The sequence below is a fragment of the Eximiradius proteiniborus genome (assembly GCF_058546985.1).
On sequence record NZ_CM178592.1, the window covers coordinates 749,728 to 807,398 of the forward strand.

The window sequence follows — 57,671 nt, forward strand, 5'->3', positions numbered from 1 at the left end:
TCCAAAATATTCACAAAAAAGAGGTGTCGGCCGGATTCGAACCGGCGTTCGCGGTTTTGCAGACCGCTGCCTAACCACTTGGCTACGACACCTTAATAGACTACAAAATTATATATTTTTTTTCACATAACAAAATAAAATCAATTATTTTTTGCACCTTCTATTATCCAGGTTCTCATCCCTTTTTTATGATTCTCTGTAATGTTTCCACGGTAAAACAAAGTAAAATGTGGCAATTTATTTTCAATAATTTGAATTAACCTGCTCTTATCAGGTTCTCCAATAATTATCATTCCAGGCGATGAAAACAAAGTGCCATATGAAGTTAAAATAATTCCACCTGCAGCACTTTCATCACTATGACAACCTGCATACGAACAATTTAATTTCAAAAATGGATACACGTGAAACTGAAAACTAACGTTTTCCTCGGGAAAAATAATATCCTTGGAATTTGTACCTATTGTTTCAGTACAAGCATATATTATTAATAAAGAAAAAACAAATATTATGATTTTCAAGAATTTCACTAATAGCTTTCCTCCAAATTTGGGAAACTGGAATTTTTCACATCATTGCAATAATTAGCAACAGCATCTTTAATAATATTAAGTAAGTTAGCATATCTACGAACAAAACGAGGTGAGAAATCAACAGTTAATCCCAACATATCTGTATATACAAGTATTTGTCCATCGCAATATGGTCCCGCTCCTATTCCAATAGTTGGAATATGCACAGCATCAGTAATATTTTTTGCAAGTTCAGCAGGGATTTTCTCTAATACTATTGCAAAGCATCCAGCTTTTTCTAAAAGTAATGCATCGTTGAAAATCTTTTCAGCTTCGTCAGGATCTGTTCCTCGGGCACGATAAGAACCAAATTTATGTATACTTTGAGGCATAAGCCCAAGGTGCCCCATAACTGGAATACCAGCATCAGTCATACGGGATACTGCTTCGGTAACGTTCTTTCCACCTTCAAGCTTTACAGCAGCACAACCAGTTTCTTTGAGAATTCTACCTGCATTACGAAATGCTTCGTCGGCAGTTACTTGATAGCTCATAAACGGCATATCTGCAACAACTAATGCCCTCGATGCTCCTTTGACGACGGCTTTTGTATGATAAATTGTATCTTCTAAAGTAACAGGTATCGTAGTATCGTGTCCTTGAACAATATTGCCTAACGAATCGCCGACAAGAATCACATCGATGCCGCATTCATCGAAAATTTCAGCAATTAAAGCATCATATGCAGTAAGACAAGCAATTTTTCTACCAGTGCGTTTCATCTCTTGTAAACGCAAAGTAGTAACTTTTTTTGCTTCTAAATCTTTTGTTGTATATCCCATTTTATCGCCACATTTTGAAAATAAGCAATTTATGCTTTTTTCGTGAAAAATCAATCGAGAAATTATTTTACATTCCCACCAATGTATTCCATCAAATATTTATTTTCTGTTTTAGTTTCGTTCAAAGCAGCTTTGACAACATCACCAATGGAGATAAGTCCGACTAATCTTTTCTGTTGCAAAACAGGCAAATGCCTGATTTTATTTTGTGTAAACACCTTCTCTGCGTATTCAATTTCGTCATCTGGTTCGACAAATATCACCTGACGAGTCATCACTTCACCTACTAACTTATCGAGAGTTTCTGCTTGGCTTTTTGCAAATTCCCGGATAATATCTCTTTCAGAAATAATCCCACAAATCTTACCATCTTCGGAAAGCACCAATAAGACACCAATTTTGTTATTTGCAAGATACTCTATTGCTATTCTTATTGGCATATTATCTCCGATTGTGAATACTTGCGGTCCTTTGTTTGCAAGAATATCTTTGACTTTCATTTAATGCTCCCAAATATTAGAAGACAATATTTAAGTATTTATCGTCTATATAATTAATTTATTTTAGGTAAATCAAAATTTGTATTTGAAAGCTACAATACGATTAATTTCTTATAAATATAATATAAAAATTTGATTAATAATGTTTAATTTAGTTTTTTAAAGAAATCTGATAGGTGAAAAAATGAGTGAAAAAATAGATAAGTTATTGAGACTAAAAAAAGAACGAAATGCTATTATTTTAGCTCATTATTATCAAGATGATATCATTCAAGAAATTGCCGATTTTAAAGGTGATTCGCTTGCCTTGGCTCAAGCAGCAAAAGAAGTAACAAACGATGTTATTGTATTTTGTGGCGTTCATTTTATGGCAGAAACTGCCAAAATTCTCAATCCTGATAAAATAGTTCTCTTGCCTGATATAAATGCAGGTTGCTCACTTGCTGATTCCGCACCAGCTGAAAGCTTCAGAAAATGGGTTGAGCAATATCCAGATTATGTTGTGGTCTCTTATATTAACTGCTCAACTGAAGTAAAAGCAATGTCGGATATTATTTGCACCTCATCAAATGCTCTCAAAATTATCAACTCAATACCAGAAGAAAAGAAAATACTTTTTGCTCCCGATAAATATTTAGGACGTTATTTGATAAAGCAAACCGGACGCCAAATGGTTCTGTGGGATGGCTCTTGTCAAGTTCACGAACAATTTTCCGAAACAAAACTAATCGAAATTATCAATCTTCATCCTAACGCAGAAGTAATAGCTCATCCCGAATGCCCAGAAAATATACTTGATTACGCTGACTTTATTGGTTCAACAACTGCTTTAATTAATCATACCCAAAAATCTGATAATAATGAATTCATTATTTTAACTGAACCAGGTGTAATTTTTGAAATGCGAAAGCATTCCCCGAACAAAACATTTATTACTGTTCCAAATATTGAAGGTTGCAACTGCAACAATTGTCCGTATATGAAACTAAATACAATTGATAAAATAATTGACTGCCTCGAAAAATTAGAACCACAGATAATTTTAGAGGAACAGTTGCGTCTAAAAGCACTTCGTCCGTTAGAAAAAATGTTGGAGATAAGCAAAAAATGATTGAGTATAAACAAATAACCGAACTTCCTGAAAATTATATTAATGAAAAAATCGAGGAATTTTTGAGGGAAGATTTTGCTTATGAAGATATTACTACATTAGCTTGTGTTCCCGATAATAAAACAATTCGTGGTTATATTGAATCACAATCTGAACTCGTATTTTGTGGCAACCAAATTATTAGAAAAATACTAAGTAATTGCAATGTGCTTCAAATTAATTATCAAGATGGAGAATTACTTCCACGTAACACAATTATCGCAACTTTTAAAGGCAATGCCCGATATATCTTATCACGTGAACGTGTATTGCTCAATATCGTGCAAAGATTGTCAGGAGTCGCAACAATAACCCGTCAGTTCGCAGATAAAGCAAAAAAATATAACATCAAAATTCTAGATACACGAAAAACAACTCCCGGATTACGCCTCTTTGAAAAATATGCTGTTTATTGCGGTGGAGGAACTAATCATCGACTAAACCTAAAAGAAGGTATGCTGATAAAAGATAATCATATAACTGCGTCTGGCTCGATTACTCAGGCTTTGTTGAATGCCCAAAGTATGGCTTTAGGCTTGCCAATTGAACTCGAAGTAGACAATATTGAGCAAATTAAAGAAGCAATGCAAGTCGGTGTCGATGGATTCCTGCTCGATAATATGAATAGAGAACGAACCATTGAAGCAGTTAAGCTAATTCGTTCGTATCCAAATGGCGAGCAAATTTTCATTGAAAGTTCAGGTGGGATTAATCTTTCTAATATTGATAATTATTTCGAAACAGGTATTAATGCAATTTCGATTGGGGCACTAACTCATAGTGCCAAATCTGTTGATATTCATATGGAGTTTGAATTTGAGTAGTGAAATTCAAAAATTTGATGTCCTAGTTATTGGCTCGGGACTTGCAGGCTGTATTGCTGCAATTACAGCTGCAGACAAAGGAAGAAATGTATTAATTATCACAAAAACCGAAGAACTGATGAGTGGAAATACCCCCTACGCACAAGGGGGAATTATCTATACTGGCGAAGAAGACTCGCCGCAAAAGCTCAAAAAAGATATTATGGATGCAGGTGATGGGCATTGTTGGGAAATCGCAGTTGATCAATTGGCAAATTTTGGTCCTAAATTAGTTAAAGAACTACTAATAGAAAAATTTAATGTTGAATTTGACAGAACTTCAGATGATAACTTAGATTTAACTGCTGAAGGAGCTCATTCGCAGCCAAGAATTATTCATTCCAAAGACCACACAGGCAAAGCTATTCATAAAGCAGTTATCGAATCAGTTTCCAAACACCCCAATATCACCGTTTGGAGCAATCATACGGCAGTTGATTTGCTGACTTTATCTCACCATTCGAGAAATTCTCTTGACATCTATAAAAAACCTGCGTGCTTTGGTGCTTTGGTATTGAATAATACAACAGGTCGAACATTCCCGATATATGCTAAATACACAGTGCTTGCCACAGGTGGGCTTGGGCAAATATATCTGCATACAACAAACCCAACCGAATCTACAGGTGATGGGATAGCTCTTGCTTGGCGTGCTGGCGCAAGATGCTTTAACCTTGAATATATTCAGTTTCATCCTACTTCATTTTATTCAGAAAAAGAGACATTCTTAATTTCAGAGTCATTACGCGGTGAAGGTGCAATACTAATTGACAACAAAGGCAATTCATTTATGGAACGCTTTCACGAACTCAAATCTCTTGCTCCAAGAGACATTGTAGCTCGTGCCATTCATCAAGTAATGCTTGAAACAGGTCATCCTTGTGTTTATTTAGATATTTCATTTAAAAATTCTGACTGGCTAAAAAATCGTTTTCCAACAATTTACCAAAATTGCTTAAAAGCAGGTGTTGATATTACAAACGAACCTATTCCTGTTGTTCCGGCTGCTCACTATTCTTGTGGCGGAGTGGGTGTGAATTTAAATGGTCGCACTTCTCTTCGGCGACTATATGCAGTTGGAGAAGTTTCTTGCACTGGAGTTCACGGAGCAAATCGACTTGCTTCTACTTCACTTCTTGAATGTGTTGTTTGGGGTTGGACTGCTGGGTTAGATATTTCTAAAGATACAGACGATTCAAATTACTTCCCGGATATTTTCGAATGGGTCGATGAAGATCAATATATAGATCCTGCTTTAATTGTTCAAGACTGGCTTACAATAAAAAACACGATGTGGAACTATGTCGGCTTAATCCGAACAAGGCAAAGACTACAAAGAGCTCAACAAATTCTTAGACATCTACAAACAGAAATCGAACAATTTTACAGAAAAGCAAAAATGACGCGTTCAATTATCGAACTTCGGAATGGTGTTCAAACTGCAATTGCTGTAACAAATGCTACTCTTGAACAAAGAGTAAACCGGGGTGCTCATTTTTTGAAAGAGTAATTCAAACATTTTTTATAATTTATCGTTTAAACATTAAAAGGTTTAAGCGATGCAACTCGGACTTTTTCCATTAAATACTATTGTGTTCCCTTTAAGTGCGATTCCTCTTCACATTTTTGAAGAAAGGTATAAATTGCTTGTAAACGAATGTTGGAAAACTAAATCCCCATTTGTAATAAATCTATCATATAATGAAAAATTATATGATATTGGATGTATGGTGCTTATTGCAGATATTATGCAGAAGTATGAAGATGGGAGAATGGATATTCTGGTGGTTGGAACCCATCGTGTCAAAATTCAAAACTTCATTTCAGGCGAGAAGCCTTACTATCTTGCAAATGTTGAAATTCTCAGTGATATTGATAATTCAATTGACACTGAAAAGTTAAAAAATGTTGTCGAAATGTTTAATAATATTACAAATAAGCTGAAAAATCCTGAAATCAAACCGATAATTTTTGAAGAATTAAATCAAGAAAACCCTTCGTTCCAGATTGCTCCCAAAGCAGGACTTACCATTGAACAGAAGCAAAAACTAATGGAAATTCGTTCTGAAAACGAACGGTTGAATTTTTTGCAAAAGCATTTGGAAGTTATTGATAAAATTATTGATGAAGCGGAAATAGTCAATACAATCATAAAAAATGATGGATACTTCAACGTCCCTCCTCAAAATTTATAATGAAATGAACTATTTATTTCGATGAATAATTCTTTTTTTGTAATTTGTAAAAATGTTCTTGAATATTTTTCGACGGGTTATATTTAGATTAAATGAACAAAGTTTACAAAGAAATAATAAAATGGACGCTTGTAGTTGCAATTGTTGTCGGGAGCATTTATTCAGTCGTTAAAGATATTGATTTTTACAAATTATGGATGATTCTGCGAACCGCTGATTATTTGTGGGTAATAGTTTCAATCCCCATCATTCTTTTGTCGCACTGGGTAAGAGCTGTTCGGTGGAAAATACTGCTTAAACCAATATTAGATGCAAAATCTACTTGGAATTTATTTTCAGCAGTTATGGTCGGCTATGCTGTTAACAACATTTTACCTCGTGGTGGCGAACTTGTTCGCCCTTTTGTATATGCTCGTCGTGAAGGTGTGTCGCGTTCGGCTGTATTTGCAACAATAATAATCGAACGCTTTCTTGATGTTTTGTTTTTACTGATACTATTTGCTGTTGTTTTCTTTTTTAGCAGAGATATTATTTCACAAGCATTCCCTTGGATGACAAACCAAAATATTACAATTTTCATTGTTCTTCCAGTGGTTGTATTGCTAATTATTATCCTACTTAGTGTTTACACCAAATTGGGCTATTACCTGCTTAAAATATTTGTGAAACCATTCTTCCCCAAAAAACATGCAAGAATTGAACAAATAATGTCTTCTTTTCTAAAAGGATTTGAATTTATTAAATCACCTTCTGATTATTTTATGACATTTGTTCATTCTTTGCTTTTATGGTTTTTATATGCGTTGCCAATGTATATAATGTTCTATACATTTCATTTCCAGAAGCAATTAAATCTTGGTGTTATGGATGCAGGACTTTTGTTAATAGTTGTCGGTATCGGAACAACTATTGCACCAACTCCCGGAGCAATCGGTATTTATCACTATCTTGTAACTATTGCAATGATGAATTTATATAAAATATCTAACGAAGACGCTCTTGCTTATGCTATTTTAGTTCACGCAGTAAATATGATTATCCAAGTAATTGTTGGAGCTTTGTTCTTCATACGCGAAAATATTAAGGTCTTGCCTAAAGAAGAAGATTTCGTTAATAATGATATTGAACCAAGCATAAATTCGGAAAAAATTTAGTATAATAAAGGTGGAATTATGGAACTCAAAGATACTGTAAAACATATTGCTGAACTTGCAAAACTTGAATTTAAAGAAGGTGAAATTGATTTATTCTCTGAACAATTTAAAGAAATCGTTGAATATATTGACACTCTCAATGAAGTTGAATTAAGCGATGTTGAACCTCTCGCCCAAATTACAGATTTCGAAAATGTTTTGCGACAAGATGTTGTTCAACCTTCCATATCCTTGGAAGATGCTCTGAAGAATGCACCTAAAAAGAACGAGAATTTTTTCAAAGTGCCAAAAGTAATTGAACAAGAATGAAAAGTATAGCTATTATTCCTGCAAGATATTCTTCGAGCAGATTTCCCGGTAAACCACTTGTCGAAATCAATGGGCTACCGATGATTGTTCTGGTATGGCAAAATATTCAGAAATCTCGTCTGATTAATACTGTAATTGTTGCAACTGATGATGAACGTATCGCCAATATTCTTGACAAATACCAAATCCCATTTGTTCTAACAAACCCGCAAATACCAACGGGAACAGATAGAATTTATAGTGCATACCGTCAAATTAATACAGATTTCGATATTATTATTAATGTTCAAGGGGACGAACCATTACTTTCTGGAAGTGATTTAGATAAACTAATTGAAAATTTTGACACCATAGAGTATGATGTCGCTACTTTTATCTCACCAATTGATGATTTCGAAGAATTAGTTAATCCTAATAATGTTAAAGTTGCAGTTGGGGAAAATTATCGAGCTTTATATTTTTCGCGATCAGTAATTCCTCATTTGCGAGATTTTGGAATAAATGAATGGCTAAAAAAACAAACTTATTGGAAACACATAGGAATTTATGCTTATAAAGCAAATGTACTTGAATTTTTTGTAAACACTCCGCAAACAAAAATTGAATTATCTGAAAAACTCGAACAATTGAGATTACTGGAACACGGTTACCGGTTTCAGTGCATTCCACTTAATAAAAAACTAATTGGTGTGGATACACCTGAAGATCTCGAAAAAATCAAAGTTTTGTTTAACAAGAATAATTAAGTATGAATATTATAGATGATGAATTTGTCGATATTCCGCTTTGCGTAGATTTAGATGGCACTTTGATTGCAGGAGATACTCTTTTAGACTCAACTTTGATTGCAATAAAAAGAAAGCCGTTTATTCTGTTATTTCTTCCATTCTGGATATTAAAAGGAAAGTTGTTTTTCAAAGAGAAGATACATCAAATTGCTGAACCTGATTATTCAACATTAGTTTTCAGAGATGAACTTCTTGAATTTATAGAATCAGAAAAGCATAAGGGACGTAAGATTGTTCTTGCCACTGCATCCTCGCAAAGAATCGCTGATAAAATCGCTGATGAACTTGGGATTTTCGACCTTGTTTTAGGCTCTGGAAATGGTATAAATTTACGTAGTAGCAACAAAAAAGATAAGTTGGTAGAATTATTTGGAGAAAAAGGATTTGATTACATTGGCGATAGTTCAGCGGATATTGAGGTATTTCGTTCTTCGAGAAAAGCCTATCTTGTAGAACCAAGTAATAATGTTTTAAATAAAACAAAATCTATTGGAAATCTCGAGAATTGTTTTGGTCGGAAACCTGAATTAATAAAACTAATCCTCAAAGAAATACGAGTTTATCAATGGGTTAAAAACACACTTATTTTTTTGCCAATTTTGCTTGCACACATTATTCCAATCGGAGAATATGCAATAAAGTTAGTTCTTGCATTCCTTTCATTCAGCTTTGTTGCGTCATCTGTCTATGTTTTAAATGATTTATTAGATATTTCTTCCGATAGACAACATCCAACAAAGAAAAACAGACCATTCGCTTCGGGAAAGTTATCCGTAAAAGTTGGTTTTTTGCTCTTTCCGCTTTTGCTTATCTTAGGATTTGTTCCCTCTTTTGTATTATTACCAAATGAATTTAATATAATATTGTTTGTATATTTTGTTTTAACAACTTTATATTCTTTCTATTTAAAACGGGTTTATGTTGCTGATATTCTTATTTTGTCGTTACTATATACATTGAGGTTAGTTGCCGGTGCCGAAGTAGTTGACGTTTTGATTTCACCTTGGCTTATTGCTTTCTCTGTATTTATTTTTATTAGTTTAGCTTGTATCAAAAGATATACTGAATTATTTTCAATAACGAATAGAAATACAGAACAAATTTCAGGAAGAGGATATTTAGTTGATGATATTAACTTGATAAAAACTATTGGTGTTAATAGCGGGTTAATATCAATATTAGTATTTATGCTTTATGTAAATAGTAAAGAAGTGTTGGCATTGTATAAGCACCCTATATATCTATACATTGTTGCATTTCTCTTTTTGTATTGGATAATCCGAATGTGGTTTATTGCCGTCCGCGGGAAAATGACTGACGACCCAATTGTATTTACTTTGCGGGACAAAGTAGGATTATTTATTTTCGCTTCAATAATATTGATTGTTTTAGGAGCAAGCTTATGATAGATAATATTGAATCTTGGGGACGCTATCCAAGAGGTATTCATAAAGAGGTCATCAACATTTTTTGGAAGGACGAACTTCCCGATTTCAGCAAAATAAATGGTTTTGTTCTTCCTGTTGGGTTGCTTAAAAGTTATGGCGATAGTTGTTTGAATTTTGATAATACCCTATTGGATATGTCCGGTTGTCATAGATTAATAGATTTTAATCAGGAAGAAGGTATAATTGCTTGCGAAGCAGGCACAACCCTCGCCGAAATACTCGATTTTACTGTCCCACGTGGTTGGTTCCTTGCTTCTACACCGGGAACAAAACACATAACAGTTGGTGGAGCAATTGCAAATGACGTTCACGGAAAAAATCACCATAAAGGTGGCACTTTTGGTTGCCATGTTATTGAATTTGAATTAGTCCGTTCCGATGGTAATCGTATCATTTGCTCACAAACACAAAATTCTGATCTGTTTGCTGCAACTATCGGTGGACTTGGGCTTACAGGAATTATTACCTGGGCACGCTTCAAATTGCAAAGGTGCCCGAGCCCGTTCATCGCTATGGAATCAATTAAATTTGATTGTATTGAAGAATTTTTCGAAATCAATGCTGAATCTGAAAGCCAATATGATTATACTGTATCGTGGATAGATACAACAGCTACAGGTGCCAATTTAGGAAGAGGAATATATAATCGAGGCAACCACGCAACTCCAGAAGAATTTGATTTACCTAAAGAGATAAAAGATAAGCCACCTCTCCCCTTCCCATTTGATTATCCTTTTATTAATAATTTCTCTGTAAATGCTTTTAATATTTTGTATTACAATAAACAACCACATAAAAAGCTTAAGCAGGTTGTGCATTATAATCCGTTTTTCTATCCACTCGATGCTGTTAATAACTGGAACCGTGCATATGGAAAAAACGGCTTCTTGCAATATCAATTTGTAGTTCCTTTTGGAAAAGATTTATCCACTATAAAGCAGATAATGACAATTATTTCAAATTCAGGACTTTCATCGTTTCTTACAGTACTTAAAACCTTTGGCGATGTTAAATCACCTGGGCTGATGTCATTTCCACGAGAGGGTATCACTATGGCTGTAGATTTCCGTATGAGCAGACGCACACTTGAAGTATTAAAAGAATGCAATAAATTAGTTCGTAATGCTGGGGGAGTGCTTTATCCAGCAAAAGATGCACAAATGAGTAGCGAAGACTTTCAAACATTTTATCCTCAATGGATAGAATTAGCAAAATACAAAGACCCTAAAATATCTTCAAGTTTCTGGCGAAGAGTTGTAGGCGTATAATATGCCACTAATTTTCATTTCAGCAGGAGATCCATCGGGTGATATTCACGCTGCTCGTCTAATGAGCAAGATGAAAGAAATTATCCCTAATGTTGAATTTATTGGAATTGGCGGAGATAGAATGCAAGCAGAAGGATTGCAGTCTATTGTTCCAATTCAAGAAATTTCTGTAGTCGGATTTTGGGAAGTGCTCAAAAAAATCAATGTTTTCCGAAATTTAATGTCGAATTGTAAAGATATTTTTTCAAATCAGAAAATTGATTTATTTCTTCCTGTTGATTATCCCGGCTTTAATATTAAGCTAGCTAAGTATGCTAAAAGTCGGAATATACCGGTTGCATATTATATTGCCCCTCAGCTATGGGCTTGGGGACAAAAACGAGCTCAACAATTATCAGATATTGATAAACTCTTCGTTGTTTTTCCATTCGAAGTAGATTTTTTTAAACAACACGGAATAAATGCTGAATTTGTTGGTCATCCCCTTCTTGATAACCCTGTGCTAAAACAAGAGCCTCTTGATTTTTCTGAAAGAGAAAATATCATTGCTCTTTTGCCCGGTAGCCGACAACAAGAAATAGAAAAACATTTAAAATTATTTATTCAGTCCGCGGTGCTGTTCAAAGAGGAATACCCTGATTTTCAAATTGTTTTAGCCAAAAATGCAAGCACTAATATCGATCGTTATTTATATTTTTTGCAAGATAATAATGTTTTGCTTGAAGAAAACTCACTTGAATTAATGAAAAAAGCAAAAATCGGAATAGTCAAAACCGGAACATCCAATTTAGAAGCAGCACTTGCTGGGATGCCGTTCGTAATGGTGTACAAAACTTCATTTTTTTCCTATTTATTAAGCAAACAATTAATTAATTTGAAATATATTTCTATTATTAATATATTGAAAAATGAATTAATAGTTCCTGAAATTATACAAAATCAAGCAACCCCTCAACGTATTTCAAGTTCATTAATAGAAATATTAAAAAGTCAAGATAAAAAACAGCTAATAAAAGATGTATATAGTGAAATTCGCATAATATTGGGGTCGAATAGTGCCGCTCAAACAACTGCCGAAAAGATAAAAAACTATTTTTTCAAATAAAATATTAGAAAAGTCGTCTTTGAACTAGTATAAGTTCAAACTATGTTCTTTGATAATTGGGGATGACCTGGATTCGACGGGGTGATGGAGCTAAAAGTTGCATACCGTGCTTGTTCGGTGCCGCACGTAAATACAACCGATCAAGAAACAAATGCCAATTATGATTACGCAATGGCTGCTTAATAAATAACAGCCACGTTTTCGGCAAGTTTTTCCTGCCGAGCTTTCCGAAAACGTCGCCTGAGGCAGGATAGCAAAGCATTGTTCGAAAGGGTGCTTTGTGAAAATTCAACTTTCGATAAGGAAGTGGCGCCTGTGCATCGGCAATCCACTTCACGAAAACTAATAGATGCACTAAGTATGTAGACGCTTTTGGTGAAGCTCTCCGGACGCGGGTTCGACTCCCGCCATCTCCACAAAAAAAAACACGTAACTGTCATACTGGTCAGCAAGTTACAGAGATGTCAAAATTTAATTACGCACAGATTACGCACAAAGCCCCCGTTTTGGGTATAATTTAGGGGCTTTATAGATACACTGGTTAATTATCTTCATTAGCTAGAATCATCAAACTGATAAGAGAAGGAAGCAATATTGTTGTAGTATAAAAATTTACTTAATTCATATGGAAAAATCAATGAAACTATTAACAGTAATCTTAGTTATAGTATTATCTTACATAAATTTAATGTCGCAAGATAATACTATTCTTTTAAAAAGGGGAACAAGTTTCAAAGTAGTTGCACCAGAAGGTATAACTGATAAGATTCTTGGAATGGGCTATGATGCAAATTTTAATGAATTAAATTATCAAGTATTTAAAGGTAAAAAAAATATTACTAATGAAGCTACTTACGAAAGTAATTATACCGAAATCACAAATTTATTAGAGTACGGAGCTTATGCTAAAGTATTTAGTTTAATGAAAGGTGGGATCAATAAACAAACTCAAAAAAGATTTGCTATACTAACTATTTATGCAATAGATAAAACAGTAACCTATGAAGTTGAAGGGGCTCCTATTGGTAATGCAGAATTTTATGCTGCAAAAATTCATTATGGTTGGTCATTAAATTATATTATTAGTGGTGAATCTTCAGACTTTAATTCAGAAGTTTCAGCCAATTTAAAAAAATTTATTGGTGTAGGTGGTGATTTTAAATATACAGTATCTTTATTTAATCTACAACAAGAACTAAAACTTAAGGGATTATCTACAAAAAATGAAGGTGTTACTATTGCCAGATCAGCAGAAGAAACATTAAATAAGTTTCAAAGATCGAAAAATTCTGTTCCAATTTTAATAGAATATAAAGCTGTCAAAGATGTTAACACTCAAGGTATAGAGTGGGTATCACCTCCATACAAAGAAGGCACATATATTTTACAAAGCGTCAATTATAAAGTATCTGAAAGAAAATCTGATGGGAAACGTTGGGATGCTGGGTTTGGTCAAATAGCCAATCCTGATGTTATGGTGAAATTGTATTTAAATAATCAAGAAATTAATTCTGGAACTGGAGAGGAAAACTCATTTACTGGCACTGTTAATTTTAGCAAGCAAATAAATTTGAATAAAAATTCAGTTATTAAATTGATTTTCTGGGATAAAGATATGAGTGAAAATGATTTAATTGGTGTAGCTGAAATTTCATTTGAACAATTATCAAAATTTAAACTAAATGATGTTATTAATTTAAATACATCTGAACAATTACAAAATTGTACAATCAAACTTATTTCTAAATAACTTAAAAGAATTAACAAAAGATTATCTACTAAAAAAACAGGTTACCTTGCCCTTCCCCCGAAGGGCTTTTCTACTTATAATCCAATTTATTTCATAAAAAATCGTTTATTTTATTCACATTGTAAGTATTATTTTTATAGCAACGAAAAACATCAATGATTGATAAAATAAAATTAGGATCCCGAACTGCAAAAGGTGGGTTTGACAATGAACATAATATTGTCAGAAAGTTCAACAATTGAAAATAGGATAGAAAAGCTCAAAAATGACTGGAAATTATGGGCTATAAATTAAACAACCTCGATTCGATAACTGCAATACAAGTCCCAACTAAAATTAATCAAAAGGATGTAGAAAAATATAATGTTACAATTGAAGAATATAACGAGTTCGTTAGATTTAAGAAAGCAGATGCTCAACTCAAATTGATAATAATAATTGGAAATATTGTAAAGATTGAAAATTTATCATTAATAAAAAACTAATTCTAACGTAGATTACAATCAAATTGACAAAAAAACGGTAGATTCATATCAGGAAATGTGGAAATTTGATGATGAGATCGCATTTTGGCTGAAATTATTTACTGGTGAAATATTACCAAAAGAAGCAAAAAACTTGATTGGGGAAATTAAACCAAGAGAAAATCGTAGATTGTTTTTAGATGAATTTCCAGAAGAGATTCAAAATAAAATTGTGAATTTCTTTGAGAGAAATAAAATTCTTGTTATTAGTGATTTAATAAAAGGAAGAGGTGGTCTATCTGCTAATTGGATGTTAGTTACTATGAAAAATGTTGATATGAAATCTACAAGTTGGATTTTGAAAGATATTAATACTACTATGAATTTTTATGGTGATGGAAACGTTTATATTTCACCAAAAGGTAGTCTTCATATTGGCAGAATTACGATGCAGAGAAAAGGAGGCACTCCTAATCCTACCAAGATACAATTTAAGTTTAAGCCTTGTGAATTATTTGAGATTGATTAGCCAATGGAACTGAATAAAATATATTTAGGTGATTGTATAAAAATAATGCGGGACATACCAAGTAGTTCAATTGATCTAGTTTTTGCTGATCCTCCATTCAATATTGGTTTGAAATATGATATTTATAATGATAAAAAATCTTACAACGAATATTTTGGATGGTCCGAAAAATGGATTAATGAAACATATAGAATATTAAAGAATTCAGGATCAATATACATTGCTATAGGAGATGAATTCGCTGCTGAACTTAATATTATTTTAAAGAAAACCGGTTTTAATTTTAGAAATTGGATTATTTGGTATTATACTTTGGGACAGAATCAAAGAAAAAAATTTAATAGAGCACATACGCATATTTTATATTTCACAAAAGATAAGGAAATATTTACATTTAATACTGATGATGTTAGAGTTCCATCAGCAAGACAATTAGTATATAAAGATAAGAGAGCACATCCAAAGGGAAAAGTACCCGATGATGTATGGGAGTATTCAAGAGTCTGTGGCACCTTCAAAGAAAGAATTGGCGATCACCCTTGCCAAATGCCGGAAGCCCTTTTGGAAAGAATAATATTAGCTAGTACCAGTGAAAATGATGTTGTACTTGACCCATTTGGAGGTACCGGAACTACTGCGGCAGTTGCAAAAAAATTAAAGAGAAACTATATTACAATGGACATTTCAGAGAATTATTATGAAGTTATGATTCAAAGATTAAACGGAAATATCCAAGAAATAAAAAAGAACGGTGTTGATAAAATTTCAATAAATGAATCTCTATTTTGATAAATCTTTTTGTCGTGCAATTAATTTGCTCAATTTCTTGTTGTTTTGGCATTTTCTTTTGCCACAAGCAAAAATTTTCTTGTAACCATTTTCTTCTCAGCTAATAAGAACCTCAATAAATCTACATTATTCCAATGTATTTTAAAATCATTGAATAAATGAAAGTCGTTTAATAATCGGAAAACTATAAATTCATAAGTTTGCTTTCAAGCTCTTCCCATTCAGCGTACTTTTGATTGAGTTGTTCGCGGAAGTTATTGTATTGGTTGCGCTTTTCGATAGAAAGTTCTTTGTTGGAGAAGAAATCAGGATCCGAAAAGAGCTGTTCTATTTCTGAAATTTGTTCTTCCAACAAACTAATTTGGTGTTCACAATCGGCAATTAGTTTTTTGAGCTTATTTTCTTGTCGTTGAAGTTCCTTTTTGCGAATTCTGTCTAATTGAGTTTGGGTTTGAATGTTTGTAGAGTTCTGAGTGAGAATAGTTTTTCTCTCAATCTCTTTTAAATTATCTACTTTAATTTTCAGTAAGTAATCGTCAATGCTACCAAGATATTCTTGGATTGATTTATTTGCGAAATGATATGTCTTTTGAGTTAAATCTTTTAAGAAATCCCTATCGTGAGAAACGATAATAAGGCTACCAGAGTAATTCACCAATGCACTTTTAAGAATGTCTTTGGCGAGCATATCGAGATGATTTGTAGGTTCGTCCAAAATTAGAAAATTTATTGGTTCCAAAAGAAGTTTAGCCAAAGCCAAACGCGATTTTTCACCACCTGAAAGCACTTTGACCTTTTTATATACAGAATCACCACTGAAAAGAAACGCACCAAGCAAACTTCTAACCTTCGTTCGCATATCACCAGTAGCTGCACTATCTACTATTTCAAACACCGTTGCATTTTCATCAAGCATCATTGAGCGATGTTGTGCATAATAGCCGACACAAAGATTATTCCCAAAAATCAATTCGCCTTCGTAACTTTCAGTATTAGCCAGTATTTTAGAAAAAGTTGTTTTGCCCTCACCATTTCTACCTACGAATGCAACTTTTTCGCCACGTTCGAGCACAAAATTCACATTTTCGAGAACAATTTTTTCACCATATTTTTTAGTGAGATTTTTTGCTTCAACTATCAAGCGAGATGACCTCGGTGGCTCAGGAAATCTAATGTCCAAAGTCGCATTATCTTCTTCTTCAATTTCTATCACTTCCATTTTTTCAAGCGATTTAATTTTAGATTGCACACGAGAAGCCAAAGTAGCTTTGGAACGAAAACGTTCAATAAAACGTTCAGTTTCTGCAATTTGCTTCTGTTGAGCTTTTGCAGCAGCAATTTGCTCTTCCCTTTGTTTTTTCCTCGCTTCGAGAAAATCAGAAAACTTTAAATCAAGATCAATTAATTTTCCCCGGGATAGTTCGAAAGTTCTGTTGGTAATATTATCTAAAAATGATTTATCGTGAGAAATGATAACTATTGCACCGTAGTAACCGGATAAAAACTCTTCGAGCCACTGAACAGAATCAATATCCAGATGGTTAGTAGGTTCGTCAAGAAGAATGCAGTTTGGTTTTGTGAGCAGAATTTTTGCAAGTTCTACCCGCATTTGCCATCCACCACTAAACGAGGATAATGGTCTTTGCAGATCGTTTTGAGAAAAGCCCAATCCGAGCAAAACTTTCTCGATTTCAGCATCTATCGAAAAAGCACCGAGAATTTTTAGCCGTTCATTTGCCGCAGATAATTTTTCAATTTTTTTTAAATATTCAACTGATTGGTGATTTGAGTATTCAGCAATTTCAATTGTAAGAGCATCCACTAATTTTTCTAATTCCTGAATTTCAGTTAATGCGGATTTTGTTTCATCAAAGACTGACATTGAAGAGTGAATATCCATTTCTTGCGGCAAATAGCCAATTCTATAATCATTAGGTTTAGAAACAGTTCCTTTTTCCGGTTCCTGTAATCCAGCTATAATTTTGAAAAGAGTGGATTTACCGGTTCCATTACGACCAATCAAGCCAATTTTATCAGTAGGACGAATAATAAAAGATACATTATCAAATAAATAATTTCCATTAAACTGTATAGAAAGATTATTAACCTGCAACATTTTTAATGCAATTCCTCATAAGGCACATTTTTTCTACGAAAAACAAATGAAATTGGCGTTCCATCGAAATTGAAATTTTCGCGAAGTATGCGTTCCATAAAACGCTTATAACTATCTGGCAATAAATGCGGATGATTTAAGAAAAATGCAAACACAGGCGGTTCTGTGCCAACTTGTGTAACATAGTTGATTCTCAAATCAAACCCTTTTACAGCAGGTGGAGGCGTTTTTTCAAAGAATGGAAGCAAAGTAGCGTTAAGCTCAGATGTCTTAATTCGAGTTTTACGGCGAGCGTCAATTTCCTTTGCTATTTCAATTATTTTAGTAATTCTTTGCTTGGTGAGAGCAGAAATATAAACAATTGGCACATAGTCGAAAGTTCGTAATTCATTTCTTATAATATTTGTGAATTCATCAGCTGTTTTATGATCTTTTTCTATAAGATCCCATTTATTTACAGCAATGATAATACCTTTTCGAGCATCACTAACAAGGTTAATTATTTTCTTGTCTTGATCTTCCAGTCCACGAGTAGCATCAATAAGAACAACTCCAACATCACAACGTTCAATTGCACGCATAGTACGCATAGTGCTATACATCTCAACATTTTCATTAATATGGCTTCGTTTGCGAAGCCCTGCTGTATCGACCAAAACAATTTCTTCGCCGTAATATTTCACAACGGAATCAATAGAATCTCTCGTTGTTCCGGGAATATCAGTTACAATACTTCTGTCTTTCCCGAGTAAAGCATTTGAAAGGCTTGATTTGCCAACATTCGGACGTCCTATCAATGCAATTTTAAGGCGGGTATCAGCTTCTTCGATATTTTCATCTTGCAAATTCTCAGCAACTAAGTCAAGAAAATCACCTGTATTAAAGCCACTCAATGCAGAAATAGCAAATGGTTCGCCCAGACCAAGAGAGTAAAATTCATAACTATTCGCCATCTGAATAGAATTATCGCATTTATTGACAATAAGCACAACAGGCTTATCAGAGCTTCTCAAAATATTTGCAATATCCATATCAAAAGAGGTAACCCCATCACGTCCATCGCAAACAAATAAAATCACATCAGCTTCCTCAATAGCAATCATTGCTTGCTCGCGAACTGATCGCTCCATCACATCTTCACTTCCGGGAATAAATCCACCTGTATCGACAAGCATAAATCTTTTACCATTCCATTCGGAATAGCCATATATTCTATCGCGAGTAACCCCAGGCGTATCTTCCACAATTGCTTGCCTTTGCCCAACAAGGCGGTTAAAAAGTGTAGATTTCCCTACATTTGGACGTCCAACAATTGCTACAAGGTTCATTTTTCCCTCTCATATTTAAATTAAATCGGGTTCAGTGTGTATAAGGCAACCGAACCCGATTAATATATTAAAAATCAAAAGAATTATTTATTCTCTTTCATAAATTCTTCCATAAAACGCACTAATGCTTCGACCCACTCTATTGGACAAGCATTATATATTGAAGCGCGTACACCACCAACACTTCTATGACCTTTCAGGTTTGTCATATTGTGGCGTTTTTTAGCCTCTTCGATAAATTTGGATTCTAACTCTGGTGTATTTAAATTAAATGTAACGTTCATCAGAGAGCGATCTTCTTTGTCAGTAACAGTCGGCTTGTAAAAGTCGCTATTTGCATCCATAAAATCATATAAAAGATTTGCTTTTTTGTAGTTATTTGCTTCGATTGCTTCAAGTCCTTGCTTCAAAATCCACTTGAATGTACGACCAACAACATAAACCGGGAAACAAGGAGGAGTATTGAACATCGAAGCTTCTTTAACGTGAGTTTCATAATTAATCATTGTTGGAAGTTCTTTTCTGCCTTTTTCGAGCCAGGATTTTTTAATAACTACTAAGGTAACACCAGCCGGACCGATATTCTTTTGAGCACCAGCATATATCAGGTTATATTTTGAAAAATCACGTTGAATAGCAAATAAATCTGACGACATATCAGCAACAAGTGGCACATTGCCAGCATTTGGAATGTGATTTTCTTTATATTCAGTTCCGTAAATAGTGTTATTTGTAGTGATATGGACGTAATCAGCATCTTGCTCAACTTGAATATTTTTCGGGATATAATTGAAATTTTTATCTTCTGAGCTTGCGATAATATTAGTGTTCCCAACAAACTTAGCTTCTTTAGAAGCTTTTTTTGCCCAAACACCAGTAAGCACATAATTAGCTTTATTGATTAAAAAATTAGCAGGAACCATATAGAACTGTAAACTTGCACCACCACCAAGGAAAAGAACGCTATATTCTTCCTCTGACAAGTTCATAATCTTCAAACAATCTGCTTGAGCTTCTTTAATTACAGCATCATATTCCTTAGAGCGATGGCTCATTTCCATAATAGACATACCTAAACCATTAAAGTCCAAAGCGGCTTGACTAGCTTCTTGCAAAACTTCATAAGGTAGAACAGCTGGACCAGCACTAAAATTAAAAGCTCTATTCATAATTTTCTCCAATAAATGGTCAAAATGTTTTCAAAATTAACATAAATAATTGGAATTTCATAACAATTTAAGATTGAATATTGTGAAATAATAAAAGAAGAGAATAAATAATATTTTCAAAAACTACAATACAAAAATACTTATTATTGTATAACAATATTCCAGTAATTTTTTTAGTATTTTTCGATTTAGTATTTTTCGATAAGATTAGAGTAAAATACAGCAGGAAACAAATCAGTGCTCGGAGAGGGACTCGAACCCTCACGGGCTATTCGCCCACAGGATTTTAAGTCCTGTGCGTCTACCTGTTCCGCCATCCGAGCACGTTTTTAGACTTCAAAAATAATAAGATTTTTTATTTTAACCAAATTATTTTATCAAATATTTGAAATTAAACGATGCCTTGTGCTTTAAATTCATCAATTTCTTCTTTTGAATATCCAATGCCTTGTAATATATCGTAAGTATGCTGTGATAATGTTGGGGGTGGTGTTTTCACTAAGCCAGGAGTTTTCTCAAACTTAGCAGTTAAATTAAAAAGTTTCACCTTACCAATTCCTTGTAGTTCAACTTCTGCAAAAGTATTTCTATGCTCAACTTGCGGCTGACTTACTGCTTCGTCCAACTTTAAGATTTCACCTGATGGCACACCTGCCTGGTTTAACTTTTCTACCCAAAATGCTGTAGTATTTAGCACCAATTTTTCTTCGAGAAGAGGAGTAAGAGCAAAACGATTTGCCTTACGAGCATCGCGTTCCTTAAATCTTGGGTCTTCTTTTAGTTCAGGAACACCAAGAATATCAGCTACAGCGTGCCACTGCTCTTGTTTATTTGCAGCGATATTGATATAACCGTCTTTAGTTTTGAAAGTGCCAGATGGTGCTGCTGTAAAATTGTCATTGCCAAGAAGCTGCGGATGCTGTCCCCCAAGCATAAGATTAGCAACAACCCATCCCATAAATGGCATAACCGAATCAAGCAGTGCAACATCGATAAACTGCCCCTCCCCTGTTCGTTCACGATGGAAAAGAGCTGCCATAACTGCAAATGCTCCGTTTATACCTCCGATTGTATCACAAACCGGAAAACCACAACGCAATGGATTGAGTTCCGGAGTTCCATTAATCGCCATCACACCGCTTAATCCCTGAATAATTTGGTCGTATGCAGGCTTGAATGCATCAGGACCAGTTTGCCCGAATCCAGAAATTGCAAGGTAAATTATCTTAGGATTAATTTCAGTAAGTTTTTTGTATCCAATACCAAGTCTGTCCATAACTCCAGGACGAAAGTTTTCGACTACAACATCTGCTGTTTCAGCTAACTTCAAAAAAATTTCTTTTGCCTTTGGTTCTTTTAAATTCAGTGTAACGGACTTCTTATTTGCATTCTGAGCAATAAAGCTTGTGCCAAGAAGCTTGTTGTTGTAATCCGATACACATCCCAATTTACGAGCAAGATCCCCAGCATCGGGGTTTTCGATCTTAATAACTTCTGCACCTAATAAAGCAAGATGTAGAGTTGCAAAAGGACCAGATAAAACATTTGTTAAATCAAGGACGCGAATACCATTTAAAATATCCATAACTATTTTAATTAAGAATGAAACATAAAAGATATATTATACAATTTAAAAAATATAGAATTAACTAAAAAGTAATTTTCATCACAATTATAATATACAAAATAACGTCTAATACACTCGTGTTAATTTTTCAGAAGAATAAAATGGGCGTATTAATTGGCATATTGCTTGGAATTTTTGATTTTGTTCTCGCACTGTTTTTTATCAAAAGAGCAATATTAAAAGAATGGGATATTTTTTATAAAATTATCATTTTCTCAATTATTATTAGATTGGCTATTATATTAATTAGCGTTTTTCTCATTATCAAATACACAAATTTTGAAATTGTTTCGTTTTTGGTATCGTTATTTTCTTCAATTTTTATTTTAAAAATTATTGAAATTTATTATATTCATAAAAAAATAAATGCTTGAATTGAAATAAAAATAAAGGTATCTTATGAATAATTCAGATATTGGAGCCAAAGATATATTAGAAAACACAGGTCATAATACAGAAAATCATTCAGATCATAATCAAGAAAATCAAGATGTTTTTACAAGTTTATTAAATGAATTAGGGGATCACGCTGGTTTTTATATTGGTCCTCACAAAATTTCAGAACTCCCTGTCATATTAATTGATGATGGGCTTCATATTTATGCATCGCCCTCCTCGATGTTGAAAGAAGGTGTTTATACAATTAAAGGGCACGGAGAAATTGTCCGCACAAGCGATGGTGGAAAACCAACTTTGGACTTATCAATTACAAATTTAGTTGTATTCCAGTGGATTGCTATTATTTTTCTTACCTTTGTTTTTACTAAGGTAGGAAAACTCTTTAAAAAAGAGCCCACAAAAGCACCCAAAGGCTTGCAAAATGTTGTAGAGACATTTGTATCATATATCAGAGATGAAGTAGTTCGCCCGAACATACCATCTCGAAAGACAGCAGATACATTGTTACCATATTTTTTAGGTTTGTTTTTCTTTATTTTGGTTTTAAATCTTATTGGTTTAATTCCTGGCGGGCATACTGCAACAGGAGCGATACCTGTAACGCTTGCCCTTGCAATAACTGCATTTTTCGTAATTAATATAACTGCAATGAGAGTTTCTGGAGTTGGGAACTGGTTCAAACATCTTACAGGCGGTGCTCCTTGGTACTTATGGCCAATAATGATACCGATAGAATTTGTAGGATTATTTATTAAGCCTTTTGCACTCACCATCCGTCTTTTTGCTAATATGAGTGCGGGACACATTGTATTATTTTCATTGCTTGGTTTGTTGTTCTTTTTTGGCAATATCTTACTTGCTCCGGCAATAGTTGGATTTTCAATATTTATATATTTTCTTGAATTACTGGTTGCTTTTTTGCAAGCATATATTTTCACAATGCTAACAGCAATATTTGTTGGATTGGCAATAGGTGAACACGGACACGAAGAAGCTCACGAAACGCATTAATTTACTATATAAAGCTATTTTAATAAAGTTTTTTATCAACTTTTATGGAGATTATAATGGAATTAGCACAAGCATTTGCATACTTAGCAGCAGGAATTGGAGCTGGATTCACTGTATTTGGTGCCGCAAGCGGTATTGGTAAATTAGCAGCAGCAGCAATGGAAGCAAGTGGTCGCCAACCAGAAGCAGCAGGCGACATTAGAACAAGTATGATTATTGCAGCTGCACTTATCGAAGGTATTGCATTCTTTGCTGCAATTATCTGTTTGTTGCTTGTTGTGCTTAAATAATTTGAAAATAATTTTAGGGTAATAATTTGTTTTTTTACAAATTAATTTTTTCGTAGGGACATTTTTATGTCTCTACGAAAATCCCTAATATCGATGAAAATCATTGTTGTAGAAAATAAAATAATATCATTATAAAGGTTCGCTTATGGATGCTCTATTAAGTATAAAGCCGGGACTAATTTTTTGGTCGCTTGTTAATTTTGGAATTTTCTTGTTTATATTAATCAAGTTTGGTGCTAAACCAATCAGTAATGCTCTAAAAGCTCGGGAAGAAAGAATAAAGAAAGCTCTTGATGATGCCGCCGAAAAAGAAAAAAAAGCTGAAGAACTCGTTCGTTTACGTGAAGAGAAACTGAATGCAACTCAAAATGAAATTGCTCAAATGCTTGCAGACGCACGCCAACAGTCTGAATTACATATAAAGCGAGCATTAGAAGAGGCTGATAAAATCAAAAATCAAAAAATTGAAGAAGCACAACGAGAGATTAATCGTAGCAAGAATGAAGCAATTTCTGAACTAAGAAAAGAAGTTGCTAATTTAGTGGTATTAGCAACAGAAAAAATATTAGAAGAAAAAATTGATGCTGAAAAAGACTATAAAATTATTGAGAATTATATTCAAAAAATGAATAAAAACTGAGATTAATTATGAATACTGAACGTATTTCAATAAGGTATGCACGTGCTTTAATCGATGCAGCCAAGCCTTTAAATCTTGTGGATACTGCTTTCAATGATTTAATAAAAGTCGAAGCAATACTTTCGGCTTCCCAAGATCTGCGTAATTTAATTAAAAGTCCAATTATTAAAGCACATCATAAAATTAAAATTTTTAAAGAGATATTTTCTAATCAAGTAAGCGAAATTGTACTGAATTTCTTAGTTTTGCTTGCTGATAAAAGAAGAGAAATATTAATTCCTGATATAATCAAACAATTCAAAAGGATATACTACACAGAACAAGGCTTAGTTGAAATCGATATTTATACTGCAAATGAATTGGCTCAGGAAATTAAAAAGAAAATCGAAGACAATATCTCAAAAAAATTAAATTTGAAAATAATCAGCAACTATATAATAGATAAATCACTTAAAGGTGGTATTAAAGTAAAAGTAGAAGATACAATCTATGATGCATCTGTTTCCACAATGTTAAATAAATTGCATCAGAAATTAATTTCAGAGAATTAACAACAAATATATAGGTAAGTTTTTATGGTAGTAGAAGTTAGACCAGAAGAAATATCAGCAATACTGAGACGGCAACTTGCTGGCTTTGAAAATGAAATCGATCTTTATGAAGTAGGAACAGTTCTGCAAGTAGGTGATGGTGTTGCTCGCATCTATGGTTTGAACAAAGTAATGTCTTCTGAGTTGGTTGAATTCCCTAACGGTGTTATGGGAATGGTTCTCAACCTTGAAGAAGATAATGTTGGTGTGATGCTTTTCGGCGATGATAGCAAGGTAAAAGAGGGCGATATAGTAAAAAGAACAGGAAGAATTGCATCTGTTCCTGTAGGAAAAGAGCTTTTGGGTCGAGTGGTAAATCCTCTGGGTATGCCAATAGACGGCAAAGGAGAAATTCAAGCAAAACAATATCTTCCAATTGAAAGAAAAGCTCCCGGAGTAATTCCACGTCAACCAGTAAAAGAACCACTTCAAACTGGTATAAAAGCAATCGATGCTCTCATTCCAATTGGACGCGGGCAACGTGAGTTAATCATAGGCGACCGTCAAACAGGTAAAACAACAATTGCATTGGACACAATCATCAATCAAAAATATACACACACCGAAGAAGCAGCTTCGTTAGGAATTCAACCTGTTTATTGCATTTATGTTGCTATTGGACAAAAAGCTTCGACTGTTGCTAACGTTGTTGCAACTTTGCAAGAATATGGAGCAATGGATTATACAATTGTCGTTGCTGCCAATGCTTCCGATCCGGCACCAATGCAATTTATCGCACCATATTGCGGTTGTTCTATGGGCGAATATTTCCGCGACAACGGTATGCATGCATTAATTATATATGATGATTTAAGTAAACAAGCAGCTGCTTATAGACAAGTTTCTTTGTTATTGAGACGTCCCCCCGGTCGCGAGGCTTATCCCGGCGATATTTTCTATCTTCATAGCCGCTTATTGGAACGTGCAGCTAAATATAATCAAGATTATGGTGGTGGCTCGCTCACAGCACTGCCTGTAATTGAAACACAAGCAAACGACGTTTCTGCTTATATCCCAACAAACGTAATTTCGATCACTGACGGTCAGATATATCTTGAGCCGGGCTTGTTCAATGCAGGTATTCGCCCAGCATTGAATATTGGTATTTCAGTATCGCGCGTTGGTGGTAATGCACAAAACAAAGCTATGAAGAAAATAGCTGGTCCATTGAAAGTGGAACTTGCTATGTTTCGTGAGCTTGAAGCTTTTGCGAGATTTGGTTCAGATTTGGACAAAGAAACTCAGGCAAAATTGACACGTGGTGCCAGACTTACTGAGATATTAAAACAACCACAATTTAATCCTTTGCCAGTAGAAAAGCAAATTGCATTAATATTTGTCGCAACCGCTGGTTTTCTTGATGACTTGCCGGTTTCATCACTTAAACGACTTGAAAAAGAATTTTATGAGTTTATGGACACAAAATACTCAAACATATTAAACGAAATTAAAACTAAAAAAGAATTAACAGAAGACATCTCAAGTAATTTGAAGTCTGCTGTAACTGAATTTATTGATAAATTTAAGCAAACTTTAAAATGATATTATTAACTGGTGGAGCAGGATTTATTGGCTCTTGCCTTCTACGAAAACTAAATGATGAAGGCATAAAAGATATAATTGTTTCTGACAATTTATCAAAAGAAGATAAATGGAAAAATCTTCGGGGTAAGATTTTTCATACATATGTTGATAAAAATGAATTATTTGACTTCCTCGAAAACAATGGCGTTGATGATATTGAGGCTATCATTCATTTAGGTGCGTGTTCAGACACTACCGAGAAAGATGCAAACTACTTGCTTAAAAATAATTATCAGTTTTCACAGCATCTTGCAAGTATTGCATTTGAAAACGATATTCGCTTCATTTATGCTTCGTCGGCTGCAACTTATGGCGATGGTTCAAATGGATATTCTGATAGAATTTTTCATAATCTCAAACCATTAAACTGTTATGGCTTTTCGAAACATATCTTTGATTTATGGATAATAGAAAATAAACTCGATACTAATTGCGTTGGTTTTAAATTTTTCAATGTATTCGGACCAAACGAATACCATAAAGGCAATATGGCGAGTATGGTTTTCAAATCCTTTAATCAAATTTCAGATACTGGAAGAGTGAAGCTTTTTAAGTCATATAAACAAGAATTTGCCAATGGAGAACAAAAACGAGATTTTGTTTATGTTAAAGATTGTGTGGATATTATTTACAAAACCATTGAAAATAAAGAAATAAACGGCATTTTTAATTTGGGAACCGGAACAGCAAATTCGTGGAATACATTAATTAAAGCAGTTTTTTCAGCAATGGGACGTCATCCAATAATTGAATATATTGATATGCCTGATAATCTTAAAAATCAGTATCAATATTTTACAGTAGCTGACATCAATAAATTGTTGGAATACTTCCCAAACTATGAGTTTACTCAATTGGAAGATGCTGTTGCTGACTATGTTCAAAACTATTTGTTAGCTGATGATATTTACTTGTAATCAAAAGGATTATTTATGGCTACTTTAAGAGATATTCGTCGAAGAATTGGGGCAGTTCGCAATACTGCAAAGATCACTTCCGCAATGAAGATGGTTTCAGCTGCAAAAATGCGACGTGCACAAAATGCTATAGAAAATGCTCGCCCCTATTTTTCTAAACTTGAAGATACTGTATCAAATCTGATCTCTATTGCGAATGATTATTCAAATCCATTTATTGAAACAAGAAGCGAAATAAAAAATATTGCAATAGTATTGATTGGTTCAGATAGAGGACTGTGTGGTAGCTTTAACACTAATTTATTCAAATCATTAAACATCCACATTGAAGATTTCAAAAAGCAATATCCAAATGCAAATTTTCACATTGTCCCTGTCGGGAAAAAGGCCGTATCTTTTGTTAAGCGCTTTAAAATAGATACTATCAGAGAATTTTCTGATATATTTAGTAAATTACGTTTTGAGGATGCTCAGCAAATTGTTGCTTCATTAACTAATTTATACTTGAACAACGAGGTTGATCAAATCTTTTTATTTTATAATGAATTCATTAATATTTTAAAGCAAGTTCCACAACTCAAGCAACTCTTTCCAATAGAACCTGCTATTGAACAAACCAACATAAAGTCGCTTGACTATATTTTCGAACCATCTAAAGAACAAATTTTAGATGTTTTGATTCCAAAATTAATTGATGCTCGGGTGTGGAAAGCATTGCTTGAATCTAACGCTGCGGAGCAAGCTGCTCGAATGATGGCTATGGATAATGCCACAAGCAATGCCAACGATTTAATTCGTATGTTAGAACTTCAATATAATAAAGAACGTCAAGCTTCTATTACTAAGGAAATGCTTGAAATTGTTGGTGGAGCAGAAGCTTTGAAATCAAAATAATTTTCCTCTTTTTCAATTCTCAAAAGGGCTTTCATCTGATGAAAGCCCTTTTAAAATTAAGGATTGATAAATACTGTAAAGTAATAATTTCCCTTATTTCAGTAAGGATTTGCAGAAATATAAGCTTACTTTTTTATTTCGCTTAAATTTGCTATTTTTGGTTATTATTTTTATGACTTATGAAAAACAAAAATTACATAAATAAATTGAGTAGCAACGAAAGTCAGATTAGATTATCTCCCCGAATAACTGTATTGGACAATGGAATTACTGTTATAACAGACGAGATACCTTATCTCGAGTCATTTTCACTTGGGATTGGGATTTCTGTTGGTTCGAGAGACGACTGGAACGGGAAAAATGGTCTTGCTCATTTTTTGGAACACTCTGTTTATAGACGAACTGAGAATAGAACTTCTCGACAAATTGCAATTCAATTAGATTCAGTTGGAGCTTATTCTAATGCCTACACAACAAAAGAACTTACATTATTCTATGTAAGAGCAACCAAATTTCATTTTAATAAATGTTTTGATATTTTAGCTGATATCATTCTTCACCCTATTTTCTTAAAAAATGAGATAGAAAAAGAGCGACAAATAATAATCGAAGAAATAAAATCATACGATGATGATCCAGAAGAATACATTTTTGATGTTGCAGATGAAGTCATCTTCCCTAATAATCCTCTTGGATTAAGTATCGATGGAACTATAAATTCATTGAACAGCATTACAACTGATGATTTGGATGCATTCCATAAACAATTCTATCAGCCACAAAACATTGTAATTGCTGTTTCAGGCAACATTCCGAACGAAAAAGTAGTTGATACAGTAATGATGTATTTTGCAGATAAATGCAATTACGGCGAAAAAATTAAAAGAGATACACCAAATCCAATTATTCAGAATAAAATAATTAATAAGCCAATACAGCAAGCACATTTAATTTTTGGAAAACAGATTTTTGGAGCTAATCACCCAGATAAATATACATTATCACTTTTGAATATTATTTTTGGAGACGGACTTTCATCACGGCTTTATCAAAATCTCCGTGAAAAACAAGGACTTGCCTATTCTGTTTTTTCCCAGCTAAATTTATTTTCCGACTGTGGCTCTGTATATCATTATATCGCAACTGACAAATCAAAAATTGAAAAAGCAGAAGAATCTATTTATAAAGAACTCATTGAACTTAAGAATAATAAAGTAAAAAAAGCCGAATTTTCAAGAGCAAAAGAACAATATAAAACAGCAAAAATTCTGGAATTCGAGAGTGTTTCCGCAAGAATGCAAAACCTGATTAAAAATCAAATCGTCTCACAAAAAATTGAAACCTTACACGACATTATATGCAGTATTGATAAAATTACAATTGACGATATGGTTCGTGTAATTGAAAATTATTACAATGAAAATAATTTGTCTAAAATATTACTTTTACCAAAAAATAACGGGAAATAAAAATGAACGTTGAACAAATCAAACAAATCATCGGAAAAGTTGAAGACCCTCACTTATCTGTATCTTTGAGTGCTTTAGACGCCATAAAAAAAATTGAAGTGTTAGACGACAAAATTGTCATTTCTATCGATTTAGTTGGTCCTATTGTAACTGTATTAGATATAATTAATCATCAAATAAAAGAAGCATTGAAAAACGCTGGAATTTCAAAAAATGTCGAATTATTATTCAACGAAGTATGTTTAGATAGAACAAACAGACAATTTTTAAAAGACGTTAAACATATTATTGCAGTGGCATCAGGAAAAGGTGGTGTTGGGAAATCAGCTATAGCAGGAAATATTGCGGCTACTTTATCCAAAATTGGATTACGCGTTGGGTTGCTCGATGCTGACGTTTATGGACCAAGTCAACCTACAATGTTTGGTCTGAAAGAAGCAAAATTAGAAGCAATTACAGATAGCCACGGCAATACAGTTGCAGTGCCAATAAAACGTGATGATAATTTGTTTATCGCTTCTATGGGATTTGTTCTAAATAGAAACGAAGCCGCAATAGTGCGTGGTCCTATGCTTGCAAGCTACTTTTCATTGTTATTCGAACAAATCGAATGGGGCGAACTTGATGTTCTTGTATTTGACTTGCCACCCGGAACCGGTGATATTCAGCTAACATTAGTGCAAAAAGTGCCACTCAATGGTGCGGTTATTGTTACAACCCCGCAGGAAATTGCACTTGCAGATGTTCGCAGAAGCATAGCTATGTTCAAAAAAGTAAATGTAGATATTTTGGGAATTGTAGAAAATATGAGCTTTTTTGCTCCTCCTGATATGCCAGATAAAAAGTATTATATTTTCGGCAAAGATGGTGGTAAAATCATCGCTTACGAAGAAAATGTTCCGTTATTAGGTCAAATTCCGCTTGACATTGAAATGAGAGAGGCAAATGACGGCGGAGAACCTGTGGCTTTAACCGAAAAATATCCGAACCAAGCAAGAACAATAAAAGAAGCTACTTTAGAACTGATTAAAGAATTGAGAAAACATAATTACGAAAATTTAAATAAATCTATTGAAATTGAAATGTAATGTCGAGAACAGAACTAATACATAGAGTAGAGGAATTATTGAATAAAGCACGCCCTTATTTAGCAATTGATGGTGGTGGAGTAGAATTTGTAGATTTTGAGGAAGAGCAGGGCGTGCTTGTATTAAAACTGGTTGGTAATTGTGCAGATTGTCCTCTTTCTATGATGACTTTGCGTGCTGGAATAGAGCGTTTGATACTCAATAATATTTCAGAAGTTAAAAGAGTAGAAAAAATATAGATTAGTTATTATTTTCAGGAAAAGATGAGATGCGTTTATCTCTCTTTTGTTTAGCAAGCAGTCGCATATCAACAACTTTATCCGCTTCATCAACAATTTCAGTTCCAAGAATTGTCTCCAAAACATCTTCCATCGTAATTAAACCTTCGATACCGCCATACTCATCAACAACTATAAATAAATGCTGTTTACGCTCAAGGAATAAATCCAAAGCTGAATCGAGAGGAGCATTTTCTTGAATATAATATACTTCTCTTATAAAATCTTTAAGCGTCAAATTCATTTTACCTTTAAGTGCTGCATAAAGAATATCACGACTCATAACATAACCTATCACTCCATCGTCTATAGTTTCTCCTTCCCACACAGGGAAACGAGAGTACATACGAATTTCCGGCAAGAAAACAGTTTGCTCGACAGTATTATTGGCATTGCAACTGAAAATAACAGTGCGAGGCGTCATAACATCAGAAACGAGAATTTCATTAAATTTGATAATATTTTTAAGTATCCTGTATTCCCCATCGTCAAGTGAACCTTCGTCTCTTGCAGATTCTACAGCATCTTCAATTTCGAGCCAACTCTCTTCCTCAATAGTTGCTTGTCCCTTAATAGATAGAGATAGTTTTTTCTTTATCATATATAACGGAACAACAAGAAAAGCGAAAAATTTAATAAATGACAAATATGAAACAAATGTTTTGATTTTTGTCTTTTTGCCCAAATAATAAAACAGGTAATCAAAAAATATTACAGAAAAGAGTAAGACAACAGTAAAAATAATTTTTTCAAAAATATCAAATAAAACGACGGAAAAAAATTGACCGGTTATTATTGAGAAAACTATATACAAAGCGAATTTGAAAATAATGAGAGAATCGTCAAACTTGTCATAATTATTCCAAAAAACAATTATTTTTTGACTCTTTTCTGGAGATTCATTAATTATTTCATCAATAACATCTTGATTTATTAATCGGATTAATCCTCTAAGATAAGCAACAAAGAAAGCAAGAAAAAGTATAATAATAGCAAAAGGTAACTCCATTAACTATTTAAATTAACTCCTAAAATATTGGACAAAATAATTAGTCTCGAAATTCATAATCAACAATTGTAATGCGTCCTGGATAAGTAATTGGGAAACTGCCTATGCGAACAGTTGGTTTTGCATCAAGTTTAATACGAGACGACCCACCTTCTCCAGCAATAGCTAAAGCCAAATTAATTACTCTATCGTAACCAGCATTTCCAAAAAATTCATATAAATCTAAATTCACTGAAAGCGGAATAACAACTGTTTGACCTTTACCGGGCACGCTGACAGGTGAAGCAATATTTCCATTTACAGTTGGAGTATCATCAATAAGCAATCTCCAATCAAAATTTGTAATTAATGCAGTTGAATTTGAGCTCTTTTGAGTGGTTCCATTATTGGGATTTTTTGCATCAACATTTAATATAAAATCAGAGACTAATTTTCTTGACGCAAAAGCATTAGTTAGTTTTAAAGCTTCTGACACAGAAAAATCAGATATTTTTTTCTTATTTGAAACATCTATTCCAGCAACCCGTAAATTGGAAACACCCGCAATCTTAAATTGAATGCGTCGAAGATTTTCCAAAGCATCGGATAACTGTTTGACTGCACTACATCCGGCTATTAATACCAAACTTGCAATAAAAAAAATAATAGAGTTTATATTTTTTTTCATTAGTAATCTATCCCGTGTTGATTGAGCAAATCCTCTAAATTAACACCATTTAAGCTTTGTTTTGCAATTTCTTCAAGTGCTTTCGCTTTTGCATTAGCCATATAATATGACGACAAAAGCTTTACTTTTGCTATTAGCAATTTCTCTTCAATAGGTTTACTGAGAAAATCATCAGCCCCTGATTCTATTGCTTTTAATTGATTCTGGACATCATTTAAAGCAGTTACTATAACAACTGGAATATCTTTTGTATGCTCTTGTTCTTTAAGACGACGAGCAGTTTCATAACCATCCATCCGGGGCATCATTACATCAAGAACAATTGCATCAGGTTTGCGTTCCTCAACTTTTTCCAAACAATCAACGCCATCGTATGCTTCTTTTGCTTCATAGCCATTTGCTTCGAGATAGCGTCTAAGTAATTTAGTTGTAATTTTGTTATCATCTACTACTAAAATGAAAGGTTTTCGCATTTGAACTCCGTAAATCATTTCTCAAAATATCATTATGCAAATATATATTAAAAAAATTATTTATCAAATAATTGTATGAAAAATTGTACTATTGTAATATCGAATTAACAAATTCTTTATTTTGGTGTTATTTATTAACGTTTCGACAAAATTCAGTTAAATAATTAAAATGAAAAGAATTATTATCATCATATTGCTATCTACGATTAATTTAAGTGCCCAGTTGTGCTTCGATTACCAAATTTGGGATGGTTCAGAACCAGTCAAGCAATATGGCATTGACAGTACTGGAAATTGGTGGATTATTACTGAGCCTTTTTCTAATTATTATCGACTTATTGTTAATGGAGAACAACTCGAAGAGTTCAATCAAATTTCTACTCCTATTTTTTCCCGCGATGGCAAAAGATGGGCTACTTTTGGTGAATATCAGGGTGGTTGGTATCTTATTACAGAACAAGATATTATTGAATTAAAAGCAACTGGTCCGGGAAATATTGTATTTACCAATAATTCAAATCATATTGCTTATTCGTATTTTAGTACAAACATAGAATATATTATCCTGCCAAATAAAAAAATTGAAGTTTATGGGAAACAAGGCACTTTTTATGTTAATCAAGATGCAACAAAGTTTGCTTTCAAAGGAATTAGAAGTTCAAAGTATGTCCTGAACATTAATGGAAAAGAAAGTGTTGCATTTGATGATATTATTCCAATTGGTTTTTGGTACGATGACGAATTTGTATATGCTGCCCAAAATGGATTTAATTGGCAAATATATAAAAACTATTCTCCAATCACCCGAACATATTCAAATATCAAAGAACCTTTAATTAATCCGAATGGCACTGTGCTGGCTTTTATTGCAACTACATTTTCAAATCGTCAAATTGCAGTAACAATTACTAATGATTTAGTTGAACCACTTGAAAGCCGACAATATGATCTTGTGTCTTATCTATCGCTTCACCCGGAATTGCCAATTGTTACTTTTTTTGCCCGAAAAGACAATTTCCCACTCATATGTATTAATACTGCTGAGTATGCAACAAGCAATGAATCAAGTCCTCCCTATTTTTCCAACGATGGCAACGATATTTTTTATATCGGATGCGACTTCGCCTGTTTTATTTCAATTAACGGAATAAGATACAATCTTAAACACAGTATTGCTCCACAAACTAAATTAGCTATAAAGTCAAATTCCAAAACAGTTGCATTTTCTTCTTCAAGTTCAATGAATCTACTTTTTTTGGAAACAGGCAAAATGCACTCCGGAATGATGGTTGATAGAATACTTCCACCAATTTACAATACAAAGAATAGAAGGTATGAAACAATTGGTCAAATTGGTAATAGACTGTATCTATTAACTTGCAAAACCGATTGACAAAAAATAAGAATTAACACTTATTTTCGTCTATTTTATTATTCTTTTTTTTAATAATTTTGTTGTTTATGAAATAAAAATTTAGGGAATACAATGAAAATCATTTTACCAGACAACACAGTAAGAGAATATCCTGATGGCACAACAGGTATGGAAATTGCAAAATCCATTTCCGAAGGACTTGCACGTAATGCGTTAGGCATTAAAGTAAATGGGAAAGTCTATGACCTATCTAGAAAAATCAATGAAGATGCAAGTATTCGTATTTTAACTTTTGATGATGAGGAAGGAAAAGAAATTTTCTGGCACAGTTCTGCTCATCTAATGGCAGAAGCAGTATCGGAATTATTTCCCGGTGCCAAATTCGGAGTCGGTCCTTCGATTGAAAATGGCTTTTATTATGATATAGATCTTGGAGAAAGACGAATAACAAACGAAGATTTGCCAAAAATTGAGCAAAAGATGGCAGAACTTGCAAAAAGATCTGCTGATTACGAGCGCATAGAAATTTCTTGGGATGAAGCTATTGATTTTTGGAAAAAAGCAGGTGATGAGTATAAATTAGAACTGCTTGAAGGCTTAAAGGAAGACGAGATTACTTTTTACAAGCAAGGGAATTTTATTGATTTATGCCGCGGAACCCATATCCCAAACACTTCATTGATTAAAGCAATAAAATTATATAGTATTGCCGGTGCATATTGGAAAGGCGATTCGAGCCGAAAAATGATGACCCGTATCTACGGTATCACTTTTCCTAAAAAAGCTATGCTGGATGAATGGTTACATCAAAGAGAAGAAGCAGAAAAGCGTGATCATAGAAAACTTGGAAAAGAACTTGAATTGTTTATGATTACTCCAATGATTGGCGGCGGATTGCCAGTCTGGTTACCCAAAGGTGCTTTTATTCGTAGAAAATTAGAAGCATTTATTAAGGAAGAACTTGTAAAACGTGGATATGTTGAAGTAATAACACCTCACATCGGAAATCTTGAATTATACAAGACCTCTGGTCATTATCCTTATTATGCTGACTCCCAATTTGCTCCAATTAAAGTCGAGGAAGAAGAATATATGCTCAAACCAATGAATTGTCCTCATCACCATCAAATATATTTATTAAAACCACGTTCTTACAGGGAACTTCCTTTACGACTTGCAGAATTTGGAACTGTCTATAGATACGAGCAATCAGGCGAACTAAACGGATTGTCTCGAGTACGTGGTTTTACTCAAGACGATGCTCATATATATTGCACAGAGGAACAATTAAAACAAGAAATAAGAAGCTGTATAGAACTTACTCAGCTTGTATTCAAAACTTTTGATATGAATGTAACAACCCGTCTTTCTTTTAGAGACGAAACTTCATCAAAGTATGCTGGTGATACCTCACTTTGGGACAAAGCTGAACGCGAACTCAAAGAAGTTGCAGATGAAATGGGATTGGATTATTTTATTGGAGTTGGTGAAGCATCTTTCTACGGTCCCAAAGTTGATTTTATTGTTAAAGATGCCATAGGAAGAAAATGGCAGCTTGGTACTGTTCAAGTCGATTATGTGATGCCGGAAAGATTTAACTTAGAATATACTGGCGCTGATAATTCTAAGCACCGTCCAGTAATTATTCACCGCGCACCATTTGGTTCTATGGAACGCTTTTTCTCAATTCTCATAGAACATTATGCTGGTAATTTTCCATTCTGGTTGTGTCCGACACAGGTAAGTGTTTTGCCAATTGGTCAGAACCAATATGAATATGCTGATGAATTAACTTCTAAACTTAAAGAATTAGGTTTTCGTGCGGTTTCTGATGTTCGTTCAGAAAAAATAAGCAGAAAAATTGCAGAATCAGAACAACAAAAGATTCCATTCTCTTTGATTATTGGACAAAAGGAAATTGAAAATAATACCGTTTCCGTAAGAGTTCATGGTATTGGAGATATTGGAACAAAAACAGTAGAAGAAATTGTAGAAATTTTCAGAAAATTAGATGTTCCAGGTGCTAAATTAGACGATATTATTAATAAATAGCTTATACAATGGAATTATACCAGACACAAAGAGATGTATATAAGTTAGTGGAAAAGCTTGTTTCAGGTAATTTTCGGAACGAGCTTTCCTTTTTAAAAACATTAGTCAAAGAAATTGTTTGCCACGAAGAGTTTGAAATTATTGGCGGACGAGTGTGGGAATTAAACGTTCAGGAAAAGTGTTACGAATTACGATACCAGTACGGAAAATTAAGCAAAATCCCAGCAAATTATAAGCTGGCGATTGAAGACTATCCAGTGCTTTCAGAATTATACCACAAAAGAACATCGTTGCACCAAGAAACTGATAAACTTCTTAAACAAAAAGGAATTGACATATATTCAGTTGCTGCAGTTGGAGATTTAATAAGAATTGGACAACATTACTATTTCAAATATGTTCTTGGATTCAATGCTGAACACATTCTTCAATCATTTTACGAAACTTTAAATGTTATAAGTTCGGTGGCTACTGTTAAATTGCGTGATTTAGCATACAATGAAATACAGCAAAAAATACAACGCGATATTAATAAAGCTTCTGAAATTCAGCGCAGTTTGCTACCACCACATAATGTTGAATTTCATGATTTTGATATTTTCGGCGTTTGCATACCTGATAGTGAAGTAGGCGGAGATTTTTTCGACTATCTTAGAAATAAAAGCGATGAAGAAGACCGTATAGGTATTGTAATTAGTGATGCGGCGAGCAAAGGATTGCCTGCAGCTATTCAAGCTCTGTTCGTTTCTGGTGCAATTAGAATGGCTCAATCTTTTTCTCCCAAAATATCTTCATTATTGAGCAGATTAAATACTTTAATTTTTGATACTTTCCCTTATGAAAGATTTGTTACTTTGTTCTATTGTGAACTAACTTTATCATCAAACAGATTGGTATTATATGCAAATGCTGGTCATTGTGCTCCAATTCATTTTAGATATGAAGATGAAAGCTTTCGATTTTTAAAACCAACAGGTGGATTGCTCGGACTAATTCGTGAACAATCCTTTAGCGTTGAAAATATCAGAATGAAACCAAATGATATTCTTATTCTATATACCGATGGCATTTCGGAAGCTATGGACCAAAATGGCAATATTTTTGGCGAGGAAAGAATTTGTGAGCTTGTCAAAAAATACAAAGATGAATCCGCCAAACACATTGCATATATGATAATAGAACATGTTCAAAAATTCAATGCTAATTCCAAATATAATGATGATAAAACTATTGTTGTTGTAAAAAGACGCTCGGTCGAAAATCCCTTGAATTAGGAGGAAATATGTCGCAAAAAGATTATCCTGTAACACCTGCTATTCGATTTTTACGTGAAAACAAAGTTGAATTTGAACCATTCGAATATGAATATCAGGAAAAAGGTGGCACACACCAAACAGCTGAAGAACTTAAAGTCGATGAGCATAACGTAATCAAGACATTAATAATGGAAGCTGATGGAGAACCAATTGTTGTTTTGATGCATGGAGATAGAGAAGTTTCAACAAAAAATTTAGCACGGTTATTAGGAGTAAAAAAAGTTGAACCTGCAAAAGCAGAAAACGCTGCAAAATATACAGGATATTTGTTTGGTGGAACAAGCCCATTTGGAACAAAACGAAAAATGAAAACATATATCGAAGAAAGCATAATGGCACTGGACTATATATATATTAATGGCGGCAAACGCGGATTTATTGTAAAAATTTCTCCTGATGCATTAAAGTTGCTTGATTACGAATTAGTTAGTGTTGCCATTTAACCTTTACTTTTTGTTATTGAAAAAGAGGCTGAAGGATATTCTCATCAGCCTCTTTTAGTTTATTATTATTTCTAAATTAATTAATATCTGTTACGTTTTGTATAGTGAGTATGCAATAGTTTATGTGATTTTTTGCTTAAAGGACCATCTGGAATAAATTCTTCATAGAGAAGTTTTATTTCGGGGTTTTCGTGAGATTTACGAATTGGCATACCTTCATCTTCAGCATAAATAGCAGCAATTCGTCTTTTCCGAATTTCATCGTTTGTAGGTATTGGTTGTCCACCGCCACCGATACAACCACCAGGACAAGCCATAATTTCAATAAAATGATATGGGGAAGTACCAGATTTGACTTGATCCATAATTATCCGAGCATTTGTCAAACCGTGAGCAATTGCAACTTTAAGTTCAACTCCATTGAGAAACGCCCAATCTTCTTTACATTCTTCAAGAAGAATAGTTGCTTCTTTGATTTTACCCAAACCACGAGCAGGTGTGAAGTTAAGATTTTCAAAAGGTAGTTCACGCCCTGTAACAACTTCATAAACAGTTCTGAGGGCAGCTTCCATTACTCCACCAGTAGCACCAAAAAGAACAGCAGCACCTGTCGATTTACCCATAAGAGTATCGAAGTATCCATCTTCGAGTTCTGCAAAGTTCAGCCCTGATTGCTTAATCATTAATCCAAGCTCGCGAGTAGTAAGCCCGGCATCAACATCTTGATAGCCACTATCTTTCATTTCCGGTCGGTTTGCTTCATATTTTTTCGCGGCACAAGGCATTGCAGCAACACAAACTATGTCCTTAGGGTCAATACCCATTTTTTCAGCATAGTAAGTTTTGGCAAGTGCACCAAACATTTGCTGAGGAGACTTGCAAGTGGAGAGATGTTCCAAATGTTCTGGATACATATGTTCAATGAACTTCACCCAACCTGGCGAACAAGAAGTAATCATAGGTAATGCAACTTTTTCTTTTTCAAGTAATGCTTTGCGAAGTCGATGCAGAAGTTCTGTTCCTTCCTCAATTATAGTTAAGTCCGCTGTAAAATTGGTATCAAGAACAGAATCAAAGCCCATTTTTTTCAGTGCAGTAACCATTTTGCCGGTAACACGCGTGCCAGGAGGATACCCCAAAGTTTCTCCGATAGCAACACGAACAGATGGAGCTGTGTTGATAATAACGTGTTTTTTCTCATCCCCGATAGCTTCCCAGATATAATCAAAATAACGTCTTTCGGTGAGAGCCGCTGTTGGACAATGTATGACGCATTGCCCACAATTTACGCAAACAACTTCTGCCAGTGGTAATTCCATAAAAGTAGAAATTTTCATATGTTCGCCGCGATGAGCAACTGTAATCGCATTAACGTGCTGCAATTCAGCACAAGTGCGAACACAACGCTGGCAACGAACGCATTTACTATCATCTTTTTCAATTGACCAGGAAGATCTATCAATTTGTGTATCTGCGTGAGGCAAAGTAATATAACGGTTATTATCAATGTTAAATTCATTTGCTAATGCCTGCAACTCACAGTTAGTGCTGCGATAACAAGTAGTGCATTGCGTATTATGCTCAGAAACAAGCAAAGCAACTAAATCTTTCCTTGCATTACGCACTTTCGGAGAATTTGTCTTTATAACCATTCCATTTGAAACAGGAGTAGCGCAGGCAGCAGCAAGAGTGCGTTGCCCAACTACTTCTACAACACAAATACGACAATTTCCGGCAATACAAAGGTCTTCGTGATAGCACAAAGTCGGTATATATATATTCACTTTTTTAGCTGCATCAAGAATTGATGTCCCTTCTTCTACAATGACATCAATACCGTCAATATTTACATTAAGAAATTTTTCCATATTTATTCCCTGATTTTAATAAATCATTTCTTCAATAAAATTCGTTACTATTGATGAGAATGAATTCGCAACTGATTGCCCAAGTCCACATTTAGCAGTGATTTTCATTGTATCAGTAAGTTTGAGTAATTGATCGAGATATTCTGGAGGCTTAATGCCACGCTTGACAGCATCAATTCCAATTTTGAGTTGCTGACAACCAATCCGGCAAGGTGTGCATTGCCCGCACGATTCTTCCGCAAAGAAATCTAAATAGTTTTTCAATACATTATACATCGAACGAGAGCTATTAAATAGCATCATCGAACCACCAGTCGGAAGTGAATCCCCAACAAGCCCACCTTGATAACCGATTGTTGTTTCCGCAAACTTCTTTCGTGGCACACAGAAGCCAGAAGCACCACCAACCTGCACAGCTTTAGTATCACCATCTCCAAATTCTTCTACGAACTCCGCGAGAGACAGCCCAAATTCAAGGTCGTAGATACCGGGCTTTGGTGTATCACCCGAAACTGAAAACAATTTAGAGCCGTGAGAATCTTGAATGCCAAGTTTTCTGAATTCTTCAGGTCCGATTTTGAAAACCATTAGAGCTGAGGCAAGAGTTTCAACATTATTTACCACAGTTGGCATATTTTTGAAGCCCGCTTGCGTTGGGAAAGGAGGCTTATTACGAGGTTCGCCGCGTTTTCCTTCCATAGACTGAATTAATGCTGTTTCTTCCCCACACACATATGCACCGCTACCAAGAAAGATTTCAATTTTAAAATCAAGATTAAATTGTTTAGCAACCTGATGAAATAAATCAATCTCTGCTTGAAGTTTTGGCACTAAAAATTTATACTCACCACGCAAATAAATATATCCTTTCTTTGCACCTATCACTTTTCCACAAATTGCCATTGCGGAAAGCACCTTACGAGGAACACAATCTAATATTTCACGGTCTTTAAACGTCCCGGGCTCTCCTTCGTCGGCGTTGCAAATCACATATTTTTCGTCACCTGGTGCAGCAGCAGCTAATCTCCACTTAAGCCCGGTTGGAAATCCAGCACCACCACGCCCTTTAAGTCCAGAATCAATTAAATCTTTAATAATTTCTTCATTGCTCCTTTTGAGTGTTTTTTCGAGCACCTTATATTTTTCATTTGTATAGGAGCCAAGAATCATATCAAGTTTTCTTAGTCTGTCTGGCATATCAACCTCTATTTATTTTTATACATTGTTACAATATCGCGAACTTTATCTGGTGTAAGTTCGGTATAAACCTCGTCATTAACGAGCATAGCAGGTGCTTTATGGCACCAACCAAGGCAATTAGTATATAGCAATGAGAATTTGCGGTTGTTGGTGGTCTCCCCCATTTTAATTTTCAATAAATTTTCGAGTGTCGCAACAATTTCCTTCTTGTTTTTCATATCACAAACAATTGTTTTGCACACTCTAATAACATATTTACCAAGTGGTTTGGTCGAAAGAAAATGATAGAAGGTCGCCTTGCCATATACTTCAGCACTCGAAATATCAAGATGACGTGCAATTTCGACCATTGCTTCGTCCGAGACGTATCGTTGCTCATCAAATACACCTTGCAAAATTGGCAATAAGCTCTCTCGTTTATTGCCATATCGAGCAACAAGTTCGCTTACTAACAAAGAAGTATCTTTCATATAACTCCTATAAAAAAGTGATACAATTAGTCAATAATTCACCAATTATTCATATATAGTTAATTGAACAGTTTTTTTCCTATTATTGGAACTTCATCGAAATCGATAATTAATTCACAATTATTTTACGACTTTTTATGGTATTTTCCAAATATTATTTTTGTTTTAGATTAAAAATTCTCAATAATTTGTTAGTTTTATCTAATATTTAAATTATTATATTTGAATAACTTAATTTATTTATGATAAAACAATTTAATATTGTTAATTAATGAATTATATTTAACCAATTGTATTCATTACAGTTCATTCATATAAATCATTTTCGATATTTTTTGATATATAATTAGATATTTTTAATTATTTAGGATAACGAAGCTTTAAGATTGCAATGCCTAAGAATTAAAAAAAACACTCTGACAATTAATGATTATTATATTTTTAAAATTCACTCAATTTTTTTTAGTTTGTTACGATATTATAACTTAGTTTATAGTTAAAATTTTCGCAGATTATTGAGGTTTATATGGAATTGAAACAAGCTTCTACTTCCGACACATCCCAATCACAACTTCTTCAATTAGTTTCGTTTCATATTGAGGAAGAAGAATTTGCTGTTGATATTCTGAATATTCAGGGCATCAACCGTATGATGAATATTACTCGTGTTCCAAATACTCCTGCATTTGTCGAAGGAATCATAAACCTTCGCGGGCAGGTAATCCCTGTCGTAAATTTACGCAAAAGGTTAGGTTTTCCACCGAAAGAACCAGACAAAGCAACACGTATTATTGTTGTAGAAATCGGGAATCGTGTTATTGGTTTTATAGTCGATAGCGTTAATGAAGTTCTTCGTATCAGTAGTTCCATTACTGAACCTCCACCACCTATGGTTGCTGGCATTGATTCAGAGTATATTACTGCAGTCGGAAAGCTCGAAGACAGGTTGCTTATTTTGCTTGATTTAGAAAAAATACTTTCTGGCGAAGATTTAAATGTTATTGAAAATATTTCAAATAATGAATAATAAAGGAGATTCAAAATGAAAATCGGTATGAAATTAGGTACTGCTTTTGCTTTTCTTGGATTTGTTATCTTGGTCATTATATACTTGGGTTTAAATACAGCATCAAATATGAATAAAGAGATAAAAGACTTAGCTTATGATAAATTTAAAAAAACTGTTTGGGCTAATGATATAATAAACCAATTGAATATCGTTTCACGCGCTGTGAGAAATGCAATAATAACAGAAAATATTCAGACTCGTAATGATGAAATTAAGCGACTTGAACCAGCAGCAAAGATTGTTTCACAAAGAATGGATTCATTGAATGCTAATATACAGGATGAAAAAGGTAAACTTCTCCTTAATGAATTGGCAATCATTAGAAAAGATTATTTGGGAGCTCGTGAAAAACTACTTAAATTAATAGATAGTAAAAACAAAAAGGAAATTGAAGACTATCTCTTTGGTGATTTCAGAAAAGCTCAAAACGCATATATCGATAAAATTACCGAAATTATTAATTATCAAGGTGATTTATTTAATGAAACAGCACAAAATGCTGAAAAATCCTACAATGCACAGTTTACTTTAATGTCTATCATCGGTGCATTGTCAATTTTAATCGCAATTTTAATGGCAATTTTTGTAACACGAGGAATTACAAAACCTATTGGCAAAGCTGTAGAAGCAGCTGAAAATATTGCTCGTGGTAACATGAATGTAGATTTGGAAACAAACACCAAAGATGAAACGGGTATATTAATCAATGCTATGAAGACAATGTCCCAAAATATTGGTAAATTACTCAAGGAAATGAACCGTGTTGCAAATGCTGCTGTTGAAGGCAAACTTGATACACGAGGAAATTCTGGTGAATTTGCAGGTGAATATCAGAACATAGTTCTTGGTTTTAATGCAACTCTTGATGCCGTAATAGGTCCGCTCAATGTAACTGCTGAATATGTCGACCGTATATCCAAAGGTGATATTCCTCCTAAAATCACTGATGAATACAAAGGTGATTTCAATGAAATTAAAAATAATTTGAATACTTGTATTGATGCTATCAATTTGCTCGTTCAAGATTCATTAATGTTAGTCAAAGCCGCTGAAGAAGGAGAATTAAAAACAAGAGCCGAGGCAATTCGTCATCAAGGTGATTTCAGAAAAATTATTGAAGGCGTCAATAAAACTTTGGATAATGTAATAAATCCAATGAATGTTGCTGCTGATTTTCTTCACAGAGTATCAAACGGTATGGAATTAATAAAAATAACTGATAATTATAAAGGTGACTTTAATGTTATCAAAAATAATATAAACACTTGTATTGATATTTTATATTCAATACTTGGTGATACATCAATGCTTGCTAAAGGTGCTGTTGAAGGCAGATTGGATATCAGAGCAGATTTATCGAAATACAAAAATGCTTGGTATGAATTAGTAAAAGGAATCAACGATACTCTGGATGCTGTAACTGGACCTCTCAACGTTGCTGCTGAATATGTCGACCGTATCTCTAAAGGTGATATTCCTCCTAAAATCACTGATGAATACAAAGGTGATTTCAATGAAATTAAAAATAATTTGAATACTTGTATTGATGCCGTTAATCTTCTTGTTTCTGATGCTCATTTGCTGGCTCGTGCTGCTGTCGAAGGACGTCTCGATACTCGGGCTGATGCCTCCAAGCATCAAGGCGATTTCCGTAAAATTGTTCAAGGCGTCAATGATACCCTTGATGCCGTTATTGAGCCTATAAAAGAAGCAAGTCAGGTGCTTGGAATAATGGCAACAGGCGATTTGACTGCAAGAATGCTTGGTGATTACAGTGGAGACCTTGCTAAATTGAAGCAAGATATTAATATGCTTGCTGATTCATTAAGCGGACTTATCCGACAAGTAAACGAATTGGTTGATAATACAGCAAGCTCAGCAACTGAAATATCAGCAACTGCTGAAGGACTGGCAGCTGCTTCACAAGAACAAAGTGCACAAGCAGACGAGGTAGCATCGGCAGTAGAGCAAATGTCTCGAACTATTACAGAAAATGCAATGGCTGCCAACAAAACAGCAGAAGTTGCTCAAGAAAATGGACGTATTGCTTCAGAAGGTGGTCAGGTGGTAAGCCAGACAGTAAACAAAATGCGTGATATTGCAAAGGTAGTCAAGAACTCAGCTGAAAATATTGAAAAATTAGGTGAATCAAGTAAGCAAATTGGTGAAATCATATCCGTCATTGATGACATTGCGGATCAGACGAACCTACTTGCACTCAACGCAGCTATCGAGGCAGCTCGCGCCGGCGAACAAGGACGGGGATTTGCTGTAGTTGCCGACGAAGTTCGCAAACTTGCTGAACGCACAACAGAAGCTACAAAACAAATTGCAGTAATGATAAAAGGCATTCAAAGCGAAACCGAAGCTGCAGTGCTTGCAATGAACAAAGGAACATCAGAGGTTACAAGCGGAATAGAGCTTGCTGATAAGGCTGGGCAATCGCTACAACAAATACTAAATTCTACAAAAGAAGTTATAGATATGATAAACCAAATTGCAGCAGCAAGTGAAGAACAATCAGCTACAAGCGAACAAATATCGAAAAATGTAACGTCTATCTCTCAGGTAACATCAGAATCTGCTAAGCGTGTAGAAGATGTTGCTCATACTGCAGAAGACCTCGCCAAAATGACAAATCAATTGGCTGATTTGATGAGACAATTTAAAATCGATGAATACAGTGCTAGTATGCCTATGAGACAACTATCAAGGAATCGTGCAAAGCAGCTAGAAAGCAAGTTAGGATAATACATCACTGACTTTAGGGAAGGGACGCAAATTAATCAAAGCGTCCCTTTTTATTTTTTACATGAAATCTATTTATTCTTAAGATTCCTGATTTCAGAAAATAGAAATGTTAGAGCAAGAATAGCCGCAAGGTAATCTGAAATTGGTGCGAATGCCCATAGTCCATCTAATCCATAAAACTTAGGAAGAATAATTACAAGTGGAATTATCAAAATAATTTGTCTGGTTAATGTAAGAATAATAGATTTTGATGGCTTACCAATAGCCTGAAAATACGCTCCTAAAATTACTTGAAAACCAATAATTGGTAAAGACAGAACATAAATTGTAAGTCCGTGCCTTCCAACTTCAAGTAATTCAGTATCATTAGATGAAAAAAGTCTAATAACATCCTTAGGAAACAAAATAAACAATATAAAACCTACGAAGCATACAATAGAAGCATACACAATTCCACGAGTAAGTAGTTTCTTGACTCTTGCTAATTGCTTAGCCCCATAATTATAGCCAATTATTGGCTGAATACCTTGATTTAATCCAAATACAGGCATTAAAATAAACATTACTGTGCTGTTAATAATTCCCATTGCTGCAACAGCTGTCGGACCACCATAATAGAGAAAACTACTATTGAGAATAATAAATATTCCACTTGAAGCAACGTGCATAATAAACGGAGAAAAACCTATTCCAATAATTTGTTTGGAAATAGTTTTATCAAGTCGAATATTATTAAAATTAAGTTTCAAGAAACTTTTGTCTGTCAGGAAATATACTAATACCCAAATAGCAGAAATAACCTGAGCAAAAACTGTTGCAAAAGCAGCACCTTTTATTCCCCATCCAAATCCAAAAATAAAAATAGGATCCAAAATCGTATTACTCACTGCTCCAATTATCATTGTAAACATTGCAATTCGCGGGTTTCCCTCACCACGAATAATTGCATTCAATACAAATGATGTTATCTGAAATATTATTCCAGCAAGTATAATATTAAGATAATCTCTGGAAAGTTCGAATATTTCACCATTAGCACCAAAAAATACTAAAATTTTATTAAGAAATAGATAATATAAAAGCGTCAAGAATAATGATACAGAGGCACTTAAAAATATTGCACTTCCCAACGCTTTTTCTGCCATATTTTTCTGTTTTTCACCCAGCTTAAGAGAAACGACAGCACCTGATCCAATTCCAAATAACATTGCAAAAGAAAAGGTAAACATCAACAAAGGAAATGTCATTGTAATTGCAGAAATTGCATTGGAACCAACACCTTGACCAACAAAAATCCTATCAACTACATTATATGATGCATTCGCAACCATTCCGACTATAGCAGGAACTGAAAACTTCCAAATCAACGAATCAATATTTTCAGTTTCCAACCTATTAATATTTTTCATAAATATTACCACAACAAAATATTTCTACGCAAAATTAATCAATAACAGTTAAGTGAAAAAAAAATTCTTATTTTAGTCTCACTAAAAACTTTGTTAGGTTCGGTTAAAATTATAGCATTTTTCTTTCGTCTTTGTTACAGTGATAATAATTGAAAGATGTCAAACAATACAATAATTTATTATGAAAAAAATAATATATCTATATGCTTTACTAATATTTATTGTAACAATTGAAATTTATGCCTCAGAACAGCCAGCAGGAACAATATCGGGACGTGTCTTATCAAGAACGAACGAAAAACCACTTGTTGGAGTAACAGTTAGAGTTCTTGGAACAAATTTAGGAGCAATAACACGTGGAAATGGAACATTTACTATTAGCAACATACCTCCAGGTGTTTATGCTGTTCAATTCAGTTATGTTGGATACAAAACTTATGTAAATGCAAATACAAGCGTACCATCTGGGAAAAATGTAAATTTAGAAATATACCTCACTGAAAGCGTTATTCAGCTTGAAGGAACAGAAGTGCGTTCGAGCTACTTTATCAAAAAAGCTGAGACTGTTACAAGCACACAAACATTAAATTCTGAAGATATTCGACGAGCACCAGGTGTTCAGGAAGATGTCTTGCGTGCTACTCAATTATTGCCCGGTGTTGCAGTTACATCTGCAGGTAGGAACGATTTAATTGTTCGTGGCGGTGCTCCGTTTGAAAACCTCTATGTAGTTGATAATATAGAAGTACCGAATATTAATCATTTTGGCTCGCAAGGCACAGGTGGGGGTCCCTTATCAATAATTAACATTGATTTTATACGAGAAGTATCATTTTCTGCTGGTGCATTTGGAGCAAAATATGGAGACAAAGTATCTTCAATTACAAATATTAGCTTAAGAAATGGTAATGAGAATCAATTTGGTGGAAAAGCTACACTTTCCGCAACAGGTTTTGGTTTGAATTTAGAAGGACCAACAAATGATAATGGTTCTTTTTTGTTCAGTGCAAGACGTTCATATCTCGACTTAATATTTGAGGCAGCTGGTTTTGCATTTATTCCAGAATATTGGGATTTTCACGCAAAATTTAATCAAAGGTTAAATAGTTCTAACACTTTATCTTTTTTAACAATCGGTGCAATAGGATCTGTAAAATTAAATAATAATAATGAAGAAAATAGATTTGATAACAGTCGAGTTGCGGTACCAACCCAAAAACAGTATTTTTCTGGACTTACCTGGAAGCACCTGTTCGAAAACGGCTTCACCACAGTAACTATTGGACAAACTTTGACTGACTATTCGACATTTCAAAATGATGAAAATTTAAATAAAATACTGCAAAACGATTCACGTGAATCCGAAACATCATTAAGAACAGACGTTGATTTAATGGTAACAAACAGCGGACAGCTTACTTTTGGAAATCAGCTAAAGTGGGCGTCAAAATTAAGATATGATGTCTTTGTTGCTGGATTTTTCAGAACTGATAATAATGGAATTCCGCAAGAATTATCAGTTGATACAACATTTAAAACATATCAAAATTCTACATATTTTAGCTATACACAAGGAATAGGTCAGCATAAATTTACTTTAGGCGGACGATTGGAATATTTTAATTATGTTGAAGAAAAATGGCTCTTTTCGCCCAGAATTTCTGTCTTATACCAAATAAATCCAGTCTCGGCAATAAGTATAAGTGGAGGAAGATACTACCAATCACCTTCCAAAATCTGGTTAATCGGTGCACCTGAAAATATGAGACTTAAAGCTATCCAAGCGGACCAATTGGTTCTTGCTTATGACCACACACCACTTGAAGATGTCAAAGTCCAAGTTGAAGTCTATCACAAATGGTATTCAAATTATCCGGCAAGATTATGGAGACCTTATGCAGTGCTTGCACCTAATGGATTTGATGATATTAGTAATGATATTCCATTCGGGCTCGAACCGTTACTTAGTGAAGGTAAAGGATATTCGAGGGGTTTTGAAATTTTCATTCAGAAAAAATTAAGTGAAATCCCGCTTTATGGGCTGCTAAGCTTTACTCTGAGCGAAAGTAACTTTAAATCAATTAAGGGTGGATATCGTCCAAGCACTTATGACAGTAGGATAATATTTAATCTAGCAGCAGGATACCGAATAAATCAAGAATGGGAATTAAGTTCAAAGTTTCGCATTGCTACTGGACAACCGACCACGCCATTTTTATCTAATGGTCAAAGAGACTGGGAGAATTATAATTTAGGAAAGCGCTTACCAACCTTCCATGCTTTAGATTTTCGTGCCGATAAACGCTGGAATTTCACTAAATACACATTAATAACTTATTTAGATATTCAAAATATCTATGGAAGGAAGAATGTCTCTAATATGCGTTGGAATAGCAAAGAAAATAGAATAGAATACGGTCGTTCAATTGGAATTTTGCCAAGTATTGGAGTCAGTTTTGAATTCTAAATAATGATTTCAGAAATAAAAAAAAGCGTCTTTTAGACGCTTTTTTTGTGCGGAAGAGGGGACTTGAACCCCTACGCTCGTGGAGCACCACCCCCTCAAGATGGCGTGTCTACCAATTTCACCACTTCCGCAATAATTGGAATACAAAAATATAACTTTTCTTAATAAAAAAAAAATGAAATTTACCTGGTAATGATAGATTACTATTTTTATAGATAATCTATGTTAATTAACACAAAATAGATATTGTAAATATAATGAAATAAAAGTATAGAGTTAAGCTTGTTAACGCAATAATTGCTCTTGTTTCAATGATATTTGTTTATTACCATTTAATAGAGTTTTGTAATTTTTGTAACTCTTATTGTGTTAATCTGGAGTTTTTGATTTTTGTTCTTAGTTTTTATTACCAACTCCTTTAAGAATATTATGCTTAAGACGCTCTATTTCTATCTGTGCCTCACTACATCCCCCATTAATTCACTTTCGCGTTTTTTCACTTCTTCCCCGTAAAGGATATAATTGATATTTATAATATTTTGAAAAAAATATTTAGATTTATTTAAGAAATTTATTAGTTTAGTAAAAATTGTTAGATTAATAAGATGGAATAATTATGTTAAGTCAAGCAATTCAAGATTACCTTAAAACAATATATAAACTTGAAGAAGATGGTACAGTTTCTACAACAGCAATAGCAAAAGAATTGAATATTTCCGGGGCATCTGTTACAGGTATGTTGAAACGATTGGCATCTATGAAACTTGTTGATTACAATTCATATAAAGGTGTTCGCTTAACAAACGAAGGAAGAAAAATAGCATTAGAAATCATCCGCCACCATAGATTGTTAGAATTATATTTAAGGGAAGCTCTTGGATTCCCACTCGAAAAAATTCACGATGAAGCTTGCAGATTAGAACACGTAGTATCTAAGGATTTCTTACAAAAAATTGAGGAAATTCTTGGTAATCCTGAGTATGACCCACACGGTCATCCAATTCCTTCAAAAGATGGTGATATTGAAATTTCAAATGAGAAACCACTTGTTAATTTTCGGAATGGCGATGTAGTAATTGTAAAACGATTATCAGACCATGACCCACAAATGTTATCTTATTTCGAAAAAATGAGAATTTTGCCATCGACTATAATTAGAATTGTAGATAAAGCTCCATTTAATGGTCCAATTACAGTATTTTTTAATGGAGAAAGTCAGATTATAGGAAATGAAATTTCAAAAAATATATTCGTAGAGCTTTACGAAGAAGAAAAAGAAGATTAGTAAAAGAATATTCACGGCAAATAGAGATGAAGAGAAAGCTTCATCTCTATTTTTTTATTAATTCAGTAATTACTTCAACGTGATAAGTGTGAGGGAACATATCCACAGGTTGAATGAAATTTACTCTGTAAACACCACTTAGCAAAGCAATATCACGAGCTTGTGTTACCGGATTACAACTTACATAGATGATTTTATCGGGTGCGATTTTCAATAAATGGTTAATAAGATTTTCATTCATTCCAGAACGAGGAGGATCCACTATTACCACATTTGGCTCAGCAATTGAATTCAATAATTTCGGAACAGATTTTGAGTGAAGGTCTGCCTGATAGAATTCAATATTCGAAATTTTATTAAGTTCAGCATTTTTAGTAGCATCTTCAACTGCAGAATTGTTAAGCTCAATGCCAAAAACTTTTTTAACCTGCTTTGCTGCTGGAAGAGAAATAGAACCACAACCACAATATAAATCCCAGACAATCATTTCCTGAGTAAGCTTTGCTATTTCTAATATTTTACCAATAAAATTATCTAATTGAACTGAGTTAGTCTGGAAAAATGAAAAAGGAGATATATTGAAAACAACATCAAGAATCTTTTCCAGCAAAACACCATAATTATTAGACATCTGAACAACGCCATTAGCAACACTGCTCTGTTTATCATTAACAGCCCAGTAGGTGGATTTGATAACGTCGAAATCACTTGGTAATTCTTCAATAAACCACTTTGCAAATGCTTTTTCGTCTTCATTTTCAACAGGATTTGTAATCAAAATTGCCATTACTGATTGTTGATAAGATGAAAATCGAAGAACAACGTTTTTTAGAAAACCATTATTTTTATAGTAGTTATAAGCAGAAATTCCAGCATTTATTGCTTTGGAGCGAATAGAATTGATTATTTGATTACCAACTTCAGGTTGAATAAAACAACGGTTGATATCAATGATTTTGTCGTAACGACCTGGATAATGCATACCCAAAGCAAAATTTTTAGTATACTCCTTCCCTGAATTTATTTCTTTTGGAGTTAGCCAGCGATGAGAACCAAAAGAAAATTCCATCTTATTACGATACTCAAAAATATCAGTTGAAGGAAAAACAAATTCAATATTTGGAATTTCAATTTTTCCAATACGAGTATATGCATCAATAACGTGTTGTCTTTTCCAAAGTAGTTGCTCGTTGTAATCAAGATTTTGCCAAGAACACCCTCCACAGGTACCAAAGAATTCACATTTTGGCTCAATTCTTTTAGGTGATTTGGAAATTACTTCTTTAATAAAACCTTCAGAAAAATTTTTCTTATCTTTTGTAATAACGGCAATCACACGTTCACCTGGTAGTGCACCACCTTTGAGCAATATCGCTTTTCCTTCCAAACGAGCAACAGAAATACCCTCAAAACCAATGCTTTCAATTTCAACTTCTATTTCATTGTTTGATTTCATACTATTCAACTAATATTTTTTTTATAAAATAACCAGACGAAGTTTTGCCGGAGATAAATAACACACAATTAGTGCAAGGAAGAGTGGATTTAGGAATTTGTAAAAAACTTATATTAGAAATATGACTTGAAAAATCAAACACTTTTCCTTCAATCGTATAAATATAGAGTTCATCTATACAGATATTATCACTAGCAAGCATTAGATAACTTTCATTCTGAAAGGCTTTGATAGAAGGAGAGAAGTCCTCTACAGTGGTAAAATTGTTACGAACCTTGAAAGTAACTGGAATTAAAGTGCTATTTGAAAAAAATAAGTTTAAGTCAGCTTCAAAAGAATCATCAACTGGTTCGTTTGCTTCTAAAATCACCTTCACTTTCTCAATTTGATACGGATATAGCTTCAAACCGTTCAATTCTCTATCAAATCTGAAAAAATATGATTTTCCATTATTCCATTGATTAAATGAATGATTAATAATATAAAGTGTATCATCACCATAATTTGCCAAATACAAAAAAGCTTCCGAATTATTTTGATTTAGGAGGTAAATATTTTGGTTAGAAACAACTGGAATTGAAAATGGAATAAAATCTGGATTCTCGAAATTATTTATTCTAAAAACAAAGTAATTGTTATCAATGAAAGGGTTTCTGTTATTTTGAACTTCTGAGATTCGTATGTTTCTTACATATTCTGTACTATCTACAGGATCTAATAAAGCAAATTCGCGTAAATCTTTGAGTTGGTTATTGATATATCCATAAGGATTATTATATTTTAACGCAAAGTAGAACATACCACGAGCAATATCACCTTTTACAGAAGAACGTGGTTCAAAAACAATGTTGCCACTTTCATTTACGCCAAGTCTTGAACCACCATCCTCATAGGTAACATTGTTTTTAACAAATCCAAAAGGATAGTTTGCTCTTTTGGAATTAGCAACTTCATATGAAGGGCGAATATGGTATAAATCGCTTTTTGGAGGGTCATTATCGGCTCCATATGCCTGAGGCCAGGTATGCTCGGTGTTGAAGTTAGTAGTATTTACATCCGGAATACCAGTTGTTTGAACTTTGCGACCGGTGTAAATACATTCAACATAACCATTTACATTATCGAGGCTGCCCCACATAAATTCTCGCGCATTTTTATATCCAAGAGAAGTATGAGGCTCAACGAATTTTTTGAGCTCATTTAATAGCCGACGTCCACGTAAATTATCAGTAGAGCGATAAATTTCTAATGAGTGTGTTGCTTTTCCAACAATTTTAGATAATAATGAAAACTGAGAGTTATCTGTAACAATTTCACAATTCAGAAAAGCAGTATAATTAATATTATCTTTTGGTGAAAAAGTAATTGGCAATAAAAGCTTTTCGCCAGGTCTGATTTTCTTATTGTTAATACCAGCAAATTGAAATACTTTTGAACTATCAATTATGTGAGCTTTTAGTAAAAGTATTTCGTTCTGAGTGTTGTTCAATATTTCTGCAAAGAAGGTAGTATCTTTGTTGATAGAAATATTTTCGATTTGGATATCATCAATCACCTGTGAATGGAGCAGGTAACTACTAAGTAACAAAGATAGTATAAAAAGAATTTTTTTCATTTTTTTTAATAAGTTTATTTAACATATAACAAAGATAACATTTCTGCGATAGTATTTTCTAAATTTTTATATTCAGCTATTGCCCACCCATTTGAGACAATCGCAAAAGTATAAGTATCCCCATCTAATGAATTCACATAACCAGCCAGTGCACTAACATTTTTATGAGTACCAGTTTTGCCAATAAGATTGTTTTCAGCTTTTGTTCCAATCAAACGCTTTTTGAGTGTGCCATCAACACCTGCAATAGACAAAGATTTGCCAAAGCAGTCAGCAAAATCTGAATGAACGGCAGAAACGAGCAATTTCACTATTGTTTCAGAAGTAACCTTGTTGCGACGCGACAATCCAGAACCATCATTTAGAGAAACATTACTAAAATCAATGTTGAGTTTTTTAGCAAATTCTTGATAACAATTAAGTGCACTAATTTTATTATTCGAATTTGAATGATAGCTTGCACCAACGATTTTAAATAAATTTTCAGCTAAATAATTATCACTATTTTTATTAATTTCGGAAATCATACTGCATAGATCTCTACCAAACTCAGATAGCTTTGTAACTTGCTTAATATCAGGTGTTTGCTTTAAATCTATAGTTCCCGTAACCTCAATACCATTTGCAAGCAATCGATTGTAGAAAGCCCCGGCAACTACTAATTCAGGATTTTGAATTTTAAAAGAGTATTTTTGATTAGAATTAACCGGTAAGCTACCTGAAACTGTAATAATTTGCTTACCATTTTTTTGAAAGTTAGTTTGGATAGAAAGACCTCTTTGCGACGATCTTGGTTTAGTATTTCTTTTTTTCTTATCTCCAAAGTTTTGTTCATCGAAGAAGTAAGATGAATTATGATATTTTCTATTGTGAAATGAATTGCCTAATGACTTTTTTGAGGCTCCTCCAAATACTTTCACGTTATTATTGACAATGAAAGCAGCAGAAGAAGGAATAACCTGGACATTTGCGGGACGACCGGGTACTGAGCCAGCCGAAACGATGATCGTACCGGTGTTACGATTAATGCTTAGAGAAGTAACAGGTGGGACGTATTCAACTTCATCGTTATCACCACTATAAAGAAACCGAGATGTTTGCCCATCAAAGAAACTTCCATCAGCATAAATATTACCAACAATTTTTTTTATACCTAAATTTATCAAAGATTCAACCAAATAATCCAAATCACTCAAAGAAAGTAATGCATCTCCCCCACCACGAATATAAATGTTACCAACCAAAACAGGTTTAATCTCTTTGGCATCAGTATATATTATGGTTTTAAGAACAGGATCCGAATGTAGAAGGTTAAGAGCAAAAAATGAAGTAAATAATTTTGTTACGGAAGCAGGAACAAGTGGTTCATTGAAATTATTATTATAAATATACCGGTTTTGGTTAAGAGAATAAATGGAAATGCCAATTTTGGAATTAGATAAATTACTGTTTGAAATAAGAGAGTTGAGAAGAAAAGAAAATTCATCATAAGATTTTATTGTATCTAATTGAATTTTCTGACTATAGGATAAATTGAATGAAAGAAAGCATATGATAAAAAAATAAAAGAACTTTTTCATACAAAAACCAAATTATTTTCCTCTTAATACTGCATTGGCAATATAAAGAAAAAAGCACTCAAAACAAAATTTATTAAAAATCGTAGCCTAAAGAAAACATATAGCGGGGCTTGCTCCACTTCGTGTAATTGTAGGACCAAGCTATATCAAGTTTCACAGGCAAACCTAATAAGTAGGATCTCACTCCTGTGCCAGAACTGAAAATCATATCAGCTGGAACTCGCTTACCATATGCATCAATTTTAGATATTTTAAAGTCGTCAGTCCAAGCACCACCAATATCAAAAAACAGAGTGGACATTACACCTTGAAGAAGCACAGGGACTGGTCCAGCAACGAGTGCATAAAACAAAGGAAAACGCAATTCAGTATTACTAACGAAGAATTTATTTCCTCTAATTGCAGCAATATCCCACCCACGCAACGGCATAATAAAATTATTCATAAAAACAAAATCTTCCGGATTTTCGAAAGGATAGTCTCTATTTGAATATGAGTAATTTATCCAGTTTTCAGTTCCACCAATGAAATAGCGTTGAGGATTTGGTCCGAAACTTGCTCCAATAGAACCACGTAAAGCTAATGAAATAAAATTAGAAATTTTATAATACTGTCGTAGATCTGTTTTTACGGACATAAACCCAACGGAATTGGAGTTGAATTTTGGCGAACCCAAAATTTCAATATAACCTCGGAAACCTCTTTCGGGCGCATACCATCCGCCTAAAGAATTGTCATATACAAATCGTGCTTGAGGAAGGAAAATAAATCGAGAAATCCCAGGAATAAAAGAATTATCGAGGTTTGTCATTTCAGCTCCTATAAAATCAGCCCCCCATTCGACACGTGTAAATAAATCAAACGGCAACGATGTAAGGATTGATAAACCATAATTCCTAAATCTATATAAACTGTAATCATCCATAATTCTATCGTATTTGTAAAAATAAGCTGGATAATGATAAGCAGCGATATGATAATCAATTAAATTTGGCAAATATGAGTAAGAAAGATAAAATTGACTGTTTTTCAAATCAGTAAACAGATTAAGTCCAGCATAAATTTGATGGTCTCCAAGAACGTCGCTGAAGAGCATTTGAGTAAGTCCCTGCCAACCATAGTAAGTTGAATAACCAGGATTAACTAAAATAATGTCAGGAGAGAACGTGATTTTATAAATACGTTCGACAAATTCCTGATTTTCAATAGAAGCACCTTTTGCAGAAATATCGCTTAATGAAGAACTTTTAATTACATCTTGATTTGGTTCAACTAATTGTTGAGCAGAAAAATCAATTTCGAATTCACCATAGCCTTGAATTTGTGTCTGCTTGTCAGAAGCAATTGAGTTATCTGGAACTGTAATATTTGTAACAGCTTTTTGAACAATATTTGTTCTTTCCAATTGTTTTGTTCTATATTGAGTAAGTGGCAAACTATCAATTTTCTTTCTTTCGAAAGGAAGTCTTAACAAGAAAATATCGTAACCGCCACCAATTTGTGAAGCAAATAACAGTTTAGAATTATCTTGCGACAGCGAAATTTGAGTTATTCCTGTTAGAGAATTTGTAATCGGGTATTCTGAATTATTTACAAAATCGTAAACATAAATATTTCCAATTCCATTATTATCAGAGACATACAATAATTTATTACCATCATTTGAAAGTAGAAGCGAAGTCTTGTTGAACTGAGGAGTATTTGTTATTCTTTGAATTTGTTTTTCTTTAATATTGAGTTTGTAAATATCAGAAGATTCAAATTTATGTTTCCACATTTTAATGTCATTACTTTTAATACTGTAATCAAGAATGCCGTTTCTATCAGAGACAAAGAAAATTTCATTACTATTACTGCCCCAAGCAATATGAGAAACAGAAAAAATATCATCTGTTACTTTTTGAAGATTTTTTGTCTCAACATCGTAAGTATAAATATTACTTTCTTCTCTTTCAGTTGCGATAAAAGCAATATAGCGTCCATCTTTTGACCAACTAACCGAAGAGATTGAACGAAGTCCGAATAGCAAACGTTGGTAATTTCCAGTTTTGGCATCTACAATAAAAATAGCATCTTCTCCACCAGATTTTGCGGAAATAG

The 57,671-nt window shown here is 33.7% G+C and carries 49 protein-coding genes, 3 tRNA genes, 1 other RNA gene and 1 pseudogene (1 of these 54 running past the window's edge); 33 read left to right on the forward strand and 21 right to left on the reverse strand.

What is annotated here, in order from left to right; all coding sequences use genetic code 11:
* Positions 1-21: 21 nt before the first annotated feature.
* The 4 genes from ACY2LT_RS03135 to ACY2LT_RS03150 form a co-directional block, all read right to left on the reverse strand.
* Positions 22-92: transfer RNA gene (locus ACY2LT_RS03135), tRNA-Cys, on the reverse strand.
* Positions 93-140: 48 nt separating this feature from the next.
* Entirely contained in the window at positions 141-392 is a 252-nt protein-coding gene (locus tag ACY2LT_RS03140; RefSeq protein ID WP_491816340.1) for a c-type cytochrome domain-containing protein, read from the reverse strand.
* Positions 393-529: 137 nt separating this feature from the next.
* Complete coding sequence (gene panB, locus ACY2LT_RS03145; RefSeq protein ID WP_491816341.1) at positions 530-1,354, reverse strand: 3-methyl-2-oxobutanoate hydroxymethyltransferase; 825 nt, start codon at positions 1,352-1,354, stop codon at positions 530-532.
* A gap of 62 nt (positions 1,355-1,416) precedes the next feature.
* Entirely contained in the window at positions 1,417-1,854 is a 438-nt protein-coding gene (locus ACY2LT_RS03150; RefSeq protein ID WP_491816342.1) for a CBS domain-containing protein, read from the reverse strand.
* A 184-nt stretch (positions 1,855-2,038) separates the two neighbouring features.
* Between ACY2LT_RS03150 and nadA the strand changes: the two genes are divergently transcribed.
* The 15 genes and pseudogenes from nadA to ACY2LT_RS03225 all read left to right on the forward strand — a co-directional run bounded on the left by nadA (position 2,039) and on the right by ACY2LT_RS03225 (position 15,666).
* The gene (gene nadA, locus ACY2LT_RS03155) at positions 2,039-2,965 is read left to right on the forward strand and encodes a quinolinate synthase NadA (protein ID WP_491816344.1); all 927 of its coding nucleotides are present in this window, start codon (positions 2,039-2,041) and stop codon (positions 2,963-2,965) included.
* Entirely contained in the window at positions 2,962-3,828 is an 867-nt protein-coding gene (gene nadC / locus ACY2LT_RS03160; RefSeq protein WP_491816345.1) for a carboxylating nicotinate-nucleotide diphosphorylase, read from the forward strand. The genes nadA and nadC overlap by 4 nt, the downstream gene beginning before the upstream one ends.
* The gene (gene nadB / locus ACY2LT_RS03165; protein WP_491816346.1) at positions 3,821-5,377 is read left to right on the forward strand and encodes an L-aspartate oxidase; all 1,557 of its coding nucleotides are present in this window, start codon (positions 3,821-3,823) and stop codon (positions 5,375-5,377) included. Before nadC ends, nadB begins: the two co-directional genes overlap by 8 nt.
* A 49-nt stretch (positions 5,378-5,426) precedes the next feature.
* Positions 5,427-6,062, forward strand: a complete 636-nt coding sequence (locus ACY2LT_RS03170; protein WP_491816347.1) for an LON peptidase substrate-binding domain-containing protein — start codon at positions 5,427-5,429, stop codon at positions 6,060-6,062.
* A 92-nt stretch (positions 6,063-6,154) separates the two neighbouring features.
* On the forward strand, positions 6,155-7,216 hold the full coding sequence (locus tag ACY2LT_RS03175; protein ID WP_491816348.1) for a lysylphosphatidylglycerol synthase transmembrane domain-containing protein: 1,062 nt from the start codon (positions 6,155-6,157) through the stop codon (positions 7,214-7,216).
* Positions 7,217-7,234: 18 nt separating this feature from the next.
* Positions 7,235-7,525, forward strand: a complete 291-nt coding sequence (gene gatC / locus ACY2LT_RS03180; RefSeq protein WP_491816349.1) for an Asp-tRNA(Asn)/Glu-tRNA(Gln) amidotransferase subunit GatC — start codon at positions 7,235-7,237, stop codon at positions 7,523-7,525.
* Complete coding sequence (gene kdsB, locus ACY2LT_RS03185) at positions 7,522-8,271, forward strand: 3-deoxy-manno-octulosonate cytidylyltransferase (protein WP_491816351.1); 750 nt, start codon at positions 7,522-7,524, stop codon at positions 8,269-8,271. The genes gatC and kdsB overlap by 4 nt, the downstream gene beginning before the upstream one ends.
* Positions 8,272-8,273: 2 nt before the next feature.
* Entirely contained in the window at positions 8,274-9,719 is a 1,446-nt protein-coding gene (locus ACY2LT_RS03190; RefSeq protein WP_491816352.1) for a UbiA family prenyltransferase, read from the forward strand.
* Positions 9,716-11,029 carry an FAD-binding oxidoreductase gene (locus ACY2LT_RS03195; RefSeq protein WP_491816354.1) on the forward strand — a complete coding sequence of 438 codons (1,314 nt, stop codon included), beginning with the start codon at positions 9,716-9,718 and terminating at the stop codon, positions 11,027-11,029. The genes ACY2LT_RS03190 and ACY2LT_RS03195 overlap by 4 nt, the downstream gene beginning before the upstream one ends.
* Position 11,030: 1 nt before the next feature.
* On the forward strand, positions 11,031-12,134 hold the full coding sequence (gene lpxB, locus ACY2LT_RS03200; protein WP_491816355.1) for a lipid-A-disaccharide synthase: 1,104 nt from the start codon (positions 11,031-11,033) through the stop codon (positions 12,132-12,134).
* A 58-nt stretch (positions 12,135-12,192) separates the two neighbouring features.
* Positions 12,193-12,553, forward strand: a transfer-messenger RNA (tmRNA) gene (ssrA, locus tag ACY2LT_RS03205).
* 218 nt (positions 12,554-12,771) lie between these two features.
* Positions 12,772-13,884, forward strand: coding sequence for a hypothetical protein (locus tag ACY2LT_RS03210; RefSeq protein ID WP_491816356.1), 1,113 nt, complete (start codon positions 12,772-12,774; stop codon positions 13,882-13,884).
* Between the two features lie 278 nt (positions 13,885-14,162).
* The gene (locus tag ACY2LT_RS03215; protein WP_491816357.1) at positions 14,163-14,369 is read left to right on the forward strand and encodes a hypothetical protein; all 207 of its coding nucleotides are present in this window, start codon (positions 14,163-14,165) and stop codon (positions 14,367-14,369) included.
* A 19-nt stretch (positions 14,370-14,388) separates the two neighbouring features.
* Positions 14,389-14,877: pseudogene (locus ACY2LT_RS03220) on the forward strand (PDDEXK family nuclease); the annotation flags it as partial.
* A 3-nt stretch (positions 14,878-14,880) separates the two neighbouring features.
* Positions 14,881-15,666: a DNA-methyltransferase gene (locus ACY2LT_RS03225; RefSeq protein WP_491816358.1), complete on the forward strand. Its 786-nt coding sequence runs from the start codon at positions 14,881-14,883 to the stop codon at positions 15,664-15,666.
* 184 nt (positions 15,667-15,850) lie between these two features.
* On the opposite strand, the gene abc-f is transcribed toward ACY2LT_RS03225, so the two are convergent.
* The 5 genes from abc-f to ACY2LT_RS03250 form a co-directional block, all read right to left on the reverse strand.
* On the reverse strand, positions 15,851-17,782 hold the full coding sequence (gene abc-f, locus ACY2LT_RS03230) for a ribosomal protection-like ABC-F family protein (RefSeq protein WP_491816360.1): 1,932 nt from the start codon (positions 17,780-17,782) through the stop codon (positions 15,851-15,853).
* 2 nt (positions 17,783-17,784) lie between these two features.
* Positions 17,785-19,110, reverse strand: coding sequence for a ribosome biogenesis GTPase Der (gene der, locus ACY2LT_RS03235; protein ID WP_491816362.1), 1,326 nt, complete (start codon positions 19,108-19,110; stop codon positions 17,785-17,787).
* Positions 19,111-19,193: 83 nt separating this feature from the next.
* Entirely contained in the window at positions 19,194-20,279 is a 1,086-nt protein-coding gene (serC, locus tag ACY2LT_RS03240; protein ID WP_491816364.1) for a 3-phosphoserine/phosphohydroxythreonine transaminase, read from the reverse strand.
* 238 nt (positions 20,280-20,517) lie between these two features.
* Positions 20,518-20,602: transfer RNA gene (locus ACY2LT_RS03245), tRNA-Leu, on the reverse strand.
* Positions 20,603-20,670: 68 nt separating this feature from the next.
* Positions 20,671-21,864 (reverse strand): CaiB/BaiF CoA transferase family protein, encoded by a 1,194-nt coding sequence (locus ACY2LT_RS03250; protein WP_491816365.1) that lies wholly within the window; start codon positions 21,862-21,864, stop codon positions 20,671-20,673.
* A gap of 441 nt (positions 21,865-22,305) precedes the next feature.
* Here ACY2LT_RS03250 and atpB point away from each other — a divergent pair, with 441 nt between their 5' ends.
* From atpB to ACY2LT_RS03300, 10 genes are all read left to right on the forward strand, one after another.
* Positions 22,306-23,316 (forward strand): F0F1 ATP synthase subunit A, encoded by a 1,011-nt coding sequence (atpB, locus tag ACY2LT_RS03255; protein ID WP_491816367.1) that lies wholly within the window; start codon positions 22,306-22,308, stop codon positions 23,314-23,316.
* A 56-nt stretch (positions 23,317-23,372) separates the two neighbouring features.
* A complete protein-coding gene (gene atpE / locus ACY2LT_RS03260) occupies positions 23,373-23,606 on the forward strand; it encodes an ATP synthase F0 subunit C (RefSeq protein ID WP_491816368.1) in 234 nt (77 codons plus the stop codon).
* A 145-nt stretch (positions 23,607-23,751) separates the two neighbouring features.
* Entirely contained in the window at positions 23,752-24,246 is a 495-nt protein-coding gene (gene atpF / locus ACY2LT_RS03265; RefSeq protein ID WP_491816369.1) for a F0F1 ATP synthase subunit B, read from the forward strand.
* An 8-nt stretch (positions 24,247-24,254) separates the two neighbouring features.
* Positions 24,255-24,797, forward strand: a complete 543-nt coding sequence (gene atpH / locus ACY2LT_RS03270; RefSeq protein ID WP_491816370.1) for an ATP synthase F1 subunit delta — start codon at positions 24,255-24,257, stop codon at positions 24,795-24,797.
* Between the two features lie 24 nt (positions 24,798-24,821).
* The gene (gene atpA / locus ACY2LT_RS03275; protein WP_491816372.1) at positions 24,822-26,378 is read left to right on the forward strand and encodes a F0F1 ATP synthase subunit alpha; all 1,557 of its coding nucleotides are present in this window, start codon (positions 24,822-24,824) and stop codon (positions 26,376-26,378) included.
* A complete protein-coding gene (gene rfaD / locus ACY2LT_RS03280; protein WP_491816373.1) occupies positions 26,375-27,337 on the forward strand; it encodes an ADP-glyceromanno-heptose 6-epimerase in 963 nt (320 codons plus the stop codon). The genes atpA and rfaD overlap by 4 nt, the downstream gene beginning before the upstream one ends.
* Positions 27,338-27,352: 15 nt before the next feature.
* Positions 27,353-28,231: an ATP synthase F1 subunit gamma gene (gene atpG / locus ACY2LT_RS03285; RefSeq protein ID WP_491816375.1), complete on the forward strand. Its 879-nt coding sequence runs from the start codon at positions 27,353-27,355 to the stop codon at positions 28,229-28,231.
* Positions 28,232-28,410: 179 nt separating this feature from the next.
* Positions 28,411-29,700 (forward strand): M16 family metallopeptidase, encoded by a 1,290-nt coding sequence (locus ACY2LT_RS03290; protein WP_491816376.1) that lies wholly within the window; start codon positions 28,411-28,413, stop codon positions 29,698-29,700.
* 2 nt (positions 29,701-29,702) lie between these two features.
* The gene (locus ACY2LT_RS03295) at positions 29,703-30,788 is read left to right on the forward strand and encodes an Mrp/NBP35 family ATP-binding protein (RefSeq protein ID WP_491816377.1); all 1,086 of its coding nucleotides are present in this window, start codon (positions 29,703-29,705) and stop codon (positions 30,786-30,788) included.
* Entirely contained in the window at positions 30,788-31,027 is a 240-nt protein-coding gene (locus ACY2LT_RS03300; protein ID WP_491816378.1) for a NifU family protein, read from the forward strand. Before ACY2LT_RS03295 ends, ACY2LT_RS03300 begins: the two co-directional genes overlap by 1 nt.
* Position 31,028: 1 nt before the next feature.
* On the opposite strand, the gene ACY2LT_RS03305 is transcribed toward ACY2LT_RS03300, so the two are convergent.
* From ACY2LT_RS03305 to ACY2LT_RS03315, 3 genes are all read right to left on the reverse strand, one after another.
* A complete protein-coding gene (locus tag ACY2LT_RS03305) occupies positions 31,029-31,667 on the reverse strand; it encodes a CBS domain-containing protein (RefSeq protein WP_491816379.1) in 639 nt (212 codons plus the stop codon).
* Between the two features lie 448 nt (positions 31,668-32,115).
* Positions 32,116-32,742 (reverse strand): LEA/WHy family protein, encoded by a 627-nt coding sequence (locus tag ACY2LT_RS03310; protein WP_491816380.1) that lies wholly within the window; start codon positions 32,740-32,742, stop codon positions 32,116-32,118.
* Positions 32,742-33,215, reverse strand: coding sequence for a response regulator (locus tag ACY2LT_RS03315; RefSeq protein WP_491816381.1), 474 nt, complete (start codon positions 33,213-33,215; stop codon positions 32,742-32,744). The genes ACY2LT_RS03310 and ACY2LT_RS03315 overlap by 1 nt, the downstream gene beginning before the upstream one ends.
* A gap of 169 nt (positions 33,216-33,384) precedes the next feature.
* Between ACY2LT_RS03315 and ACY2LT_RS03320 the strand changes: the two genes are divergently transcribed.
* The 4 genes from ACY2LT_RS03320 to ybaK all read left to right on the forward strand — a co-directional run bounded on the left by ACY2LT_RS03320 (position 33,385) and on the right by ybaK (position 38,401).
* Positions 33,385-34,608, forward strand: a complete 1,224-nt coding sequence (locus ACY2LT_RS03320) for a hypothetical protein (protein WP_491816382.1) — start codon at positions 33,385-33,387, stop codon at positions 34,606-34,608.
* A 93-nt stretch (positions 34,609-34,701) separates the two neighbouring features.
* Positions 34,702-36,642 (forward strand): threonine--tRNA ligase, encoded by a 1,941-nt coding sequence (thrS, locus tag ACY2LT_RS03325; RefSeq protein WP_491816383.1) that lies wholly within the window; start codon positions 34,702-34,704, stop codon positions 36,640-36,642.
* Between the two features lie 8 nt (positions 36,643-36,650).
* Positions 36,651-37,916 (forward strand): PP2C family protein-serine/threonine phosphatase, encoded by a 1,266-nt coding sequence (locus ACY2LT_RS03330; protein ID WP_491816384.1) that lies wholly within the window; start codon positions 36,651-36,653, stop codon positions 37,914-37,916.
* A gap of 8 nt (positions 37,917-37,924) precedes the next feature.
* On the forward strand, positions 37,925-38,401 hold the full coding sequence (ybaK, locus tag ACY2LT_RS03335; RefSeq protein WP_491816385.1) for a Cys-tRNA(Pro) deacylase: 477 nt from the start codon (positions 37,925-37,927) through the stop codon (positions 38,399-38,401).
* An 80-nt stretch (positions 38,402-38,481) separates the two neighbouring features.
* Here ybaK and ACY2LT_RS03340 read toward each other — a convergent pair whose 3' ends face one another.
* Genes ACY2LT_RS03340 through nuoE form a run of 3 tightly spaced genes read right to left on the reverse strand, consistent with a single transcriptional unit; the run spans position 38,482 to position 41,939 of the window.
* On the reverse strand, positions 38,482-40,269 hold the full coding sequence (locus ACY2LT_RS03340; RefSeq protein ID WP_491816387.1) for an NADH-dependent [FeFe] hydrogenase, group A6: 1,788 nt from the start codon (positions 40,267-40,269) through the stop codon (positions 38,482-38,484).
* Between the two features lie 15 nt (positions 40,270-40,284).
* Positions 40,285-41,466: an NADH-ubiquinone oxidoreductase-F iron-sulfur binding region domain-containing protein gene (locus ACY2LT_RS03345; protein WP_491816388.1), complete on the reverse strand. Its 1,182-nt coding sequence runs from the start codon at positions 41,464-41,466 to the stop codon at positions 40,285-40,287.
* An 8-nt stretch (positions 41,467-41,474) separates the two neighbouring features.
* The gene (nuoE, locus tag ACY2LT_RS03350; RefSeq protein ID WP_491816389.1) at positions 41,475-41,939 is read right to left on the reverse strand and encodes an NADH-quinone oxidoreductase subunit NuoE; all 465 of its coding nucleotides are present in this window, start codon (positions 41,937-41,939) and stop codon (positions 41,475-41,477) included.
* Positions 41,940-42,465: 526 nt separating this feature from the next.
* Between nuoE and ACY2LT_RS03355 the strand changes: the two genes are divergently transcribed.
* Together ACY2LT_RS03355 and ACY2LT_RS03360 are read left to right on the forward strand one after the other, a co-directional pair.
* Positions 42,466-42,966, forward strand: coding sequence for a chemotaxis protein CheW (locus tag ACY2LT_RS03355; protein WP_491816390.1), 501 nt, complete (start codon positions 42,466-42,468; stop codon positions 42,964-42,966).
* A 15-nt stretch (positions 42,967-42,981) separates the two neighbouring features.
* Positions 42,982-45,759 (forward strand): methyl-accepting chemotaxis protein, encoded by a 2,778-nt coding sequence (locus tag ACY2LT_RS03360; RefSeq protein WP_491816391.1) that lies wholly within the window; start codon positions 42,982-42,984, stop codon positions 45,757-45,759.
* Positions 45,760-45,827: 68 nt separating this feature from the next.
* On the opposite strand, the gene ACY2LT_RS03365 is transcribed toward ACY2LT_RS03360, so the two are convergent.
* Positions 45,828-47,168, reverse strand: a complete 1,341-nt coding sequence (locus ACY2LT_RS03365; protein ID WP_491816393.1) for an MATE family efflux transporter — start codon at positions 47,166-47,168, stop codon at positions 45,828-45,830.
* A 181-nt stretch (positions 47,169-47,349) separates the two neighbouring features.
* On the opposite strand from ACY2LT_RS03365, the gene ACY2LT_RS03370 reads away from it, so the two are divergent.
* Positions 47,350-49,635, forward strand: a complete 2,286-nt coding sequence (locus tag ACY2LT_RS03370) for a TonB-dependent receptor (RefSeq protein WP_491816394.1) — start codon at positions 47,350-47,352, stop codon at positions 49,633-49,635.
* 48 nt (positions 49,636-49,683) lie between these two features.
* On the opposite strand, the gene ACY2LT_RS03375 is transcribed toward ACY2LT_RS03370, so the two are convergent.
* Positions 49,684-49,766 (reverse strand) — tRNA-Leu (locus ACY2LT_RS03375).
* Positions 49,767-50,251: 485 nt separating this feature from the next.
* Here ACY2LT_RS03375 and ACY2LT_RS03380 point away from each other — a divergent pair.
* Entirely contained in the window at positions 50,252-50,920 is a 669-nt protein-coding gene (locus ACY2LT_RS03380; protein WP_491816395.1) for a metal-dependent transcriptional regulator, read from the forward strand.
* A gap of 46 nt (positions 50,921-50,966) precedes the next feature.
* Here ACY2LT_RS03380 and rlmD read toward each other — a convergent pair whose 3' ends face one another.
* From rlmD to ACY2LT_RS03400, 4 genes are all read right to left on the reverse strand, one after another.
* A complete protein-coding gene (gene rlmD, locus ACY2LT_RS03385) occupies positions 50,967-52,376 on the reverse strand; it encodes a 23S rRNA (uracil(1939)-C(5))-methyltransferase RlmD (protein ID WP_491816397.1) in 1,410 nt (469 codons plus the stop codon).
* Between the two features lies 1 nt (position 52,377).
* Positions 52,378-53,991: an endonuclease gene (locus ACY2LT_RS03390; protein ID WP_491816398.1), complete on the reverse strand. Its 1,614-nt coding sequence runs from the start codon at positions 53,989-53,991 to the stop codon at positions 52,378-52,380.
* 14 nt (positions 53,992-54,005) lie between these two features.
* A complete protein-coding gene (gene dacB, locus ACY2LT_RS03395; protein WP_491816399.1) occupies positions 54,006-55,571 on the reverse strand; it encodes a D-alanyl-D-alanine carboxypeptidase/D-alanyl-D-alanine endopeptidase in 1,566 nt (521 codons plus the stop codon).
* Between the two features lie 73 nt (positions 55,572-55,644).
* Positions 55,645-57,671 carry the 3' portion of a peptidase MA family metallohydrolase gene (locus tag ACY2LT_RS03400; protein WP_491816401.1) on the reverse strand. Its footprint extends 1,096 nt past the window's final position, so only the last 2,027 of its 3,123 coding nucleotides appear in the window; its start codon lies beyond the right edge, outside the window; the stop codon is at positions 55,645-55,647.

Excerpts from the sequence above, each read along its gene's own strand:
- panB (WP_491816341.1), bottom strand. The coding sequence starts at position 1,354 with ATGGGATATACAACAAAAGATTTAGAAGCAAAAAAAGTTACTACTTTG.
- ACY2LT_RS03150 (WP_491816342.1), bottom strand. The coding sequence starts at position 1,854 with ATGAAAGTCAAAGATATTCTTGCAAACAAAGGACCGCAAGTATTCACA.
- nadA (WP_491816344.1), top strand. The coding sequence starts at position 2,039 with ATGAGTGAAAAAATAGATAAGTTATTGAGACTAAAAAAAGAACGAAAT.
- nadC (WP_491816345.1), top strand. The coding sequence starts at position 2,962 with ATGATTGAGTATAAACAAATAACCGAACTTCCTGAAAATTATATTAAT.
- ACY2LT_RS03170 (WP_491816347.1), top strand. The coding sequence starts at position 5,427 with ATGCAACTCGGACTTTTTCCATTAAATACTATTGTGTTCCCTTTAAGT.
- ACY2LT_RS03175 (WP_491816348.1), top strand. The coding sequence starts at position 6,155 with ATGAACAAAGTTTACAAAGAAATAATAAAATGGACGCTTGTAGTTGCA.
- gatC (WP_491816349.1), top strand. The coding sequence starts at position 7,235 with ATGGAACTCAAAGATACTGTAAAACATATTGCTGAACTTGCAAAACTT.
- kdsB (WP_491816351.1), top strand. The coding sequence starts at position 7,522 with ATGAAAAGTATAGCTATTATTCCTGCAAGATATTCTTCGAGCAGATTT.
- ACY2LT_RS03190 (WP_491816352.1), top strand. The coding sequence starts at position 8,274 with ATGAATATTATAGATGATGAATTTGTCGATATTCCGCTTTGCGTAGAT.
- ACY2LT_RS03195 (WP_491816354.1), top strand. The coding sequence starts at position 9,716 with ATGATAGATAATATTGAATCTTGGGGACGCTATCCAAGAGGTATTCAT.
- lpxB (WP_491816355.1), top strand. The coding sequence starts at position 11,031 with ATGCCACTAATTTTCATTTCAGCAGGAGATCCATCGGGTGATATTCAC.
- ACY2LT_RS03210 (WP_491816356.1), top strand. The coding sequence starts at position 12,772 with ATGAAACTATTAACAGTAATCTTAGTTATAGTATTATCTTACATAAAT.
- ACY2LT_RS03215 (WP_491816357.1), top strand. The coding sequence starts at position 14,163 with ATGGGCTATAAATTAAACAACCTCGATTCGATAACTGCAATACAAGTC.
- ACY2LT_RS03225 (WP_491816358.1), top strand. The coding sequence starts at position 14,881 with ATGGAACTGAATAAAATATATTTAGGTGATTGTATAAAAATAATGCGG.
- abc-f (WP_491816360.1), bottom strand. The coding sequence starts at position 17,782 with ATGTTGCAGGTTAATAATCTTTCTATACAGTTTAATGGAAATTATTTA.
- der (WP_491816362.1), bottom strand. The coding sequence starts at position 19,110 with ATGAACCTTGTAGCAATTGTTGGACGTCCAAATGTAGGGAAATCTACA.
- serC (WP_491816364.1), bottom strand. The coding sequence starts at position 20,279 with ATGAATAGAGCTTTTAATTTTAGTGCTGGTCCAGCTGTTCTACCTTAT.
- ACY2LT_RS03250 (WP_491816365.1), bottom strand. The coding sequence starts at position 21,864 with ATGGATATTTTAAATGGTATTCGCGTCCTTGATTTAACAAATGTTTTA.
- atpB (WP_491816367.1), top strand. The coding sequence starts at position 22,306 with ATGAATAATTCAGATATTGGAGCCAAAGATATATTAGAAAACACAGGT.
- atpE (WP_491816368.1), top strand. The coding sequence starts at position 23,373 with ATGGAATTAGCACAAGCATTTGCATACTTAGCAGCAGGAATTGGAGCT.
- atpF (WP_491816369.1), top strand. The coding sequence starts at position 23,752 with ATGGATGCTCTATTAAGTATAAAGCCGGGACTAATTTTTTGGTCGCTT.
- atpH (WP_491816370.1), top strand. The coding sequence starts at position 24,255 with ATGAATACTGAACGTATTTCAATAAGGTATGCACGTGCTTTAATCGAT.
- atpA (WP_491816372.1), top strand. The coding sequence starts at position 24,822 with ATGGTAGTAGAAGTTAGACCAGAAGAAATATCAGCAATACTGAGACGG.
- rfaD (WP_491816373.1), top strand. The coding sequence starts at position 26,375 with ATGATATTATTAACTGGTGGAGCAGGATTTATTGGCTCTTGCCTTCTA.
- atpG (WP_491816375.1), top strand. The coding sequence starts at position 27,353 with ATGGCTACTTTAAGAGATATTCGTCGAAGAATTGGGGCAGTTCGCAAT.
- ACY2LT_RS03290 (WP_491816376.1), top strand. The coding sequence starts at position 28,411 with ATGAAAAACAAAAATTACATAAATAAATTGAGTAGCAACGAAAGTCAG.
- ACY2LT_RS03295 (WP_491816377.1), top strand. The coding sequence starts at position 29,703 with ATGAACGTTGAACAAATCAAACAAATCATCGGAAAAGTTGAAGACCCT.
- ACY2LT_RS03300 (WP_491816378.1), top strand. The coding sequence starts at position 30,788 with ATGTCGAGAACAGAACTAATACATAGAGTAGAGGAATTATTGAATAAA.
- ACY2LT_RS03305 (WP_491816379.1), bottom strand. The coding sequence starts at position 31,667 with ATGATAAAGAAAAAACTATCTCTATCTATTAAGGGACAAGCAACTATT.
- ACY2LT_RS03310 (WP_491816380.1), bottom strand. The coding sequence starts at position 32,742 with ATGAAAAAAAATATAAACTCTATTATTTTTTTTATTGCAAGTTTGGTA.
- ACY2LT_RS03315 (WP_491816381.1), bottom strand. The coding sequence starts at position 33,215 with ATGCGAAAACCTTTCATTTTAGTAGTAGATGATAACAAAATTACAACT.
- ACY2LT_RS03320 (WP_491816382.1), top strand. The coding sequence starts at position 33,385 with ATGAAAAGAATTATTATCATCATATTGCTATCTACGATTAATTTAAGT.
- thrS (WP_491816383.1), top strand. The coding sequence starts at position 34,702 with ATGAAAATCATTTTACCAGACAACACAGTAAGAGAATATCCTGATGGC.
- ACY2LT_RS03330 (WP_491816384.1), top strand. The coding sequence starts at position 36,651 with ATGGAATTATACCAGACACAAAGAGATGTATATAAGTTAGTGGAAAAG.
- ybaK (WP_491816385.1), top strand. The coding sequence starts at position 37,925 with ATGTCGCAAAAAGATTATCCTGTAACACCTGCTATTCGATTTTTACGT.
- ACY2LT_RS03340 (WP_491816387.1), bottom strand. The coding sequence starts at position 40,269 with ATGGAAAAATTTCTTAATGTAAATATTGACGGTATTGATGTCATTGTA.
- ACY2LT_RS03345 (WP_491816388.1), bottom strand. The coding sequence starts at position 41,466 with ATGCCAGACAGACTAAGAAAACTTGATATGATTCTTGGCTCCTATACA.
- nuoE (WP_491816389.1), bottom strand. The coding sequence starts at position 41,939 with ATGAAAGATACTTCTTTGTTAGTAAGCGAACTTGTTGCTCGATATGGC.
- ACY2LT_RS03355 (WP_491816390.1), top strand. The coding sequence starts at position 42,466 with ATGGAATTGAAACAAGCTTCTACTTCCGACACATCCCAATCACAACTT.
- ACY2LT_RS03360 (WP_491816391.1), top strand. The coding sequence starts at position 42,982 with ATGAAAATCGGTATGAAATTAGGTACTGCTTTTGCTTTTCTTGGATTT.
- ACY2LT_RS03365 (WP_491816393.1), bottom strand. The coding sequence starts at position 47,168 with ATGAAAAATATTAATAGGTTGGAAACTGAAAATATTGATTCGTTGATT.
- ACY2LT_RS03370 (WP_491816394.1), top strand. The coding sequence starts at position 47,350 with ATGAAAAAAATAATATATCTATATGCTTTACTAATATTTATTGTAACA.
- ACY2LT_RS03380 (WP_491816395.1), top strand. The coding sequence starts at position 50,252 with ATGTTAAGTCAAGCAATTCAAGATTACCTTAAAACAATATATAAACTT.
- rlmD (WP_491816397.1), bottom strand. The coding sequence starts at position 52,376 with ATGAAATCAAACAATGAAATAGAAGTTGAAATTGAAAGCATTGGTTTT.
- ACY2LT_RS03390 (WP_491816398.1), bottom strand. The coding sequence starts at position 53,991 with ATGAAAAAAATTCTTTTTATACTATCTTTGTTACTTAGTAGTTACCTG.
- dacB (WP_491816399.1), bottom strand. The coding sequence starts at position 55,571 with ATGAAAAAGTTCTTTTATTTTTTTATCATATGCTTTCTTTCATTCAAT.